Source organism: Aliifodinibius sp. S!AR15-10, from assembly GCF_031569985.1.
Taxonomy (GTDB): Bacteria; Bacteroidota; Rhodothermia; order Balneolales; family Balneolaceae; genus JAMQKA01.
Genome location: NZ_JAMQKA010000038.1, coordinates 1 through 57,671, shown reverse-complemented (window position 1 = coordinate 57,671; position 57,671 = coordinate 1). Strand labels below are relative to the sequence as shown.

The 57,671-nt window shown below is 46.6% G+C and carries 51 protein-coding genes (1 of these 51 running past the window's edge); 28 read left to right on the top strand and 23 right to left on the bottom strand.

All coding sequences use genetic code 11. The features are described from left to right. From NC796_RS19550 to NC796_RS19535, 4 genes are all read left to right on the top strand, one after another. Nucleotides 1-2,236, top strand: partial view of a CotH kinase family protein gene (locus NC796_RS19550; RefSeq protein WP_310686920.1) — the 3' portion only. The gene continues 1,046 nt to the left of window position 1, outside the view; the window shows 2,236 of its 3,282 coding nt (coding positions 1,047-3,282); its start codon lies beyond the left edge, outside the window; the stop codon is at nucleotides 2,234-2,236. Between the two features lie 90 nt (nucleotides 2,237-2,326). Continuing rightward, entirely contained in the window at nucleotides 2,327-3,097 is a 771-nt protein-coding gene (locus NC796_RS19545; RefSeq protein WP_310686919.1) for a polyphosphate polymerase domain-containing protein, read from the top strand. Between the two features lie 3 nt (nucleotides 3,098-3,100). Further along, on the top strand, nucleotides 3,101-3,787 hold the full coding sequence (locus NC796_RS19540; protein WP_310686917.1) for a DUF4956 domain-containing protein: 687 nt from the start codon (nucleotides 3,101-3,103) through the stop codon (nucleotides 3,785-3,787). 4 nt (nucleotides 3,788-3,791) lie between these two features. Then, nucleotides 3,792-4,880 carry an HlyD family efflux transporter periplasmic adaptor subunit gene (locus NC796_RS19535; RefSeq protein WP_310686916.1) on the top strand — a complete coding sequence of 363 codons (1,089 nt, stop codon included), beginning with the start codon at nucleotides 3,792-3,794 and terminating at the stop codon, nucleotides 4,878-4,880. A 1,020-nt stretch (nucleotides 4,881-5,900) separates the two neighbouring features. On the opposite strand, the gene NC796_RS19530 is transcribed toward NC796_RS19535, so the two are convergent. Beyond that, on the bottom strand, nucleotides 5,901-6,611 hold the full coding sequence (locus tag NC796_RS19530; RefSeq protein ID WP_310686915.1) for a DNA-binding domain-containing protein: 711 nt from the start codon (nucleotides 6,609-6,611) through the stop codon (nucleotides 5,901-5,903). Nucleotides 6,612-7,823: 1,212 nt separating this feature from the next. Between NC796_RS19530 and NC796_RS19525 the strand changes: the two genes are divergently transcribed. Then, nucleotides 7,824-8,513 (top strand): NAD-dependent deacylase, encoded by a 690-nt coding sequence (locus NC796_RS19525; protein WP_310686914.1) that lies wholly within the window; start codon nucleotides 7,824-7,826, stop codon nucleotides 8,511-8,513. 72 nt (nucleotides 8,514-8,585) lie between these two features. Continuing rightward, the gene (locus tag NC796_RS19520) at nucleotides 8,586-9,494 is read left to right on the top strand and encodes a GDSL-type esterase/lipase family protein (RefSeq protein ID WP_310686912.1); all 909 of its coding nucleotides are present in this window, start codon (nucleotides 8,586-8,588) and stop codon (nucleotides 9,492-9,494) included. Between the two features lie 2 nt (nucleotides 9,495-9,496). On the opposite strand, the gene NC796_RS19515 is transcribed toward NC796_RS19520, so the two are convergent. Both NC796_RS19515 and NC796_RS19510 read right to left on the bottom strand, forming a co-directional pair. Beyond that, entirely contained in the window at nucleotides 9,497-10,180 is a 684-nt protein-coding gene (locus NC796_RS19515; RefSeq protein WP_310686911.1) for a hypothetical protein, read from the bottom strand. A gap of 92 nt (nucleotides 10,181-10,272) precedes the next feature. Further along, nucleotides 10,273-10,962, bottom strand: coding sequence for an SDR family oxidoreductase (locus NC796_RS19510; RefSeq protein WP_310686910.1), 690 nt, complete (start codon nucleotides 10,960-10,962; stop codon nucleotides 10,273-10,275). Nucleotides 10,963-11,118: 156 nt separating this feature from the next. Between NC796_RS19510 and hisC the strand changes: the two genes are divergently transcribed. From hisC to NC796_RS19495, 3 genes are all read left to right on the top strand, one after another. After that, on the top strand, nucleotides 11,119-12,252 hold the full coding sequence (hisC, locus tag NC796_RS19505; protein WP_310686907.1) for a histidinol-phosphate transaminase: 1,134 nt from the start codon (nucleotides 11,119-11,121) through the stop codon (nucleotides 12,250-12,252). Nucleotides 12,253-12,264: 12 nt separating this feature from the next. Beyond that, nucleotides 12,265-14,370 (top strand): thiamine pyrophosphate-dependent enzyme, encoded by a 2,106-nt coding sequence (locus NC796_RS19500; protein WP_310686905.1) that lies wholly within the window; start codon nucleotides 12,265-12,267, stop codon nucleotides 14,368-14,370. 160 nt (nucleotides 14,371-14,530) lie between these two features. Next, a complete protein-coding gene (locus tag NC796_RS19495) occupies nucleotides 14,531-16,363 on the top strand; it encodes a histidine kinase dimerization/phosphoacceptor domain -containing protein (RefSeq protein ID WP_310686901.1) in 1,833 nt (610 codons plus the stop codon). A gap of 309 nt (nucleotides 16,364-16,672) precedes the next feature. Here NC796_RS19495 and NC796_RS19490 read toward each other — a convergent pair whose 3' ends face one another. Both NC796_RS19490 and NC796_RS19485 read right to left on the bottom strand, forming a co-directional pair. Beyond that, entirely contained in the window at nucleotides 16,673-17,377 is a 705-nt protein-coding gene (locus NC796_RS19490) for a DNA alkylation repair protein (RefSeq protein WP_310686898.1), read from the bottom strand. A gap of 48 nt (nucleotides 17,378-17,425) precedes the next feature. Further along, entirely contained in the window at nucleotides 17,426-18,793 is a 1,368-nt protein-coding gene (locus NC796_RS19485; protein WP_310686896.1) for a sulfatase, read from the bottom strand. A gap of 309 nt (nucleotides 18,794-19,102) precedes the next feature. Here NC796_RS19485 and NC796_RS19480 point away from each other — a divergent pair, with 309 nt between their 5' ends. Continuing rightward, nucleotides 19,103-20,479, top strand: coding sequence for a DUF1080 domain-containing protein (locus NC796_RS19480; RefSeq protein ID WP_310686894.1), 1,377 nt, complete (start codon nucleotides 19,103-19,105; stop codon nucleotides 20,477-20,479). A gap of 34 nt (nucleotides 20,480-20,513) precedes the next feature. Further along, complete coding sequence (locus NC796_RS19475) at nucleotides 20,514-21,839, top strand: Gfo/Idh/MocA family oxidoreductase (protein ID WP_310686891.1); 1,326 nt, start codon at nucleotides 20,514-20,516, stop codon at nucleotides 21,837-21,839. A 583-nt stretch (nucleotides 21,840-22,422) separates the two neighbouring features. Here the strand turns inward: NC796_RS19475 and NC796_RS19470 are convergent. From NC796_RS19470 to NC796_RS19445, 6 genes are all read right to left on the bottom strand, one after another. Next, nucleotides 22,423-23,187 carry an enoyl-CoA hydratase/isomerase family protein gene (locus NC796_RS19470; RefSeq protein ID WP_310686889.1) on the bottom strand — a complete coding sequence of 255 codons (765 nt, stop codon included), beginning with the start codon at nucleotides 23,185-23,187 and terminating at the stop codon, nucleotides 22,423-22,425. A 116-nt stretch (nucleotides 23,188-23,303) separates the two neighbouring features. Then, nucleotides 23,304-25,349 carry a phenylacetic acid degradation bifunctional protein PaaZ gene (gene paaZ, locus NC796_RS19465; RefSeq protein ID WP_310686887.1) on the bottom strand — a complete coding sequence of 682 codons (2,046 nt, stop codon included), beginning with the start codon at nucleotides 25,347-25,349 and terminating at the stop codon, nucleotides 23,304-23,306. 81 nt (nucleotides 25,350-25,430) lie between these two features. Beyond that, nucleotides 25,431-26,036, bottom strand: a complete 606-nt coding sequence (locus NC796_RS19460) for a transferase hexapeptide repeat family protein (RefSeq protein ID WP_310686885.1) — start codon at nucleotides 26,034-26,036, stop codon at nucleotides 25,431-25,433. Nucleotides 26,037-26,129: 93 nt separating this feature from the next. Next, complete coding sequence (pcaF, locus tag NC796_RS19455; RefSeq protein WP_310686883.1) at nucleotides 26,130-27,335, bottom strand: 3-oxoadipyl-CoA thiolase; 1,206 nt, start codon at nucleotides 27,333-27,335, stop codon at nucleotides 26,130-26,132. A gap of 47 nt (nucleotides 27,336-27,382) precedes the next feature. After that, nucleotides 27,383-27,829 carry a hotdog fold thioesterase gene (locus NC796_RS19450; protein WP_310686882.1) on the bottom strand — a complete coding sequence of 149 codons (447 nt, stop codon included), beginning with the start codon at nucleotides 27,827-27,829 and terminating at the stop codon, nucleotides 27,383-27,385. Nucleotides 27,830-27,902: 73 nt separating this feature from the next. Continuing rightward, nucleotides 27,903-29,081 (bottom strand): 3-hydroxyacyl-CoA dehydrogenase NAD-binding domain-containing protein, encoded by a 1,179-nt coding sequence (locus NC796_RS19445; protein WP_310686881.1) that lies wholly within the window; start codon nucleotides 29,079-29,081, stop codon nucleotides 27,903-27,905. 142 nt (nucleotides 29,082-29,223) lie between these two features. Between NC796_RS19445 and NC796_RS19440 the strand changes: the two genes are divergently transcribed. Further along, entirely contained in the window at nucleotides 29,224-29,493 is a 270-nt protein-coding gene (locus NC796_RS19440) for a FitA-like ribbon-helix-helix domain-containing protein (RefSeq protein ID WP_310686879.1), read from the top strand. Then, nucleotides 29,490-29,912, top strand: a complete 423-nt coding sequence (locus NC796_RS19435) for a type II toxin-antitoxin system VapC family toxin (protein WP_310686877.1) — start codon at nucleotides 29,490-29,492, stop codon at nucleotides 29,910-29,912. The genes NC796_RS19440 and NC796_RS19435 overlap by 4 nt, the downstream gene beginning before the upstream one ends. Before the next feature lie 2 nt (nucleotides 29,913-29,914). On the opposite strand, the gene NC796_RS19430 is transcribed toward NC796_RS19435, so the two are convergent. The 5 genes from NC796_RS19430 to paaA form a co-directional block, all read right to left on the bottom strand. Then, a complete protein-coding gene (locus NC796_RS19430; RefSeq protein WP_310686876.1) occupies nucleotides 29,915-30,706 on the bottom strand; it encodes an enoyl-CoA hydratase-related protein in 792 nt (263 codons plus the stop codon). 140 nt (nucleotides 30,707-30,846) lie between these two features. Then, nucleotides 30,847-31,353 carry a 1,2-phenylacetyl-CoA epoxidase subunit PaaD gene (gene paaD, locus NC796_RS19425; RefSeq protein ID WP_310686875.1) on the bottom strand — a complete coding sequence of 169 codons (507 nt, stop codon included), beginning with the start codon at nucleotides 31,351-31,353 and terminating at the stop codon, nucleotides 30,847-30,849. 108 nt (nucleotides 31,354-31,461) lie between these two features. After that, the gene (gene paaC / locus NC796_RS19420) at nucleotides 31,462-32,250 is read right to left on the bottom strand and encodes a 1,2-phenylacetyl-CoA epoxidase subunit PaaC (RefSeq protein ID WP_310686874.1); all 789 of its coding nucleotides are present in this window, start codon (nucleotides 32,248-32,250) and stop codon (nucleotides 31,462-31,464) included. Next, the gene (gene paaB / locus NC796_RS19415) at nucleotides 32,247-32,567 is read right to left on the bottom strand and encodes a 1,2-phenylacetyl-CoA epoxidase subunit PaaB (RefSeq protein WP_310686872.1); all 321 of its coding nucleotides are present in this window, start codon (nucleotides 32,565-32,567) and stop codon (nucleotides 32,247-32,249) included. Before paaB ends, paaC begins: the two co-directional genes overlap by 4 nt. A 94-nt stretch (nucleotides 32,568-32,661) precedes the next feature. Continuing rightward, nucleotides 32,662-33,606, bottom strand: coding sequence for a 1,2-phenylacetyl-CoA epoxidase subunit PaaA (gene paaA / locus NC796_RS19410; protein WP_310686871.1), 945 nt, complete (start codon nucleotides 33,604-33,606; stop codon nucleotides 32,662-32,664). Nucleotides 33,607-34,104: 498 nt separating this feature from the next. Between paaA and NC796_RS19405 the strand changes: the two genes are divergently transcribed. The 4 genes from NC796_RS19405 (at nucleotide 34,105) to NC796_RS19390 (ending at nucleotide 38,080) form a co-directional block, all read left to right on the top strand. Continuing rightward, on the top strand, nucleotides 34,105-35,832 hold the full coding sequence (locus tag NC796_RS19405; protein ID WP_310686870.1) for a tetratricopeptide repeat protein: 1,728 nt from the start codon (nucleotides 34,105-34,107) through the stop codon (nucleotides 35,830-35,832). A gap of 262 nt (nucleotides 35,833-36,094) precedes the next feature. Continuing rightward, complete coding sequence (locus NC796_RS19400) at nucleotides 36,095-36,769, top strand: class I SAM-dependent methyltransferase (protein ID WP_310686868.1); 675 nt, start codon at nucleotides 36,095-36,097, stop codon at nucleotides 36,767-36,769. A gap of 66 nt (nucleotides 36,770-36,835) precedes the next feature. After that, a complete protein-coding gene (mddA, locus tag NC796_RS19395; RefSeq protein WP_310686866.1) occupies nucleotides 36,836-37,564 on the top strand; it encodes a methanethiol S-methyltransferase in 729 nt (242 codons plus the stop codon). Between the two features lie 96 nt (nucleotides 37,565-37,660). Further along, the gene (locus NC796_RS19390) at nucleotides 37,661-38,080 is read left to right on the top strand and encodes an Ig-like domain-containing protein (protein ID WP_310686864.1); all 420 of its coding nucleotides are present in this window, start codon (nucleotides 37,661-37,663) and stop codon (nucleotides 38,078-38,080) included. A gap of 22 nt (nucleotides 38,081-38,102) precedes the next feature. Here NC796_RS19390 and NC796_RS19385 read toward each other — a convergent pair whose 3' ends face one another. Further along, on the bottom strand, nucleotides 38,103-38,717 hold the full coding sequence (locus NC796_RS19385; RefSeq protein WP_310686862.1) for a TetR/AcrR family transcriptional regulator: 615 nt from the start codon (nucleotides 38,715-38,717) through the stop codon (nucleotides 38,103-38,105). Between the two features lie 207 nt (nucleotides 38,718-38,924). On the opposite strand from NC796_RS19385, the gene NC796_RS19380 reads away from it, so the two are divergent. The 8 genes from NC796_RS19380 to lepB all read left to right on the top strand — a co-directional run bounded on the left by NC796_RS19380 (nucleotide 38,925) and on the right by lepB (nucleotide 46,697). Then, complete coding sequence (locus NC796_RS19380; protein WP_310686860.1) at nucleotides 38,925-40,013, top strand: class I SAM-dependent methyltransferase; 1,089 nt, start codon at nucleotides 38,925-38,927, stop codon at nucleotides 40,011-40,013. A 101-nt stretch (nucleotides 40,014-40,114) separates the two neighbouring features. Next, nucleotides 40,115-40,642, top strand: a complete 528-nt coding sequence (locus NC796_RS19375; RefSeq protein ID WP_310686858.1) for an OsmC family protein — start codon at nucleotides 40,115-40,117, stop codon at nucleotides 40,640-40,642. Continuing rightward, nucleotides 40,639-41,466 (top strand): class I SAM-dependent methyltransferase, encoded by an 828-nt coding sequence (locus NC796_RS19370; protein WP_310686856.1) that lies wholly within the window; start codon nucleotides 40,639-40,641, stop codon nucleotides 41,464-41,466. The genes NC796_RS19375 and NC796_RS19370 overlap by 4 nt, the downstream gene beginning before the upstream one ends. Nucleotides 41,467-41,629: 163 nt before the next feature. Then, nucleotides 41,630-41,908: a hypothetical protein gene (locus NC796_RS19365; protein WP_310686854.1), complete on the top strand. Its 279-nt coding sequence runs from the start codon at nucleotides 41,630-41,632 to the stop codon at nucleotides 41,906-41,908. 329 nt (nucleotides 41,909-42,237) lie between these two features. After that, on the top strand, nucleotides 42,238-42,972 hold the full coding sequence (locus NC796_RS19360; RefSeq protein WP_310686853.1) for a hypothetical protein: 735 nt from the start codon (nucleotides 42,238-42,240) through the stop codon (nucleotides 42,970-42,972). Between the two features lie 149 nt (nucleotides 42,973-43,121). After that, nucleotides 43,122-44,930, top strand: coding sequence for a translation elongation factor 4 (lepA, locus tag NC796_RS19355; protein WP_310686851.1), 1,809 nt, complete (start codon nucleotides 43,122-43,124; stop codon nucleotides 44,928-44,930). A gap of 57 nt (nucleotides 44,931-44,987) precedes the next feature. Continuing rightward, a complete protein-coding gene (locus NC796_RS19350; RefSeq protein ID WP_310686849.1) occupies nucleotides 44,988-45,581 on the top strand; it encodes a hypothetical protein in 594 nt (197 codons plus the stop codon). Nucleotides 45,582-45,605: 24 nt separating this feature from the next. Further along, nucleotides 45,606-46,697 (top strand): signal peptidase I, encoded by a 1,092-nt coding sequence (gene lepB / locus NC796_RS19345; RefSeq protein ID WP_310686847.1) that lies wholly within the window; start codon nucleotides 45,606-45,608, stop codon nucleotides 46,695-46,697. Between the two features lie 347 nt (nucleotides 46,698-47,044). Here the strand turns inward: lepB and rlmN are convergent, their stop codons facing one another. The 3 genes from rlmN to NC796_RS19330 form a co-directional block, all read right to left on the bottom strand. Then, nucleotides 47,045-48,154: a 23S rRNA (adenine(2503)-C(2))-methyltransferase RlmN gene (rlmN, locus tag NC796_RS19340; protein ID WP_310686845.1), complete on the bottom strand. Its 1,110-nt coding sequence runs from the start codon at nucleotides 48,152-48,154 to the stop codon at nucleotides 47,045-47,047. 92 nt (nucleotides 48,155-48,246) lie between these two features. Further along, complete coding sequence (locus tag NC796_RS19335; RefSeq protein WP_310686843.1) at nucleotides 48,247-48,933, bottom strand: peroxiredoxin-like family protein; 687 nt, start codon at nucleotides 48,931-48,933, stop codon at nucleotides 48,247-48,249. A gap of 79 nt (nucleotides 48,934-49,012) precedes the next feature. After that, nucleotides 49,013-49,438 carry an OsmC family protein gene (locus NC796_RS19330; RefSeq protein ID WP_310686841.1) on the bottom strand — a complete coding sequence of 142 codons (426 nt, stop codon included), beginning with the start codon at nucleotides 49,436-49,438 and terminating at the stop codon, nucleotides 49,013-49,015. Nucleotides 49,439-49,646: 208 nt separating this feature from the next. On the opposite strand from NC796_RS19330, the gene NC796_RS19325 reads away from it, so the two are divergent. After that, nucleotides 49,647-50,549, top strand: coding sequence for a mechanosensitive ion channel family protein (locus NC796_RS19325; RefSeq protein ID WP_310686840.1), 903 nt, complete (start codon nucleotides 49,647-49,649; stop codon nucleotides 50,547-50,549). A gap of 74 nt (nucleotides 50,550-50,623) precedes the next feature. Here NC796_RS19325 and NC796_RS19320 read toward each other — a convergent pair whose 3' ends face one another. Next, nucleotides 50,624-51,874 carry a hypothetical protein gene (locus NC796_RS19320; RefSeq protein WP_310686838.1) on the bottom strand — a complete coding sequence of 417 codons (1,251 nt, stop codon included), beginning with the start codon at nucleotides 51,872-51,874 and terminating at the stop codon, nucleotides 50,624-50,626. A 255-nt stretch (nucleotides 51,875-52,129) separates the two neighbouring features. On the opposite strand from NC796_RS19320, the gene NC796_RS19315 reads away from it, so the two are divergent. Beyond that, nucleotides 52,130-53,428 carry a hypothetical protein gene (locus tag NC796_RS19315; protein WP_310686836.1) on the top strand — a complete coding sequence of 433 codons (1,299 nt, stop codon included), beginning with the start codon at nucleotides 52,130-52,132 and terminating at the stop codon, nucleotides 53,426-53,428. A 5-nt stretch (nucleotides 53,429-53,433) separates the two neighbouring features. After that, nucleotides 53,434-54,159 carry a hypothetical protein gene (locus NC796_RS19310; RefSeq protein ID WP_310686834.1) on the top strand — a complete coding sequence of 242 codons (726 nt, stop codon included), beginning with the start codon at nucleotides 53,434-53,436 and terminating at the stop codon, nucleotides 54,157-54,159. Nucleotides 54,160-54,478: 319 nt separating this feature from the next. Here NC796_RS19310 and NC796_RS19305 read toward each other — a convergent pair whose 3' ends face one another. Next, a complete protein-coding gene (locus NC796_RS19305; protein WP_310686833.1) occupies nucleotides 54,479-55,225 on the bottom strand; it encodes a ZIP family metal transporter in 747 nt (248 codons plus the stop codon). Between the two features lie 177 nt (nucleotides 55,226-55,402). After that, on the bottom strand, nucleotides 55,403-57,139 hold the full coding sequence (locus NC796_RS19300) for a phospho-sugar mutase (RefSeq protein ID WP_310686831.1): 1,737 nt from the start codon (nucleotides 57,137-57,139) through the stop codon (nucleotides 55,403-55,405). Nucleotides 57,140-57,671: the final 532 nt, after the last annotated feature.

The following is a 57,671-nucleotide window of genomic DNA, read 5'->3' as shown; positions in this document are numbered from 1 at the left end:
AATTGAGTTTAACCAGGATATTGGCATACGTATTCACGGTGGAGGTTCACGGGCAGTACCCTTGAAATCTTTTAGACTGTATGCCCGGAATGAATACGGGGACAATCGATTTAATCACGAGATATTTCCTCAGCTTCCCTATGACGAGTATGACAGGCTCATATTGCGTAACTCCGGGCAGGATTTTATGGTGTTGCCTACGATGTATCACGATGTGTTTGTACATGAGCTGGTGAATGAACTCAACTTTGATACTATGGCCTATCGTGCAACCATCGTGTTTGTTAACGGGGAGTACTGGGGCATTATGAATTTAAGGGAGCGATATGACGAGGATTACATCGGCCGCACCTATGATGTAGATGAAGATAATATCGATTACCTTGAAAATAACCAGGTGGTTAAGCAGGGTAGTAGTGAACACTACAGTAATATGCTTTCCTATATTGAATCCAATGACCTTTCTGAGGACAAGCATTACCAAGAGGTGAAAACCAGAATGGATGTCAACAACTATATCGACTATATCATTGCTAAAACATTTGTAGCCAATGATGACTGGCCCGGTAACAATACAGATTATTGGCGCTTGCGTACTAACGGATACCAGGAAGGGGCTCCTGTGGGAAAGGATGGGCGCTGGCGATGGATGTTCTATGATGCCGACTACAGCTTCGGAGATAATCTTGATCACTATGAAGCCGACAAAATAGCGACCATTACTGAAGCTAATGGCCCTTCATATCCCAATCCCCCGTGGTCAACGTTTTTATTCAGAAATGTGCTAAAAAATGACCAGTTCAAAAATAAATTTCTAAACCGCTATGCTGATCTCCTGAATACCACTTTCCATCCGTCACAAATTTTACCCTTATTGACGGAATTTGAAGAAAAAATTGATCCTGTCATTGAAGAACATATCGACAGGTGGGGACATCCCACAAGTAGATCGTATTGGGATTTCAATGTCAACCGGATGCGCGAATTTGCCCAAAACAGGAGGACTTATTCCTTAAAACACCTGATGAATCACTTTGGCATTTCAGATACCATACACGTTTCACTGGCAGTATCTTCTGAAGCCGAAGGTCAGGTGAAAATTAACAGTTTGTTGGTTGAAGATGCGCAGAGTCAGAAGGGAAAGGGATATCCCTGGACTGGAACTTATTTTAGCGGAACTCCAATTACGCTTGAAGCAGTTCCCAAACCGGGTTATGCATTTGCAAAATGGGAAGGAGTAGAAACGGAAATAGCAGAAGATTCGGTCATTACGATTTCTTCTTCAGAATCCCAAGAGGTTAAGGCCACGTTTAAGAGGAAATCAATACAAATAACTCCACACAGATTGTCGGAAGGGAATTATGAGTTTAATGAATGGCAGCCAGGCCAGCCGGCCGGAAATTTTCCCGAATCGATGGCTTTTGTGTATATGGGAGAAAATGAACCGGGGATCAGCTCAACAGTTGACGACCTTACTGAAGGTGCCTATAACCTGGATTCCAGGACGCGTATCAATGGACTGGGGCAAAATGGATTTTCGTTTGTAAATACTGAAAACCTGGATGGGAATCCGGGGTATCCGGGCCTTAAACTGGGAGGTGCACTACTGGCGCTCGACACACGGAATTCGTCTGACATCACAGTGGAATGGACGGCCGGTACGGTGGAGCCCAACTCCCGGGTATATAATGTGCGCCTCCAGTACAGGGTTGGAACAGAGGGCAATTTCCAGGATCTGCTTGATGACAATGGAAATCCTGTTGAGTACGAGCGGAATGCACAGGAAGGGCATACAGAGGTTATCGGACCGGTGATGCTGCCGGACAGCCTGGAAGAACAACCGGTGGTCCAGCTGCTGTGGCGCTATTATTTTACAGGTGTCAGGGAAGATCAGGACAGCGGGGCGCGTTCTCAACTTAACATTTCACAAATTCGGGTGGGAACTGCAGAAAATGTAGAGGGACAGATGCCGAAAGAATTTGCCCTGAAGCAGAATTTCCCCAACCCCTTTAATCCCAGTACTGAAATTCCTTATGAGCTGCCGGAACAAAGTCACGTACGTATCGAAGTCTATGATATTGTAGGACGCAGGATTGCCATACTCCTTGACGAAGAGATGCCGGCTGGGCGACATACAGTGAGTTTCAGTGGCCAGAATCTTTCTAGTAGCATTTATTTTTATAGGATTGTGGCCGATAACTTTGTTGAAAGTAAAAAGATGGTTCTAATTAAGTAAGGCTTCCAAGGCTTCCATTCGGGGAAACAAAATCGGGGAGTATCAGAGCAAAGCTCTTGGCTTCCGAAACAGATCAGCACACTTTATAACATGAGCGAAAAGCTTCAAAAAAAGCGATTCGAATATAAATACAGGATTAGCCGGGCAAAAGCGTTGGAAGTAAGCTATTTTGTCAGGCAATACCTGGACTGTGATGCGTACGGTGCCACGCAACCCGACCGGTCCTACCCGGTATATAGCCTATATCTTGATTCTCCCACACTGAAAACCTACCATGACACGATCAATGGAAACAGGAACAGGTTTAAACTGAGAATCCGGTACTATGAATCCTCACTAGACAGCCCGGTGTACCTTGAAATTAAGCGACGGTATGACAAAGTCATCAGGAAAAGCCGGGCACAAATTGATCGAAAATATTTACCGGCACTTCTCGGGGGACAGATGCCGTCTAGGAAGCACCTGGTTAGTACAAGCGGCGAGCAGCTGAACGCACTTGAGCAGTTTTGCTACCTGATGAACCAGATTAATGCACGGTCCCAGGCCCTTGTCCGATATGACCGAGAGGCGTATGAACGCCCAAATACAAACAGGGTCAGGGTAACATTTGACCGGAACGTGAGGATTGAGAATGTGTCGGAAGTCGATTTTTCAACAAGCATGAAAAGTCCGACCAGTGTTTTTGGGGATACGGTGATCCTGGAGGTCAAATTTACTGATCGATACCCGGACTGGCTCCAGGAGTTAATTGAACGGTATCACCTGTGGAGAGAATCCGCGGCAAAATATGTAGACGGTACCATGAGATTGAAAGGCTTTACACTGGAACAAGTTAAAAATATAGATTACCAAATGGTTTAAATTATGAGTGATTGGCTGGTATATGGGGATACAGCTCCTCTTCCTACAGAAATTTCTACACTACTGCTGGGACTACTATTGGCATTTTTATGCGGGCAGATTATCGCCTGGGTATATATGTACACCCACACCGGGTTGTCTTATTCCCGGACCTACGTGAGTTCCCTGATTGTGCTTCCTATTACAGTTGCATTGGTAATGTTGGTATTGGATAATAACCTTGTTACTGCATTTAGCCTGTTGGCCGTGTTTGCTGTCGTTCGATTCCGGAATATCCTGAGGGATACGCTGGACACCGTGTTTATTTTGGCGGTCATTGTAGTGGGCATGGCATGCGGAACGCAAAAATTTACCACGGCCCTGGTCGGTACACTGATCTCATCACTTGCCCTGATTTATATCTGGTTCACTAATTTTGGGTCCCGCCAGCGCTATGACCTGATTCTTAACCTGGACTGGGCCCAGCCTCTTTCAAAACTGGATAAAGTGGAGCTCTTCTTGGAAAGGCATGCATTCAGGATTTCACTTGCATCCCAGCGTTCTTCAGAGGAAGAAAATGTAGCTCATCTCTCCTACAGGCTGTTGCTGCGAGATTCAAACCAGGTGGACAAGCTGCTGCAGGAGGCACGAGATCTAAACGGAGTTTCTAACGTAAGCAGCTTAAAAGCTGAAGACGAGTCGGAGGTATAAACGGATGTCAGAGAATTTTGAACCTATACGTATTCCATGGAAGCAGCGACTGCAAGAACTGAGAGTTCGAGGCGTACCGGTGTTAGTATTTCTTGTGGTGGCTGGGGTAGTGGCATATCTCTGGTCACAACGAATACATTCGCCCGAATATATGGGCAAAGTGGTTGGGGAACGCTCTGTTATTACTTCACCGGAAAGAGGGCGTTGGGTCAACTTCAGGTATTCCCAGTTCGATGAAGTGAAGCAGGGAGACCTGTTGGGGGAGATCGTCATTACGGATACGGCACTGGTAAACGCCCGCCTAGATGTGATCCGGCAGCGTATGATTGCCATCCGGGAACAGATGACGCCGGCTATCGATAACCAGCGGGCCCAAATCGATTTCGAGGGTCTCCGCGTTGAGCTGATGAACCAGCGCATAACCCTGGCGCAAACCGAGCTGCAGCTGCAGCGTGCCAAAACAGATTTTAAACGAAGCCAAAAGCTATACCAGGATTCCGTAATTTCGGACAGGCAGTACGATTCTTTGCTAACCGAAGTCGAAATGCTGGAGGTTCAAAAGCAAGAGACAGAGAAACTTATCCAGGAGCTTCAAAATCGTATTGAGGAGCTCAACAGGTATAATAATTTTGGCGGGGAGGAGCCCGCTAACCCGGTAATGGCCGCCATCAATGTGCAGCAAAAGGAGTTGCGCGCGGTGGAACTGGAGTTGGAGCCACGTCCACTCTATGCCCCGATGGATGGAGTCATAAGCAGAATACATCAGCCCAATGGAGCGTACGTTGACGCAGGATCCCTGCTGCTGGAAGTAGAGTCGAAACAGCCGCAGCATATTGTTGGGTATGTCCGCCAGCCGTTCAAAATCTCCCCGGAAGTGGGCATGAAAGTGCAGGTACAAACCCGGCGTCCCGGCAGGGAATCTTTTACCACAAACATTGTGAACCTCGGCGGGCAGGTAAGGCTCATTGAACCGGGGCTGCAACGCCCGGGAATGACAACAGAAAGTGGCCTGCCGGTAGAAATCTCATATCATAATACGAGTGATATTGACCTCAGACCGGGTGAAATTGTTGATTTTGAGTTATTGCATTGAATTATATCGTGGCATTTGCTTCCGACCCGACAGTCTTGGGGGGGAGATGGTTCTTTTTCAAAGGGAGTAGCCAGAAGCACGTATGCAATCACTTGAGGTTATCCAAAGGTCTAACTTGATAAGAAGTCACCTAAGTAATTAGAGCTTACTTAAAAAGTCACGCCCACCTTTTCTGAGGAAGAGGCGTTCCATTTTGTGTGAACAAATCCGCTGACTGAGGGCTAAGAACAAGAGAGTTCTAATTATCATGTTGCGTCTTATTCCATTGTGGTATTCATTTTTTTAGTGATAAAAAAACGAATCACCGGCTGATGTAAAGCTAACCTGAAGGGCACTACGTTCCGCTAAAAAAATCACAGATTTTTTCTTTTACGCTTCCCTCCGTTTCCTTCCGGGCGGTCACCTTTACAAGGCCGGAAGAGACGAGTGACCAAAGATGGCTATGTCCCCCTAAATCCGGAAAATCTCTGCAACCAGATTGGAGAAAAGTGGGGAACGTGCCAAAGCAGGTGATGCGTTCACTGGTGACTTTTTTTGGTGTCAGTTTTTAAGTTTCGACCACCGTCTGGGAGGGACTTTTTCGGAGCCTATTCAGAACTTTGAGTTATTATTTACCCCGGAGTTCCTTATTTGAGAAGGAGAACGGGAGGATTGACTGGTAAATTTGGAACCAACCAATACCTGGATTTTTTAAGGACCCATCTTTTTAAACGGACTTTTATAAACTGTCAATTGCCGTTCCTCCTCATACCTTTCATAGGATGGTATATCGTTTCCCTCAAATCCTTTAATAGTATTAATTGTATTGAGACTATCGTCTCAGTACATACGAGATAATCGTCTTGGTATGTCTGAGATAGTCGTCTCAGTGGGTATGAGATAATCGTCTCAGGGGATATAAGATGTTTATCTCAGGATGCATTAGGTAGAATGAAAAACCAGGAAAGCCCCCTTCTCAGTCAGGAAAAGGGGACTAATGGCATGCATAGTGCAATAGAATCCTTGACGCTGTCCGATGCATTAGTCAGGATTGACCACGGTCAGTTCTTCCGGCAAGATACCTTTACGAATTTTTGATGTATCCTTGATTTTACTGCGAACTTCCAAACGGTACATACCGGTCTCCAGGTCCGGATTTATGAAGACCAGCTCTTTGGGTTTGTTCTTTATCATATTGGATTCAACCGGTATTTCACTGTTGTCGTCAATATTAACGAAGAATATACCCTGTTTGGGATCCTTGGCGTCAAATTTCAGGAGGGTACCGGTGATGCGGGCACCGCCTTTTGGAGTGACACGTTGATCCTGCAAATCGGTTTCGCTGTCGTGAAGGTGCATCGGTTCCGGTTTCCGCTCACGGGGCGCAATCTTCTCGGTTGGGATATCGTTCGTGATACCCTTCAGTCGCAGCCCGGGCGATACATTGATGCTAACCTGATGCCGGGCGGGGTCAAAGTTGTCCTCTTTCCCGTCAAATACCCCGCGAACAGTGGGACGTATATTGACAAGCGGTGTGATCACTGAGTTACCCTGTGCCACCAGCCTGATGATTCCCCTGGTGACCTCCTCAAAGCCGGCCAATGCCTCTGCTTTGGTAATGGTTGAACCCTCTCGCGTCATATGTTCAAATATATCCTCCAGGGTGTAACTTTCTGGGTTACGGCTGACAGCTATGTAATTGTTGGGATCGTCGGTCATGTGATTTGGTCTCAGGTAAAATTGTAATGCCATTGTACTGCTTCTCTTTTTTAAATGATGAGTTTTGCCGGTCAACGCAGCGTTCTGTGGCATACCGGGCGCCGCTACCGGAGTGAAAAAAATCGTCGGCATACCATCTCGATGGAGATCATCGGTTGTGACCTCTATTACTATAGATCGCTGAGAAGGGTAATCCTTACAAAAAAATTTTATAAAGGTAACCAGAGGTCAATACCCTGCGTGAACCTGCCCATAAGCCTTAATTAGGGCTTCTCAGACCCCCTTTAAATAATTGTTAGCAATGGGTTCGTGGATTTTACATGCCTTGTGCAAGGTTTTTTGATCTGTTATCAAATTTCAATGCATTTCACCAAGCCCATGAACAGTCCAGTAATCCCCGATTTTAGCAAGAAGCTGCTAACGCAAATAGGTATGTTCATTTTTTGTATGACCAAAAAACGAACCAAAAAAGTCACCAAAAAATCCCAGATATTCTCGTTTTTAGGCTTATTAGAGACCATTGCTTTTCTACTCCGTTCGCTTTAAACAAATTTATTGCAGGGATTTTCTGGACTTTTGGGGGGGAAGCCATCGTCCGGGAATTATGGTTTTTTCAAGCATAAATCAGACTTTTTGAGTAGGCCCTACTTAAGAAATAGTCACCCTAATAATTAAGGCAAGATCAATCTCCCTAAAACCCTCTACCGTCAGTAGTCGGTCAGTGCTCCAAGAGGGATTTTTTCAGAGCCTATTTAAGAACTTTGAGTCATATAGTATAGTCGGTGCAGGTACTTGGAATAGCTTGCCCCAAACACTTTCGGTAAGGACAGGAGGATTGACCGATAGGTATTGAGCCTGAAATTTTTAGTGATCCATTTTTTAAACGGACTTTTAAGACAGCTTCACGAGATATGATATAAAAGGTACTGGTGGAGTCCACCTTTTCAACGGCAGCAGCACTTGCGCTAATAGGAGGCAGGCTGTATGTTTCGCTGAAGATTAATTATACCAACGTGTTTAGGGGTTAGGTTAGATGGCAAAGAACCAAGAAATATCCTCTGTGTCATCCCGGACTCCCGACAGCAGTCGGGAAACTCGTGTGGGCACCAAACGCTGATCTATTGAGGGCTGAAATCAACGGCAGAAGCCCTGCGAGATCCTGAAACAAGTTCAGGATGACACAAAGTCTGCTTTTTAACCACTAAACGCGTTATACCAAACCTTTAATAGCGGACTTTTTGACCAATGAAGAAAATAATTGTACTGACCGGGGCAGGAATGAGTGCCGACAGCGGCCTGCAAACATTTCGCGGTTCCGATGGCCTCTGGGAAGGTTATGATATCAAAAAAGTGGCTACCGTGGAGGGATGGCGGAAAGATCCCGAACGTGTACTGGAATTTTATAACAAGCGACGCAGGCAACTCTACGATGTCGATCCGAACAAAGGGCACAAGGCGTTGATGCGACTTGAATCTAAATTTGATGTGACCATCATCACGCAGAATGTAGACAACCTGCATGAAAGAGCCGGCTCTTCCGATGTGCTGCATCTTCACGGCGAACTCAGCAAGGCTAGAAGTGTGAAGGATAAATCGCTGGTGTATGAGATCGGTGATGACGATATAGAAATGGGAGATACCGCAGAAGACGGAGGCCAACTGCGACCGCATGTCGTATGGTTTGGGGAGATGGTACCTAACATGGAAAAAGCAGCCCAAATTGTGCCCAAAGCAGATACATTGATCGTTATCGGCACTTCGCTGGTAGTCTATCCTGCGGCGGGACTGGTAGACTATGCCCCTTCCGATATTCCCAAATATATTATCGATCCCGAGCGCCCGGACATCATGCCGGCAAAGGGATGGCAACATTTTGAAAAGACAGCCGCAGAAGGAACGCCTGAGCTGGTAGATCAATTATTAAGTGATCATTAACCTAAATATTGGATGACTAAATCCTTATTTTAACAGGCTTTATTCACCAAATTAAATTAGTAGAAAACATACATGTCTAACGCCAAAGCGTCGAAGAAAGAAAAGGAAGTTTTAGAAACATACCTGCTTCAATTTCTGAACCTTGAGAAACGATATCCATTACTGCCTGGCATCCGCAACACCAAGGCGATGGCGGGGTTGCTGGGACTTGATGAACAGGAACTCAAGGAAAACAGAACCAAGTTTGACCAAAATGCCAAGGAAGCGGCACTTGAACTACTGGAGGAAGAGAAGGTAGCGCAATGGATCGATGAACTGCCCTTCGATAGTGACGATACAATTGTTGCGATTGGTGATTCAACCACCGACGACCTGCAGAGCTGGTTTAGTATCCTGGGTTATGCCCTGGAGATATCGGTGCCTGAGGCAGATTTTACGTTTGTAAACAGTGGCGTTTCTTATGATACGAGCACTGATGCCCTCCGCCGGCTCGACAGAGATCTCGCAGCACATGAACCCGACTGGGTGATTGTCTCCCTGGGGACCTTCGATGCCGCCCGCATGAACTTGACGCCCGACCGTACGCTGGTTCCACTGGCCGAATACTGGGAAAATACCAACGCCATTGAAGATGTGACAGCTGAGTTGACGGACAACCCCGTCATCTGGATTAGTCCCCCACCCGTAATGTCGGAGATGCTGGAAGATTTCCGCCTTTTCAATTTCAATATCCAGAATGAGGATCTGCTAAAATACCGGGAAATCCTGAGTGGTAAGAAAGGGTATATCGTTGATCCACGAGGCATGAGAATGGGCGAAGATGAACCCGAAGCCTGGAACTATCTCAATGATGGACTCCATCCTTCCCTTTCCGGGCATACCAACACGGTGCGAGAATTGCTGAAAGTACTTGCCAAAAGTGAAGGAGTAGAAGGGGCAAGTTTTGAAGCCCCTGATGACTTTGATCTTAACGACCAGTAAGTCTATAGTTGGAGCTGGAAGTTTACCAGATCGATTCCCACTGTTGATTGTACTGAAATATCGGAACTGTTGATTTCCGTTTGGTAAAAGATAGTGGGATTCAGCAAATTGATGCTGTAACCGGATGTCTGATCAGCGAATGAGATCATTCCTTGTTGTGGCGAACTGGCGGGCGTGGCAGCAGACTGGAAATCACCCGCTCTTCGTGCCAGCAGGAAAGTATCGATCAGGCCAAAGCCAAATCCGGCCCAGGCGCCGACGCCAGCCCCGTACTGGAGCCCCTCCTCAATCGCCCGGTCTGCTATAAGATTAAAAGAGGTGGCCACAATGGCACCACCAGCGGCGCCGTAAATAGTATCCAAAAGTACGATGATCGTGGAGTTGTCCCCGTCATTAAACGTTCCGGAGACGTAGTACTGCTGGCCTGTTGAGGTTTGAGATATATCATAGATGCCTACCGACAGTCCGTAGAGCGTCCCGGCTCCCAAACCGACCCGCAATGGCTCATAAAAGTCGTTGGAGTTTTGAAGGGCCATGGTAGCCCCACCAAGAATAGTACCGTTTACTGCCCCATTTAGCGTGTTTCCACCCAATATTTTAATGGTTTGGGCCTGGCTAGATTGGATCTGGAAAAATGAAACAAGCAAAAAAATGACTATAGAAATCTGTAGATGTTTATACTTCACGACTCTCAACGTTTGTTGTTGATTGAATTTCGTTAGCAAAGGTAGTAAATCTGACTCTTCATCCCAATTTGAGAGAAAAAGCCAGAGGGGGCTTACCCGGGGTCTGCAAGCGAAACGGGAAGTACCTTGCCGTTGTAGAAGGTGGACCCATTCACAGCAAAATCGGCCAGGTAATTCCCCATCTGCTCAGCCGTAACAGGGGCATCGAAATCAGGGAAAGCGGCATTAAACATTTCGGTCTCCACGGCTCCAAGGCATAGTGCATTCACGGTGATGCCCCTGTCAGCCAGTTCAACGGTCAGGCATTCGCTCAGGGTCGTCAAGGCGCCCTTGGCAACGCTGTATGCCGAAAGTCCCGGAAACTTGGCGCTTTCCTGGTAACCGCCCATACTGCTTATATTGATGATGTGTGAACCCGCATCAAATTGTGGGAGCATCGCTTTGGTAAGTCGTACAGCCGAAAGGAGATTAACCTCGATCATATTTTGCCACTCGTCCATGGTGAGCTCTTCAAACGGTTTGTTGATCAGGCCGCCCGCATTGTTAACCAATACATCAACTTTGGCGAAAGTGGATGAGATATGCGAGGATAACTGGTCCACGCTTTCGTCATCAGTAAGGTCTGCTACGAATGTATTGATTTTGTGCGGTACTTCCTGTTCAAGGGTATTCAGCAGGTCCTCACTACGTGCCGTACCTACGACGGAATGTCCTTCTGTGGCCAACGTTTTGACCGTGGCATAGCCAATACCACGACTGGCCCCTGTAACAACAATATTCATAAATGGTAATTTCGGTTATGCAGATTATTTGGAGGTAAAGTTAACAGGGTATAGGATAGTTCAAAACCTGTTTTCAATGTTAAGGCTTTCCCCGCCTTGGTTAAAAGTGTTAATTTGAAGATATTGGAGTATCAAAAGTCAGCTAAAAGTATCGTCATGTCTGAAAAGAGAAAGCGCCCGCTTGTACCTCCGAATATCGAAAGGTTAACGCCGTATGAGCCGGGTAAGACTATTGCAGAAGTGCAGGAGTTGTATAATCCGTCGCAGATCTCCAAACTTGCTTCCAATGAAAACAGGCTTGGTTGCAGCGAACGAGTACAACCGGCGGTTGAGAAAGCGTTGTCCACGATCCACGATTACCCGGATCCTATAGGTAGGAAGCTGAGAAGCAAAATAGCTAATCGACACGGCTTTGCCCGAGAGAATGTTATTCTTGGTTATGGATCAGAGAGCCTGATTGCCAACATGTGCCGAACTTTTTTTGACAAGGATGAAGATGCGATTACCTCCGAGGCTACGTTTGCCAATTTCTGGATCTATGCCGAGGTACAGGATATACCAGTCCACAAGATTCCTATGACCGAGGGCTATCGATTTGACCTGCAGGCGATGGCTGATGCTATTACAGAACAAACAAAATTGATATACATCGCCAATCCGAATAATCCCACCGGAACCTTTGTGACCCAAGAAGAATTTGATGCGTTCATGGACCGCGTGCCGGAGGATATTATTGTCGTGATGGATGAGGCGTATTTTGAATATGCAGAGACAATCCATGATTATCCCGATTCGCTCACCTATTCGCACGAGAATCTCCTAACGCTTCGTACTTTTTCAAAGGCGTATGGCCTTGCTGGTTTCCGTATTGGGTATGGGATAGGACATCGCAGGTTGATCGATATGATGATGAAAACCAAGCTTACGTTTGAATCCACCGCTCTTGGTCAGGCTGCGGCTTATGCTGCATATGATGACACCGCGTTTATTGAAAAATCCAGGAAGATGGTAGAGAAGGGCAGAGAGCGAATATATTCTTTCTTTGACCAGCATAATGTGGAATATGTACCTTCGGCAGCGAATTCCGTTATGATGATCTTGCCTGATGCGCAGCTGGCACAAAAGTTTACCCAAGAGATGTTGAAGAAAGGGGTTATCCTGCGCCGCACCCATGGATTTGATCTACCCAGCTGTATCCGAATTACAATCGGAACAGAGCGCGAAATGGACCATTTTGAAAGCAGTTTCCAGGAACTGTTTGATCAAATTTTCTATGAAAAAGATGCGTAAAATAGTCGTGTTATGGCAGATAACTCGTATTCAAAAACTACTGTATCTGAGACAAAGAAGGGCATCGACTGGAAGAGGATAGCCCGGTTCGTGCTTACCTCTCGGATCATCGATGACAAAGAGGAGAATGAACTGTTTCCTCAAAAGAAAGTGTCCTACCAATTTTCAGCAAGGGGACATGAGCTGGGGCAGGTGTTGCTTGGATCACGCCTGACCCATAGACATGATGGCGTGAGTGCATATTACCGGTCCAGGCCGATCCTGCTCACTTTGGGATTGTCAGTTGAGGAGGCCTTTGCAGCCTCCATGGCGAAGTCGGGCGGATACAGTGACGGCCGTGATATTGGTGTGGTCTGCAACAGGCCCGGAACCGGTGGCGAAGCTACTGTTTTGCCGATGGCCGGTGATGTGGGCTCACAGTATACGCCCGCGGTAGGCTGGGCACAGGGCATCAGCTATCATCAAAAGGAGCTGCAGGAGCAGGAATTTGAAAAGGCTATTGCCACAGTTCTCGGCGGTGATGGCTCGGTGGCAGCAAATGGTTTCTGGTCAGCCATTACGATTGCCACAACCCAACACCTGCCTGTCCTTTTTTATATCGAGGATAATCAGTTTGGCTTGTCGGTTCCCTCCGAGTACCAGACACCGGGCGGAAATATTGCAAAAAACCTCTACTCCTTTAAAAACCTCCGGATTTTTGACGGCGACGGTACTGAACCCGAAGAAGCCAATGAGCTTATTAAAGAATCGGTTGAGTATGTCCGTTCAGGGCGTGGACCGGTCTTGCTGCACCTTACAATGCCGCGGCTCGGGGGACATTCATCAACGGACAACCAGGCCTACAAGAGTGATGATTTGTTGGAGCAAGAACGGCAAAATGATCCTCTGCTAAAATTAAAATCATTTTTGATCCCCGATATTATTTCTCAGCAGGAATGGAATGACCTTCAAAACGAAGTGAAAAAAGAGATCGATGAAGCAGTAGAGGCAGCTCTGCGACGACCGGATCCTGATCCTTCAACAACAAAGAAGTACCTGTTTTCTGAAACAAAGCCGGATGGTACGGAAGATGTCCAGTTGATGGGTGGTCTGGCTCCACAAAATCACCAGTTCCCGGAAAGCAGTTATAAGGTGGAATCTGAGAAGAACCGGATCAATATTGTCGAGGCGATCCGGCGTACCCTCGAGTATGAGCTTGAAACCAATGCGAAGCTTTTAGTCTTTGGGGAAGATGTGGGAGAAAAGGGCGGTGTCCACGCCGCAACAATGGGACTCCAGAAGCAGTTTGGCGAACGGCGGGTTTTTGATACCAGCCTCTCAGAAGAGGGGATCATAGGCCGGGCTGTTGGATTAGCCTGCGCCGGTTTTATGCCAGTGGCCGAGATTCAATTCCGGAAGTACGCTGATCCCGCCACAGAACAGCTGAAAAATTGTGGAACTATACGCTGGCGTACCAACAACCGCTTTGCGGCTCCCATCGTAGTCCGCATTCCCGGGGGTTTTGCCAAGTTTGGTGATCCCTGGCATAGCGAAAGCTTTGAATCCTTCTTTACCCATGCCGTCGGTTGGCAGGTAGCGATGCCGAGCAATGCTGAAGACGCGGTGGGCCTGCTGCGAACGGCGATGCGATCTAATAATCCCACGATCTTTTTTGAACATCGCAATTTGCTGGATGCCAAGTACGCCCGCCGGCCTTATCCCGGCGATCACTATGCGGTGCCGTTTGGCAAGTTAAGCAAGCTGCAGACAGGCGATGAGCTGACCGTCGTAACATGGGGTGCAATGTGTGAACGCTGTGAGGAAGCTGTGCGTCAGAGAGGAATATCAGCAGATATCCTGGATCTGCGAACACTCACGCCTTGGGATAAGCAGGGCGTGTTGGAATCTCTCAGAAAGACTAATCGTTGTCTGGTTGTGCATGAAGATACACAGACGGCGGGGTTCGGCGCTGAAATATGTACCGTATTGGCTGATGAGGGCTTTTCATTGCTGGATGCCCCGGTGGAGCGGCTGACGATGCCGGACATCCCGGTTCCCTATAACCTTTCACTCATGAAGTCCGTAATGCCCGGTGTTGAACAGATTGGAGCAAAAATGGAATCGATAATCAGGTTTTAAAAATCTATAATGGTTGTTAAATTGAAATCCATCCAACATTAAATTATCCTTACAAACAATTCTGTGTTGGCTGTTTAACCACCATTTCAATATATATAGCTTCATACCGTTGCGCTTTTTGATTATTGAGGGAACTTACTAGAAGAAGCTTCTTTTTTTCATGAAATTAAGTACCAAGCTTTTATTGAGTTTTAGCTTTGTAGCACTGCTGCTGGCTGGCATCGGTATATTTTCTCAGTATTATAACCAGCAGATCAAAAATCAGCTGGTAGAAGAAAGTGAGCATGCTATTATTGAGCTTGCCTATTCGGGGGAGATGGGACTAAAACTATATCACAGCTTATTAAATGCCCAATATTTTCTGGACAAGCGCTATAACCAGAGTATTCAGATAGATACCTCCAACTTTCAGATACGTGCGGCCACAGCGAGTAAGAAAGTTAAGTCCTCCCTTGACGATTTTAGTTCAAAACTTGATTCTGCGAGGCTCATTCTGGAAAATCACAAATCCCAATTTAACGAAGACCATGGAGACCATCAGAAGCTGTTGAACGTGCTTAATAAGTTGAAAAGTCGTTTCGATATTTATCGGGCGCTTGTGAACGAGCTCTTTAAACTTGCGGCGATAAGTTATGAAGATGGCCGGGAGTTTTTGAGCGTTACGGTGGAGCCCTATTTCCGTTCCAACCTGATTCCACTGATAGAAGAGGTTAGGATATCAAGCAGAGAAAACATGGATCAACAGATCAACGCCCTTAACGCAAAGCTGGAGTTTGCCGGTACAATGTTGGCATTCGCAACAATAATTGCATTATTGCTTTCAATCGGACTTGCGCTATACCTGTACCAGTCTATTGCCACACCACTCCAAAAGTTGAGTGAAACAGCCAAACAGATAGGAGAAGGAAATCTTGATGAGCGGATTCAGATCGGTTCCCGGGATGAAATAGGGGCCCTGGCCAATGAAATAAACAGGATGGCGGAGAATCTGAGTAAAATTACATTCTCCAAAGATTATGTTGACAATATCATCGAATCAATGGCAGATGCACTGGTGGTTACGGATGATCATTTTCGTATTGAGAGGGTTAATTCGGCAGCTCGTTTAATGCTTAAATACCCGGATGAACAGCTGGTTGGGGAACCCCTGGACATCTTGTTTGATGACGTCAGTGAAGAGGAGTTGAACAAGATAAAGGAGGACAAGGAGCTGGAGAATTTTGAAACCCTGTATAGGACGAGCGAAGAAAAAGTGGTTCCCGTCAACTTTTCAAAAGCTGTCATGCATAACTCTGATGGTTCTATGAAAGGCTTGGTATGCCTGGCCAGTGATATTACTGATCGTAAACAGGCGGAAGAGCAGGTGAAAAAATCACTGAAAGAAAAGGAGATTCTGCTTGCTGAGATTCATCACCGTGTAAAAAATAACCTGGCCGTTATTTCGGGTATGCTGCAGATGCAGATCTGGGAAACGGAAGATGAAGTTGCTGAAACAGCCCTGCGTGACAGTCAGTTGAGGGTGCAGTCAATAGCCCTGGTTCATGAAAAGCTGTACCAGTCAGAAAATCTTTCATACATAGAGTTTGATAAGTATATACAGGATCTGCTGGATGCAATCGGCAGTACATACATGAATGAGAAAGAGGATATCATGATTGAGACAAACCTTGAGTCGGTGGCCCTCAATATTAACCAGGCGATTCCATGCTCCCTGTTGCTGAATGAGCTGGTTGTGAACGCATACAAACACGCTTTTACCGCTAACGGCGGGGGAATCATTAGCATCGATATGTGTGAAAGGGAGGGAAGGATACACGTTAAAGTACGCGATAACGGTGCCGGTTTCCCCAAAGAGTTCACCCGGGAATCCACTGAGAGCCTGGGAATGTCTATTATTACCACTCTTATCAAACAACTCGACGCCGAAATTGATATTTACAACGACAACGGGGCAAATATTGATTTCAACTTCGCACAAGAAGAGGTCGTGTAACTTTCATTTCTCACAAATATTGATGGTTTGTTGTAAGATACTGTTGAAATGAGTTTACCTGGTAATCTAATCCTAAGGTAACGTCAGTTCGACATAAAAACTGTCATTGCAAGGGATTCAGCGACCATCGGGATCCCGACACCTGTCGGGAGGCAATCTCCCGATGGGGGAACAAAAAAACGGACGGGCAGATCGCCGCGTCGACCTCATCGTTAAGCTAAATAGGGCAACAAAGCCTCCTCGCGATGACAGTTATTATTTTGAGTTAGTCTTATCTCGAAACCCAGGTTACTTGGTGAGAAATGCGGGTTAGATAATGCCTTTGAGGTATGCTTTTCGCTTTTGTTCAGGAAATTTTTCTATGGCGTAGCGCAGCATCGTACGCGGCATTTGTTGATAGTGCGACTTCAAGAATTTTTCTTCAGCTGCCATATCTTTATTGCCGATTTCCCGAAGTGCCCATCCTACTGCTTTGTGAATAAGGTCATGTTCATTATGCAAAAGCAGTTCCGCAATATTTTGGGCATCACTGAAATCTCCCTGGTTGATAAAATGCATGCAGCTCATTATTGCGATGCGTCGTGACCAAAGATTATCAGATCCGGCCAAATCATATAAAACTGACCGGTCCCGGTTTTCCAGGTGTGGCCCGACAATTTTGGGTGCAGAACTGTCCACCAGGTCCCAGTTATTAATCATTCCAATATTTTCCATGTAATAGTGGTAGACTTTTTCCCTTAACTCCTCGTCTCCTTTCTCAAATTTGTATGTCAGGATAAAAACAGCAGTCAACCGCTCTTCGTGATACTCCGATTGCAGCAACTTTTCAACCCCCTGCAGCGGGAGTTCTTTGTGTGATTTCGCAACTTTCCGTTGCACCGGCACGCGGATACCCAGGAACTTGTCTCCCTCCCCGTATTGCCCCTTGCCCGTTTTGAAAAAACGCTTTGAGTGTGTAGCAATCTCTTCATCGGCCTGTTCCCTCAACTTTTTCTGAACAGATGTATAGTCCATTTTTTGATAATGCTGATATTTAAAAATTGAATTATTTATGAATGAAGATTATTCCCGGCCAGGAATCTCAATCCCCAAGTCGCTGGCCCTCATAATCATTCTATCTTGAATCTTTTTCACGATTTCCGGGTATTCTTCCGCACGGTTAAACCGTTCACCGGGATCGTTTTGTAGATTGAAAAGTTGTGGCTTTTCCTCCACTAGTCGCAGTTTCCATTTCCCGATACGCATCGCTTCCAGACTGTTTCTCAGGATATAAAGATATTCTTCTCGCGGGGAATGCCTTTCATCACCCTTCAGGAATGAGATAAGATTATATCCATCTATTGGATGATCTGGTAACTTTCCTCCTGCGATTTCAATAAGCGTTCGATAGATATCGGGACTGGCCACTAGCTCGTCAGTTACCTGCTGCCCTGGTATTTGATCCGGCCACTGCATCAGCGCCGGGACGCGCGTGCCGCCTTCATACGTAGTGGCTTTTGATTCTCGAAGCAGGCCTGTTGTTCCCTGATGCCAGGGTTTATTGCCCTCTTGCAGCATCCGGTCAGGTAGGTTTAGCCAGGGACCGTTATCAGATGCAAAGAAGACGATGGTATTATTCAATATCCCTTGTTTATCCAACGCATTCAGTATTTCTCCTACACTCCAGTCAATCGTTTCAATCACGTCACCATAAAACCCTCCTCTTGATTTGTCTCGGAATTGTTCGGTCGTATGAATAGGAAGATGAGGCATGTTATAAGCCAAGTAGAAGAAAAAGGGCTCTTCTTGCCCGGCTTTAGACTCGATAAAACTAACTGCTTCTTCTGTATACCGTGTTGTCAGTGTATTCTGGTTGATCGGATGCTCTACAATGGTCGTATCACGAAAGAGAGCCAGGGGTTCTTCCGTTTGCACCCATGGCTTGCGGTAGTCGTTGGAGTAGGGGAGGCCAAACCAAGAGTCGAAACCCTGGTTGGGAGGAAGAAACTTGGATTGTTTGTAACCCAAATGCCATTTGCCCGCCATGCCCGTGTTATAACCCGCCTCTTTCAATGCTTCGGCCAGGGTTATCTCGCTGTCGGGGAGTCCACCTACTCCATCGGAGCCGGTAGCACCGCCGAAGTCCACACGTGGCATATAGCGACCTGTAATAAGCTGTGTCCGAGAGGGAACGCACCAAGATCCGGTTACGAACGAAGTAAAGCGCACACCTTGCTCACCCAAACCATCGATATTGGGTGTTTTAATGGTAGGATGCCCATAACTGCTCAGATCTCCATAGCCCATATCATCCGCAAAAAGAATGACAATATTGGGCCTTTGTTGTTCTGAACCACTATTAGAGGAGGAGTTGCATCCCGATAACGTAACAAATAATGTGATCAAACAGAGTACAAACTGTCGGTGTAATTTCATGTGAAACCATCCCATAACTTAATCTCAATTCATTAATACCCAGGCAGAACTTAAAATAGTCAATCGTTGTGAATACGCAATGTTGTAATTTGGTTTCCGGTTAACCTGGGATATTTTTTTACACTGGATCTGAGTGGCACTTTATTTTAATCCTTTTTTTTTAAAATGGTCGATTTCATTATGAGAAAATTACTGGTATCAATTTTTGTAAAAAGGGAGCTATTTGCCTAAGCTTTTGGATGGGAAAAGTACATTTATAGGACAGAAAAGGGTATAAGGTATCACAAACTTCAATACTTACAATTATAAATTGTTTTAATCTCTATGAAATACTCTAAATCTATATTACTGCTAGTACTTCTTTTACTACCTGTGCAGTTGCTGGCCCAGGATGGCTGGCAACAGCTGTTTAACGGGAACAATCTCGACGGATGGACGCAACTGAATGGCGAGGCGGAATACCGTGTCGAAGATGGGGCGATCGTGGGCCGGGCGGTGCCCAACACACCTAACTCGTTTCTGACGACCGAACAGGACTATGGCGATTTCATCCTTGAATTTGAAGTGTTTATGGATACCCAGATGAACACCGGGGTGCAAATTCGTAGCCTCAGCACTTCTTCCTATATGGACGGCCGCGTGCATGGCTACCAGGTGGAGCTGGATCCGTCCCGTCGGGCCTGGAGCGGCGGCATTTATGATGAGGCTCGTCGGGGATGGCTGTACCCGCTGTCCAGTAACCCCAAAGCGCGTTCGGCCCTTCAGCTCGGCCAGTGGAACACCGTGCGTATTGAGGCGGTCGGCTCCTCCATCAATACCTGGATCAACGGGGTGCAGTGTGCCCGCCTGGCCGACGAGGAGACCTCGGAAGGATTTATCGGCCTGCAGGTGCATTCTATTGGTGATGAATCCCTGGCGGGAGCCGAAGTCAAATGGCGCGACCTGCGTATTATGACGAGTAATTTGGAGCAGCACCGCCGCACGCCCGATCCCCAGGTCCGACAAATCAGCTACCTGAAAAATGAGCTGACCGAGTGGGAGAAATCACACGGCTGGCAACTGTTGTGGGATGGAAAAACAAGTGATGGCTGGCGTGGTGCCAAGCTCGACCGGTTCCCCGAAAGCGGTTGGGTGATGAATGATGGTGTGCTGACGATCCAGGCCACCGACGGGGGCGAGGCCACCGGTCCCGGCGATATTGTGACCACCGACCTGTACAGCGATTTTGAGCTGGAACTGGAGTTTAAGATTACCGAAGGGGCCAACAGCGGGATCAAGTATTTTGTGGACCCGGATCTGAACAAGGGACCCGGCTCGGCCATAGGAAATGAGTTCCAGATTCTGGACGACCAGCGTCATCCCGATGCCAAAATGGGCGTGGCGGGGAACCGGACCGTGGCCTCCCTTTACGACCTGATTCCGGCGACCAACCTGGAATATCCCTACCGCGGGAAACCGTTTAACGGGGTAGGTGAGTGGAACAAGGCCCGCATCGTCTCGAAGGACGGGCACGTGGAGCACTGGCTCAACAACGTGAAAGTGGTCGAGTATGACCGGTTTTCCCAGATGTTTGCCGCTTTGGTGGCCTACAGCAAATACCAGAAATGGGAAGATTTTGGTCGGTGGCCACAGGGACATATCCTGTTGCAGGATCATGGCAACGAGGTCCACTACCGCAGCATCAAAGCGCGCAAACTGTAAATCATAGTATTTAACTCAATAAAGAGATATTGTTATGGGATCACGAAGAGATTTTATTAAAAAAACGACATTGGGTGCCGGCGGTCTCGCAGTGGGGCTTTCGGCCAAAAGCTATGGCCAGGTGCTGGGGGCGAATGACCGCATTCATGTGGCTTTTATGGGCTGCGGCCGGCGGGTTGGCGCTTATTATGAGAGCCTCTCGGACCCCTTCAACACCGAGTTGGCTTATATCTGTGACGTGAAACAAAGCCAGCGCGAACGCGTGGCTAATGACCTCAAATCCGACCTGTCTTACAGCCCGAAGCTGACCGATGACATTCGGGTCGTACTGGAGGATTCCGATGTGGATGCGGTCTTTAATGCCACGCCTGACCACTGGCACGCGCCGGGAGCCATCATGGCGATGAAGGCCGGCAAGCACGTGTATGTGGAAAAGCCGTGCAGCCACAACCCGCGCGAAAGTGAGCTACTGGTTCAGGCCCAGCAAAAGTACAACAAGGTGGTACAGATGGGTAATCAACAACGTTCCTCCCCGCATACTATCGAAATTATAAACGAGATCCACAATGGGGCGATAGGACGCGCCTACAAAGCGGTCGCCTTTTACAGCAACAGCCGGGGAGAGGTGCCCAATCGCACCCGGCAGGCCCCGCCCTCCGACCTGAACTGGGAGCTGTTCCAGGGACCGGCCCCCCGTGAGGATTACCATCACAATACCTGGGACTACAACTGGCACTGGTACGGATGGAAATGGGGCACGGCCGAGACCGGCAACAACGCCACCCACGAGGTGGATGTTGCCCGATGGGCCCTGGGTGTAGACTACCCCGAGCATGTGTTTGTGGATGCCGCCAAGCAGCACTACCCCGACGACGGGTGGACGATGTACGACACCATGTACGCCACGTTTACATTCCCCGGCCAGAAGGTCATCAATTGGGATGGCAAAAGCCGCAACGGGCTTGAAACCTATGGCAGCGGCCGTGGCACGATTATCTATGGCACCGAAGGTTCGGTGTTTGTGAACCGCGGCGAGTACAAGCTATACGACCGGGACGGCAACCTGGTACGCGAGCGGTCCTCCGGCGGAAGCGAGCAGGGCACGGCGCTTGGCGGTGGCGGCAGCATGTCGACACGCCACGTGGCCAACTTCCTGCAGACGATCCGGGGGCAGGCCGACCAGCAGAACTCCCCGATTGATGAGGGCGCCAAGAGCGTGCACCTGTGTCACCTGGCCAACATTGCCTGGCGCGCCGGCACCTCCTTTGATGTGGATACCTCAACCGGTCATGCTTATGATCGCGAGGCGATGAGCCTTTGGGGTCGGGAGTATGAGCCCGGCTGGGAACCCAAAGTGTGATGTAAAGCTTTATAACAGCTAAATTATTTAGGGGAAGAGATGAGACATGCTCTTCCTCTTTTTTTATAACCTCATTTGGGAATAATCCTACTTCTTTTTTCAAACTGAAAATAAAGGGTCATTCAGGTTAAACCTTGAGATATACGAAGATGTCACAGTGAACCACAGAGTTTTTCATAAGCAGCTTTGTGTATCCTTATGAATCATCTAATTTCACATTTCACCCATTGGAATCAGGATGGACAGGATTAAAGGATTTTCGGGATACCTTCTCAAGTAAACATTACCATCATACAGATCATATATCCCGGTTCTAATTTGCATCTCGTTCCGTACCTCCGGTGCGGAACGCCCCCTGGTACCTCCGGTACCATCAACTAAGGGGTACCACCATAGACTGTTGCGCACCATTTAGGAAAAACATGCACACCGTTAAAAAAATGATGCGCGCCATTTCTAATTCGTTCAATTACAACTGGAACGGGCGACCTTTTAAAGCTCTTTTTGATTATTTGACAGCTACCAGAGGTAGCGTTGGGCGTTGCAGACCGGAGGTCAGCAACGAGATGAATAGATTGAAGTCCTAGGATTTCTCTTTAAATTTTTGGATAAATATCCTGGTATAATCCGAAAGAACCAGCCTACCACTGATTTCTGCACGCTGTTCCAGCAGGGTGTCCCAGTGATCGGTACCCCTCCAGAATACTTTTTTGAGCTCCTTCATGGCTTCCGGGTTATATTGGGACAGGTTTGTGGCGAGTTCGTTAACAGCATTGTCCAGCTCTTTGTGAGTCTCAAAGATATGGGCATATAATCCTTTATTATGAGCCCATACTGCGTTGTACCACTGGGTGGCATCGATAGCCAGGGTGCTGAAATTAGTCTCCCCGATTTTCCGACGAACTGCAGGTCCTACTACAAAAGGTCCTATTCCCAGTGCCAACTCACTAAGTTTTATTCCTGCTGAGTTATGTGCCAGCGTATGATCCGCAGCAGCTGCTATGCCTACGCCTCCACCCACGGTTTTGCCCTGAACCCTTGCTATAATTAGTTTCGGACATTTCCGCATGGCATTGATCACGTGGGCAAAACCCATAAAAAAGTGTTTACCTTCGTCGAAGTTCGAAATTTCCAGGAGCTCATCAAAAAATGCCCCCCCGCAAAACGCCCCGTCTCCATCGCTCTTGATGATGATTACAGGGGCATCTTCTGTCTTGCCCATATCAATAATCGTTTCAGCCAGATTTCTCAGCATTTCACCCGGCATGGAATTGCCTTTGGGGTGGTGAAAGGTGATTGTAGCTATTTGGTTGGTGATGTCTCTGTTAATAGATCCGCTATCAGGCATTTCAAGATAAATTTAATTGTTGCACAAAGTTACTCAGAGTAGGCACAGAGGTACACTAAGACGAAACTTGGTGAAACTTTGTATTTTCTTTGTGCTTCTTTGTGGTATAGTTTTGATTAATCTTCATTATCTATATCTAGTCTTTCACGTCTCTTAATAAGAGTCAAAATAGTGTAATCAGCTACCAGTTCATCATCCTGGTTGGTGACCTCCACATCCCAGTAGATAATGCCAAACGGGTACTTGTCCTTTTCCTTCTTTTGGCGAACTTTTTTACTCTTCACAATAAGCTTGGCCCTGATCGTCTCACCGGGGGTAACAGGCGCCACGAAGCGCAGGTTATCCAGCCCGTAGTTAAGCAAGACAGGTCCCGGTGCGGGATCGACAAACAGGCCGGCCGCAGCCGAGAGAACAAAATATCCATGGGCAACCCGCTTCCCGAAAAGCGAATCTTTGGCGGCAATTTCATCAAAATGGGCATAAAAATGATCGCCGCTTATGGCGCCAAAGTTGGAGATATCTGCCTCCGTAACCGTTCGCCGGTGAGTTGTCAGGGCTTCTCCCACTTCCAGGTCTTCAAAATATTTTTGGAAGGGATGTTTTTCCGCTTCTTCCGTTTCTCCTCCCTTGATGTATTGGCCCGTGATCTCCGTAAGTGTGGTAGGAGAGCCCTGCAGAGCCACGCGCTGCATGTAGTGCAGAACCGCTCGCGCACCCCCAAGCTCTTCACCCCCGCCTGCATGACCCGGACCGCCGTGAACCATGTGGGGCATCGGTGATCCGTGGCCGGTCGATTCGTCGGCACAATGGCGATTAACAACCATAAATCGACCGTGGTAGGGAGCGCACCCCAGTGTGATATCTTTGGCAACCTGGTCATCGGCAGTGAATAAAGAGCCAACCAGTGAACCATCGGCCTTGTTGGTCAACTTAATCGCTTCTTCGATCGATTGGTAGGGCATAACCGTTGTCATGGGACCGAAGGCCTCCACCTTGTGAATCGGGTCAATTTCCAGGGGTTTGTGGCAAAGCAAAACTTTTGGAGAAACGAAAGCACCCTCCCCATTTTCTTTACCATCAGAATAAGCAGATTCTGTTACCTCTGTCAAATCCTGCATGCTGCTGGCAAAGCGATCGGCCTGTTCAACGCTGGCCAGCGGTCCCATGGATGTTTCCTTTTGTGTTGGATCTCCTATCGTAATCGATTTGAGCCTGTTTTTTAGCGCTTTTATTACTTCTTTGGCGCGTTCCTGGGGGACGATGGTGCGTCGGATTGCAGTACATTTTTGCCCGGCCTTCACCGTCATTTCGTTAACTACTTCTTTAACGAAGAGATCAAATTCCTTCATCTCCGGGGTTACATCGGGGCCCAGGATGGAGGCATTTAACGAATCCGCCTCTAGGTTAAAGCGCACGTTGTTGGTAATGATATTGGGATGGGATTTAAGCTTTTGCCCGGTTTCGGCAGAGCCGGTGAATGCGACAGAGTCCTGGCTGGTGAGGTGATCCAGCAGATCGCCGGGCTTATCGGCCGCAATATATTGTACGGCCCCTTCCGGCAGGAGTTTGGATTCAATGATATTCTTGAATACGGCATGCGCCAGGTACGATCCGGTGGGGGCAGGTTTAATGATGGCGGGAAGTCCTGCAATAATCATTGGCGCCAGTTTTTCCAGCATTCCCCACACCGGGAAGTTAAATGCATTAATCTGTACCCCAACACCGTGACGGGGCACGCAGATATGCTGCCCGACGAACGTGCCCTTTTTAGAGAGCCTCTCCACACCGCCTTCCACATGGTAGGGCGCATCCGAGAGTTCAATGCGGGCCTTGCTGGAGAGGGTAAACATTGACTCGATTCCCCCCTCGATATCGATCCAGGAATCCTGCCGCGTGGCACCGGTGTGGGTTGAGAGTTCGTAATACTTTTCTTTTCGCTCAAGAAGATACTTGGCCAAAAATTTGATTTTAAAAGCCCGTTCGTGTATAGACATCTCCCTGAGTTTGGGGCCGCCTACCTGCCGGGCATATTCACAAGCCCCCTTGTAGTCGAGATCAGCCTCTACCATCTGTGCCACGGGTGTACCGTTTACGGCACTTATAAGATCTTTTTCTGTGCCTTCCTCTGCCCAATTACCTTGAACGTAACTTGTAACCTTCATAGGATACCTCGGTTTTAACAGTTCTTGGAATCCGGAAATGGGAGTCAGAATTTTCTGAAGAGCCCATCCTGACTTCTGAATTCATAGTTCTGAATTCTTTTTTTCTCCCCACGTCTCATATCTCTTCGACTGGCTCGGCCGATCCTCCGGCTCTTCCCGCAGGGGTTCACATTCTCTGAGTGTTTTGTGAAGTTCTTCCGGCAGTTTTTGATACAACTTGGTCCCCTCGGTTTTCCACCGGATCATCTCATCAGAAACATCCTTGACGATTCTACCGGGATTACCAACAACCAATTTCCGTTTTGGGATCTTCATGCCCTCAGGCACAAATGTGAGCGCTCCGACGATACATTCCTCCCCTAATACCACATTATCTGTCACCACTGCATTCATACCTACCAGGCAGTTGTTGCCGATATGGGCTCCGTGAATCACAGCACCATGTCCAATGTGAGCATTTTCTTCCAACACAACTGTTACCCCGGGAAACATGTGTATCGTACAATTCTCCTGCACATTGCAGCCATCTTTGATCACAATTTTGCCCCAGTCTCCACGAATTGCCGCACCGGGTGCGATGTATACATCCTTGCCAATAATCACATTGCCGGTGACAGCCGCCTGTGGGTGAACAAAGGCGCTTTTGTGAACTACTGGTTTGTATCCATCAAATTCGTAAATTGCCATAGGTTATTGAACGCTGATGAAGCGGATTTTAACGGATTGCCACAGATTAAAAAGTTTGTGAGAATCAGCTTGATCAGTGTTATCCGCGTTTTATTAAATTTTTTCTAGAATTACTGCCATGCCCTGTCCAACCCCTACACACAGGGTACAGAGTGCGTATTTTATATTCTGCTCATGAAGTTCAATTGAAGCCGTTTGCAGCAGTCGGGCTCCCGACATACCGAGTGGGTGCCCCAGGGCTATGGCCCCGCCATTGGGATTAATTCGCACATCATCATCGTCTATTCCCAGCTCTCGGAGTACAGCCAGGCACTGAGCGGCAAAAGCCTCATTTAGTTCGATGATATCGATGTCATCAAGGGTTAGACCTGTGCGTTTAAGTACTTTTTGGGTGGCACCAACCGGTCCCATGCCCATGATACGCGGTTCTACCCCCACCACCGCCGACGAGACGATTCGAGCTTTGGGAGTTAAGTCGAAGTCTTCGATCGCCTTATCGCTGGCAATAAGCATGGCACAGGAGCCGTCATTGAGTCCGCTGGCATTTCCCGCTGTTACGGTCCCATTTTCTCGAAAAGCAGGCTTTAGTGAAGAGAGAGCTTCTACAGTTGTGTCCGGACGGATATACTCATCAGTATGAAAAATCTTTGGTTCTCCCTTGCGCTGAGGAATCTCGACCGGCATGATCTCTTTCGCCATGCGACCGCTTTTCGAAGCCTTGGCCGCTTTTTGTTGCGACCAGGCTGCAAACTTATCCTGGTCTACCCGGCTTACCTTGTATTTATCGACGATGTTTTCGGCCGTTTCGCCCATGGCCTCACTGCCGAACTGCTCCTTCATTTTGGGATTTACAAATCGCCATCCAAAAGTGGTATCATGCATTTCATTGGTGCCAGAGTACGGTGCTGATCCCTTCCCCAGCACAATTGGGCCCCGTGTCATGTGCTCCATCCCACCCGTTATAAAAAGGTCTCCTTCATCGGATTTGATTGCCCGGTATGCATGGACGGCACTGCTCATCCCGGAAGCGCACAGTCTGTTGACCGTTTCGCCGGGTACCGTAACGGGAAGCCCCGCCAGCAGCGCTGACATCCGGGCCACATTTCGATTATCTTCGCCCGCCTGGTTAGCACAACCGAAGATGACATCCTCCACCCGTTCAGGATCAATTCCTTGATTTCGGTTCATCAACTCACTGATTGTCATAGCCGCCAGGTCATCAGCGCGGATGGGGGAGAGGGCACCACGGAGTTTCCCAATCGGGGTTCGGATGGAATCTATGATGAAGGCTTCGGACATTGTACTTTAGTCTTGGGTCATGTATTGTGAGTCGTTACTACCTACTTTTAAGCTTCCTTTTTCTTCGTCTCTTCCGGAAAATGGTCGTTTTCAGTTCGATAAACGGTACCCCGAAACACGGCTACTTTCTCTTCGTCATTTCGGGTAATTGTTATCTGGTAAACTCCTATGGTACGACCCACGCTCAATTCTTCAGTTTTGGCCGTCAACAGATCTTTCTCAGTTATTTTTTTGATGTAGGAGATATTGTTTTCAAGTGCCAGCGAAACTTTCCCGTGTGTATTGGCGGCAAATGCCAGGGCGCTGTCAGCCAGTGAATAGGCGATGCCCCCGTGTGCCACCCCAAATCCATTGAGCATTTCAGGTCGTACGCTCATTTCAAGAGTCACGCTCCCCGGTTTTATTTCTTTAACACGTATTCCGAGCCAGCGACTGAACGGATCATTACCGATCATTTTTTGGACCGATTTTTCGGCCAGGGTCTGTTTGTCCATATTAATAAGAAGCTATCAGTTGTCAGCTATCAGCTTTTAGAACAAATAAAAACTGCAGGCTTATACATTTACATTAGTAAAACGTTTCGCCGTTTCTAACCTTGCGTTTAATCAGTGGATTTGGCCGGTAGCGATCTTCCCGGTATTCCACCTGCAGGGCGGAGAGCTGGTCGAGCACTTTCGGGAGCCCAATTTCATCGGCCCACTTAAGCAGGCCCTTTGGATAATTTACACCTTTTGTCATGGCCAAATCCACATCTTCAACCGATGCTATATTCATAAATACAGCATCTGCTGCTTCGTTGATCAGCATTACAAGGATTCGATTTAAAACTTTTTCTCCCAGCTTTTTCTCTTTCATTGGTTCGGGTTTATTTGCCTCTTCTTCATACTCGTAGAACCCCCTCCCGGTTTTCTTTCCCAGAAATCCTGCTTCCACCATCCGTTTTTGAGTAATAGACGGTTTGAAGCGCGGATCGTAGAAAAATTCTTCAAATACAGTTCGGGTCACCTTGTAATTTACATCGTTACCGATAAGGTCCATAAGCTCAAAGGGGCCCATTTTGAACTCCCCCATTTCTTTCATCGCCCAGTCGATGGTCGGCACGTCGGCTATGCCCTCTTCCAGCAGACGGAGTGCTTCTCCATAAAAAGGACGTGCCACACGATTGACAATGAAGCCCGGGGTATCTTTAGCGATAACGGTTGTTTTGTCCCATTTTTTTACCAGTTCCCTGGCAGTGTCCACAGCCTGTTGACTACTGGCAATGCCGGGAATGATTTCTGCGAGCGGCATCAGCGGGGCCGGATTGAAAAAATGAAGACCCACAAATCGTTTGGGGCGTTTTAGAGCGGAAGAAATAGCGGCAATCGAAAGGGAAGAGGTGTTCGTAGCCAAGATGCAGTCGTTGGCCGCAATTCCCTCCAGCCTACGGAACGTATCCTGCTTGATTTCCAGGTCCTCAGGAACCGCTTCGATAATCAAGCTGCACTCACCGAACCCGGTTAAATCCTCAGTAAAATCAATTCTCTCCATAATGCCGTTAACCTCTTGTTGGGTCATGCGCTCTTTTTCAACCTGTCGCTGAAGAATGGACCGGAGCCCATGTTTGGATTCTCCCAGTTGGTCGGGATAACTGTCATAGAGCACTACATTATGCCCATAGGTGGAGGCAACCTGTGCTATTCCCGTGCCCATCGTCCCGGCTCCTACAACTCCTATTAGATCTTCTTTATTCAACTCACTGACCATAAATATCACCGTTAGAATAGCTTTTACATGTTCAAAATACGAATAATGGAGGTAATGACAAGCTTCTGTCGGGTGGAAAGGAGAAGGAAAAACGGAAATAGATAGGGCAGGTTTGTTGCAAATAACTTTTAATTATGATATCATGATGATATCAACTGTCACTAATCATATTACCATGTCTGATGTATTGATTAGAAATATCGACAAAGAGACACTCGAGAAACTGAAAAAGAAGGCAGCTGCAAATAACCGGTCGCTGCAAGAAGAGCTCAAGAACCTGCTAGAAATGCATGCTGGTCCCGATATTGAGGAGACAAGAAAGATGGTACGAGAAACATTGGCCAAATACCGGACAGAGGGTAGAATGTTCTCCGATAGCGTAGATGATATTAGGGAGGACAGGGAGCGGTGAAAGATCTGGTAATTGATGCTTCTGTAGCCGCAAAATGGCTTTTCCTTGAAAAGGGTTCGGACCAGGCTGAAATGCTTATAGAAAAGATAAATTTCTTTTTCGCTCCCTTGCTATTTCCGATGGAAATGAATTCAGTGATAACAAAAAAAGTAAGACGAGATGAATTAAATGTTGATGAGGCTAACAAAAAAAGAGTACAAGTCAGGAAGTTGCCTTTCAAAATTGCTTGGGATAAACAAATCGATGAACTCGCCTTTGAATTAGCAATCTCACTACCTCTCACATATTATGACTCAACTTATATTGCTTCAGCTATTGAAAATGATGCTGTTTTAATAACGGCTGATGAGCGTTTAGTAAATGGTATGTCAAATACTTTAATTAATAAGTATATCAAAAGCTTGGAAGAATTTAATTGAAACTATTTCCCCTTAAAGTTCGGCTCCCGTTTTTCCAGAAATGCCTGCACCCCTTCTTTGTAGTCCTCGGTCATACCTGCTTCAGTTTGGAGTTCTGCTTCAAGGTTAAGCTGGGAGTCAAGGTTGTTTTGCAGCGATTGGTTGATGGCTCTTTTGTAGAGACCGAACGCTCTTGTCGGCATCTGGGCCAGTTTGTTGCAGATTTTATTCACTTCATCCATTAAACGATCGGCTTCTACTGCTTTGTAGATCAGGCCTATTTCAACTGCCTTTTCAGCCGTTATTTTGTCATTCAGCATGAAAAGGGCGTTTGCACGCTGCAGCCCTACCATTCGGGGAAGGAAAAAGGTACCTCCACTATCTGGAATAAGTCCGATTTTGCTGAACGCCTGCATGAACATTGCATCCATCGAAGCCAGCACAATATCGCAAGCAAAGGCGATACTTGCCCCAGCCCCGGTAGCTGTCCCGTTAACAGCACAAACTACCGGCTTTTCGAGATAACGGATCCCCCTGATGACAGGATTGAAACTGGTCCGAACGGTATCTTCAAGCCGATACTTCTCGTCAGATTCCTCGCGATCCACTACTTCTGGTAGATCTTGTCCCGCGCTGAAAGCTTTGCCTTTACCGGTAAGCAGCACGCAACGGATCTCCGGGTTGTGATTTGCCTCATCCAGCGCCTCCTGAAGTTGCTTCGCCATCGGTTCAATAAAGCTGTTGAGCCTTTTGGGCCGGTTGAGTGTTATAGCCCAAACATTTTGATCGAGATCGGTTGTAATTAATTTTTCCATATGTAATAGGGCTACGGATTTACACAGGTTTTAAAGGATTTATTTTTCCTAAAACAAACAAGCAATTCAAAATGGATTAACCAATAATGGAAAGATGAACATCTAATACAATCTGTACAAATCTGTGCAACTCTGTGGCTCTAAATGCACTTAAAATGTTCAAACGGTTCCTGGCAATCGTTGCAGTAATATTGCGATTTGCAGGGAGTAGATCCAAATTCACTTTGCAACTCAGTATTTAAGGACTCGCAGTAGGGACAGGGGATAATCTTGGTTTTTTTGAGCTCTTTGAGAACATTATCACCTGAGGAAGTTTTACCCGGGGGCGCAATACCGTAATCTTTGAGTTTTTGCCTGGCTTCCCCAGTCATCCAGTCAGTGGTCCAGGTTTTGGAAAAATCCTTTTTAACCTCGAACGATTTAATCCCTTTTTCTTTGAGTGTTTTATTGATCTCTTTTTGAATAGCACTCATGGCCGGACAACCGGAATAAGTGGGTGTTATTTTTACGACCACCTTTTCGTCTTGAATCTCCACTGATCGTACAATACCCATCTCCACGATATTGAGCACCGGGATTTCAGGATCGGTAATATTTTCCAGCAGCTCCCAGATCTCTTCTTTATGGTATGTAACGGTCGTTGCCATAGGCTACAAAAATTCAAATCATCTAATCATAAACGAACTCAATAACTCCATCGTCTTTCATATTTAGGATTTAATTCCTACATTTTTTAATTTTTCATTCCTAATTCCTTACTCCCAGTTCGCTTCAGGATAGGAGCGCCGCAAGTGCTGCATTTCAGCCAGCAGATGTCCCAGGTGCTCCGTATGAAATCCCGTTCGCCCGCCGCTGACCATATATTGATCAAAGTCGGGGACTTCAAGCGTCGCTTTTTCCAGGATCTCAATTACGGTTTCTTTCCATTTGGGCCTTATTTCTTCCAAGTCAACTGCCAGGTTTTTATTCCTCAAATGTTTATCCACCTCATCCGTGTAAAAAAGTTCATCGGTGTAGGTCCATAGTTCGTTAAATGCATCCTGAATTCGCTGGTGACTTTCTTCTGTACCATCGCCCAGTCGATATACCCACTCACGGCTGTGGCGCAGATGGTATTTTATCTCTTTCAGGTGCTTGGCAAACATTCCACCTAGCTGGCTATCATCAATATCACTCAACTTTTCGTAGAGTAAATAACTGAATGTGCTAAACAGAAACTGCCGGGCAATCGTAAAGCCAAAATCTCCTTTCGGGAGTTCTACCATTTTGAGATTCTTGTACTGGGGATCATCCCTAAAATAAACAATATCGTCACGGTGCCGGCCTTTGCCCTCAACCTCTGCAGCATATTCGTATAACGTTGCGGCATGACCGATATAATCGAGAGCGATATTGGCCAGGGCGATGTCCTCTTCCAGGATCGGTCCGTGCCCGCACCACTCGGAGAGGCGATGCCCGAGAATCAATCGATCGTCTGCCAGGCGCAGAATATACTCGAAAAGTGCATCTTTACTGGTTGATATGGAGTTGGCTGTGCTGCTCATTTTCGTTTCTTCACCGCCCGCGGTGTGCTGTAGAATTGAGGATGGCGATACGGTTTGTCATTGGCAGGGTCGAAAAAGGGACCCTGATCTTCCGGAGTTGAAGCTACAATCTGATCGCTTGGAACAACCCAGATATTCACGGCCTCATTTCGCCTAGCATAGACATCACGGGCATTTTGAAGGGCGATCTCAGCATCGGGTGCGTGGACATTTCCGGCATGCTCGTGCGGCTTCCCATCTGTTCCTTGGGTGAACACCTCCCACAGCGGCCACTGAGTGTCATTGGGATCCTTCTTTTTTTTGTTATTCTCGTTCATAACTATCATCAATAAATGAAACGCAAATCAAACGAATCTCGAAGAATAAAATTTCAGCGAAAATCAGTTTAACATCTGTATAACCCGCGTTCAATTAACTTGCTTTTTCTTCCTTTAACTTTTGCTTACGTGCATACTCCTCGGCGGCCTCTCTGACCCATTGCCCTTCCTCATGGGCCTGGCGGCGCGCGTTCATTCGTTCACGGTTCATCGGTCCGTTGCCCCGTATCACATTCCAGAACTCGTCCCAGTCAATTTCGCCGAACTCCCAGTGCCCGGTTTCTTCATTGAATTCCAGCTCCGGGTCGGGAATTTCAAGTCCAACAGCATGCGCTTCAGCCACATGGCGGTCAACGAAACTCTGGCGTAGTTCATCGTTGGTTTTCTGTTTGACATCCCATTTTAGCAGTTCGGCGCTGTTCGGGGATTCGTCATCATGGGGGCCAAACATCATTAGTGTAGGCCACCACCAGCGGTTGAGCGATTCCTGCACCATCTCTTGCTGCTCCGGCGTCCCCTCAGCCATGGTGGCAACCATCTCATAGCCCTGCTTTTTGTGGAAGTTCTCCTCTTTACAGATGCGAATCATCGCCCGAGAGTAGGGTCCATATGAGCTACGGGCCAGCATGGTCTGGTTGATGATAGCAGCCCCATCCACCAGCCACCCGATAATCCCGACATCAGCCCAGGTCAGCGTGGGATAGTTGAAGATACTCGAGTACTTTGCCTCTCCGGAGAGCAATTGATCAATCATCTCCTCCCGGCTGATGCCCAGCGTTTCCGTAGCACTGTAGAGATACATTCCATGCCCCGCTTCATCTTGCACTTTGGAAAGCAGCACCATTTTTCGGCGAAGGGAAGGAGCACGGGTAATCCAGTTTCCTTCCGGAAGCATTCCTACAATTTCGGAATGCGCGTGTTGCGACATCATTCGTATGAGCTGCTGGCGATATCGATCGGGCATCCAGTCTTTGGGCTCAATCTTTTCCCCTTTATCAATACGCTCCTGAAACTTCTCTTTTCTGGCTTGTTCTTCCATAGTAGCTGACCTTTTTATTCAATTAATTATAACATAGTTAGGCGGGTAAAAATTCACAAGCGGAGTATGTGTGATGCGTAACGAGTAATGAGTAATGAGCAGGAGTTTGTGTGGGGACTGGTAGTAGTTATTGCTTGATGAGGCGGATTCTTATTCAATAAAAAATGGTGTTGTACACTCCTCCTGCTGAAGCGGCACTCCCCTCGAGGGGAGATTACTATTAGCGTTGATTGTGATTTTAAATCTAACATAAATCCCCTTCTTGAGAACCTGTCCCGACTGCCATAGGGAAGGGGAACTTCGCGGCTGGAGTAATAATCCAAGACATAAGCAAGGAGTGGTCGGGAGGGGTTGCTCCACAATGATAAATACTTCTCTACATGAGTAGCTACAATTATCAGTATGTATAGCTAAATATTTGATTTTGCTAAAATTTACTCACTTCTTTTAGTACTGTCTATATAAAGAACGGGTGTCATCAAGCTAGCAATCCACATATTGCTGATCACATATGCAGTGAGTCAAGCCTCTGCTCAGGAAGTTGCCCAACCGGAATCGCTTCCCGACACCGCGCTGGTGCAAGCGCTTATCGATTCCAGCTTTGAATACTCCTACTCCGATCCTGACCTAGCCATTACTTATGCCGAACGGGCATTGACACTTTCCCGGGAGATTAATTACAGGAAGGGGATAGCCGGGGCACTTGACGAGCTGGGGTATGCCTACAACACCAAAGGAAACTTTGCGAAGGCCATTGATCATTTTGAGAAAGGAATTGAGGTGAGCAGGGCTGTCGGCGACAGCCTTGAACTGGTCTCGATACTGAACAACCTGGGTAATACATATAAAACACAAAATGAATACGAACGGGCGCTGGAGTACTATTTTGAATCGCTGGCACTATGCGAACAGATGGAACTGGAACGGGGCGTCAGTGTTACGCTGGGAAATATCGGGCTCTGCTACTTTGAACTGAAGAACCATGACCAGGCCCTGGAATACTACCAAAAAGCCCTTGAAATAAATCAACGCCTCGGCAATAAGGCCTCTCTGGCCATAAACTACAACAATATCGGGCTGTTGCATGGGGATGAAGGTCGGTTTGAGGAGGCACTTCAGTACCATCAGAAGGCACTTGAACTGCGGCGGGAGCTGGGCTATACCATGGAGATCGCCAACAGTCTCAATAACATCGGCCGGCTGTATATGCAGCAAAAGCAACATAAGCCAGCAGTGAGCTATCTTAAACAGGCATTTCTGATCAATGAGGACCGTGACCCGGAACTCACCTCAATAATTCACGAAAACCTGGCAAAAACATATATCGCAGCCGCACAATACGATTCGGCACTTGTTCATGCAGAGCAGACACTGGAATTGTCTGAAGATTTCGGAACAAAGCTCGGTATGAAGGTAGGCTATGAATTGTTGGCAAAGATTCACAAAGAGCTTGGAAATTATAGAAAGGCGTTCGAAAACCAGCAGAAGCTTACAGCGGTTAAAGATTCCATTCTGAACGAAGAAAAGTCCCGGCAGATCAATGAATTACAAACCAAATACGAGACGGCTCAGAAGGAGAAAGAGATCGCCCTTCTTGAAAAAGAAAAGCAGCGGGAAGCCCTGTTACGTAACGCTTTTCTGGCGGGTCTTATTCTTATTGGCATCATTGGATTATTGGTATATAACCGGCAGCGTCTGAAAATAAAGAAGAATCGGACGGAGCTGGAAAATCGTCGCCTGAAAGAACAGAAAATGGAGCAGGATCTGGAATTCAAAAACAAGCAATTGACCACCCACACCCTCCACCTGGTACAAAAGAATGAGGCGATGAGGGAGCTAAAGGAAAAGATTACTGATATCAGGCAGCAGGAGAATGGGAACATTAACAAGGCGCTGCAAAAGCTTCGAAACCTGGTGGACTACAGCTTTAGCCTGGATGACGATTGGGAGCAGTTCCGGCTCTATTTTGAGGAGGTGCACACCGGTTTCTTCGATGTTCTGAAAGAGGAGTATCCTGATCTGACACCCAATGAGCTGCGTCTGGCCGCCTTGGCCAAACTGAACCTATCCATCAAAGAGACCGCCACTATCATGGGCATAACGCCTGCCAGCGTCAAGACTGCCCGCTACCGCCTCCGAAAAAAATTGGATATGGAGACGGAAGAAAACCTGACAGAGTTTTTAATGGAGGTGGAGGATAGAGGTATTTCAAACACGTCGGTTTGACTCAATACTCGTATCTTACAATAATTACTTCTCATAACGCATTACGCATCACTCATTTCGTTATTGTTGACCAATTGTTGACCCGCCTAAAATTGCCCTTTGAAGCCAAATAAGATAGGTTTCCTTCAGTAATCAATAAACCGTTTTCTTCCGAATAAACTCATCAGAGGAAAGTAAATCCAAACTGGAAGAGTCGCTTAACCTGGGAGCTGATATCATGCGGTTAAGTGTAAATGATAATGAATAGACAAAAAGGGTAGCTATGGAAAACGCAAAAGAAAACCAGCCCGAACCTGAGTTTATGGCACAACAACTCCGAAAGCCATCCGGCGAGCACGCTGGGGATGTAGGACAGAAAATGAACAAGGTTAATGGGCCTCTTTATGATTTAACATTTGATGTGATGCAGCCCCGGGATAACGAGGCGATCCTGGAGGTCGGATTTGGCACCGGTAAATTTTTCGACAATCTGTTTGCCCGTGCCAAGAGGCTGAACGTCAGCGGCATTGACTATTCCGAAAAGATGGTTGAAATGGCAAGGCAAGACAACCAGCCCTCCATCAATTCTGGGAAACTTGATCTGAAGCTGGGTAACAGTAGTGAATTACCCTATGCGAGTGAATCATTCGACAAGGTGTTCTGCAATATGGTAATCTACTTTTGGGATCATCCCGAATCGCACCTTAAAGAGATTCATCGCGTGCTAAAACCGGGAGGTAAGTTTTTTACCGGCATGCGGACCCGCGAAAGTATGCTGGTCTTTCCTTTTGTGGAGTACGGTTTCAACCTATACAGCATCAGTGAATGGGAGGAGATTCTCACCCGACATGTGTTTTCTGTTATTAATACACAAACGCAATTGGACCCGGAACTCGAAATGGGAGAGAATAAAATCCAATTGAAATCATGCTGTATTGAAGTCCAAAAAGTAGGGTAGTGGGAGGACTGTAGTTCTTGCTGCATGCCAACTGACTAATAACTTAAATTAGATTCAGGAGTCATTATGAAACGTTTCTCAGTATTTGTTTACGGCGTACTTTGCTATTTGATTTTTTTTGCCAGCTTTGTATGGTTGATTTTGTTTGTCGGGGATTTTGAAACGTTGGTGCCCACCACCTTGAACGGTGGCACGACAGGTGCCTGGCCACAGGCAGTATTGATAAACATCGGTTTAATCGCCCTTTTCGGGATACAGCACACTGTGATGGCCCGGAAATCATTTAAAAAGTGGTGGACCAGTATAGTAGCACAACCGATAGAGCGAAGCACGTATGTGTTGTTCTCCAGCCTGGCAGTCCTTTTGCTTCTTTGGTTCTGGCAACCGATAACCGCAACTGTTTGGAACATAGAAGTCACTTGGGCGTCGCTTATCCTGCAATGGGCTTTCTGGCTTGGATGGCTTATCCTGTTCCTTTCTACCTGGATGATTGACCATTTTAACCTGTTTGGACTCAAGCAGGTTTGGAACTACTGGAGAGGTAACACGCAAAATCCACCGGGCTTCATGAAACCGGGCTTTTACAAGTTTGTTCGCCACCCGCTCATGGCTGGCTTCCTGATCGCTTTCTGGGCAACACCTCACATGACCGCAGGCCATCTGCTTTTTTCTGCGGGTATGACAATTTACATCCTGGTGGGAGTTTATTTTGAAGAGAAAGCAATGGTGCGTCGATTTGGAGAAGACTATAAAGAATACCGGGAAGAAGTCCCCCGGTTTTTCCCGGGTATGTAAGGAATTAGCCCGGAGAAGCGACAAATAAAACCATCATTATTCCAAACAATTAAATGCAATGCTTCAAATTCATTTTCAATGTAAAGAACGAAAATCATGTTTCGATCAAATAGACATACTGTTGCTACGCATGTGAAATCGACGCAAAGCCTGATTAAGAGCCTCTGCCTGCTTTCATTAGCAGTGTCAGTGTCATGGATAGCTATATTTACCGGTTGCTCAACGGACAGCGATATGGGGGAAATGCAGAATCAAATTACTGAAATTGAAATCACTCCTGACAGTATCGCCATTTCAGCAGGGGATAAGAAGGAATTTTCGGCCTTTGGCTTAACTGCTTCTGGGGATACCGTACAGGATGCCGAATTCAATTGGTGGTCGACTGACACCGACGTGTTTACGGTTGAAAACGATGGTACTGTCACAGGTCAGAACGCAGGGAATGCCTTTTGTATGATAGAACTCGCAATTCGTGGCTTTACAGGACGTGACTCTGCATTTGTAAATGTATTCTGATACCCGATGAAAGATTTAGACTTTAATCCTTACTGAACAGGAGTTGAAGATAGCGGTGATAGTTCAATAGCTGCTGGGCAATAATTTTATTTTCATTCAGGGATTGAGATAAAACAAAAGATCCTTCAAATATCACCATCAGCATATCGGCCAGGCTTTCAAGATCTACGTCCCGGCGGGGAGGATATTTTTGTTCAATCTTTTGGAGCTTATCGAGAACTCTTGTGCGCCACAGCAGCATTGACTCCCGAATAATATCTAAAATATTATGGTCGAATAGTTCCGACTGTTGAAGATACGAGGCAAACAGGCATCCCGGGAACGGTTCCTCTAAGGATTTTATCTCTTGTTCAAAAAGTTTTACGAAAATAAGCATTTGTTGCAGCGGATCATCGCTAAGGCCTTCAGCTTTAACAAGTGTCTGTTCGAGGTGTTCGGCATCCTCGTCTGCGTATCGTTGTACCAGCATTTTTCCAAGTTCAGCTTTGCTGGAAAAGTAGTGGAAAAAGGCGCCTTTACTGACGCCGGCCTGCTCTATAATGGCATCAACTGTGGTACCACCAAAACCGTGGTCCAGGATAATCGATTGGGCGGCATCCATAATTTTGGTACGCGTGGTGGTTGGTTTTTTATTCATAAATCAAAGTATAACATACTAAATGGTATGCTTCAATTGTAAATAATTCTTTTGTTCGGCCTGCGTATTTGTCAGTATTAACTAAATTTGAGTGAAAAAAATGGATATATGAAACTTTGGTTGACATCAGTCGTAGGTATATTTAACATACCGACTAGTTGGTATGTTAAATAATATTTTTTATAAACCCTAAATGGAGTACTAATTATGTGTAATACTGCAATCACGATGCCCCAAACAGCTAGTACCGAAACCGGATTCGATGAATGGTTTGTAACCGCTTTAAATGGTGGTGCTTTGATGCTTATGATCTCTATTGGCCATCGCACTGGCTTATTTGATAAGATGTCTGGAATGGAATGGACAAACAGTCGGGAGTTGGCTGATAAGGCTGGCCTGAGTGAGCGATATGTTAGAGAATGGCTGGGAGCAATGGCCACCGGTGGTATTGTGGAAGTTGACGAATCCGACAGCTATCGACTGCCCACAGAACATGCCCAATTTTTGACACGGGATACGGAACTGGACAATTTGGCTGTTATGGCTCAATACATTTCGGTACTGGGAAGTGTGGAAGATGAAATTACCGAGTGTTTTTATAATGGGGGAGGAGTTCCATATGAAAAATACGATCGGTTCCATGAAGTGATGGCCGAAGACAGCGGGATGACCGTGTTGGATGCACTTGAAGAACATATCCTGCCGTTGGTACCGGGACTTACCGACAAGCTTCAGACTGGAATCAAAGTGCTCGATATCGGATGCGGCCGGGGACGTGCATTGCTGAAGATGGCCGAGCTGTTCCCACAAAGCAGATTCAAAGGTTTGGATCTCTCGGAAGAAGCCATAAGCTGGGCCAGAAATAAGGCTCGAAAAAGAGGCCTTGAAAATGTTGAATTTGAAATTCGTGATGCCAGTGATTTTGATCAAACGGCTGAACCTGCCGCCTACGATTTTGTAACTACTTTCGATGCCATCCATGACCAGGCCAAGCCACTGGCTGTGCTAAAAGGGATCAATCGAACCCTGAAGCCGGGTGGTACCTACCTGATGCAGGATATCCATTCCACTGGACATGTGCATTCAAACATGGATCATCCGCTCGGTCCTGCTCTTTATACAGTTTCTACCATGCACTGTATGTCTGTTTCGCTGGCACAGGATGGAGATGGACTGGGAGCCATGTGGGGTCGAGAAAAAGCAAATGAATTACTGCAGAAAGCTGGATTCGAGCAGGTCGAAATTCATCAACTCGAGCATGATATTCAAAATGACTACTACGTAATGCAGAAGTGAGTGGGCGTAATACAAGTACAATATAATCATTGACTTATTCTGGACGTTAGTAGAAATTGAAACAATCTAACTCTTTGTAAGAAACAGAACGGGAGGGTATTATGGCAGATCCGAAAACAATAAAAGAAGCGTTTGAACGCAATCAAGAAGCCGTTAGGAAACGTCCGTCTTTGGGGAGAAATACGGTGGTTACCAAAATACGACTGCAAGACGGCACAACGTGCGAGGTCGAACACAAGCACTGGAAATTCAAGGTAGACATTGGCAAAACGGAGGGCGGAAATGATGCCGGTCCGGGACCCGGTATTTTAGAGCGCGGGGCCCTGGGTAGCTGCCTGGCAATAGGCTATTCGCAGCGCGCTGCTGTGCTGGAGATCCCCATTGACAAAATTGAGGTAGACGTGGAGTCCGATTTTGATGCCAGCGGAATGCTGCACCTTAGTGACCGCCCGCCGGGATTCGATGCGCTGCGTTACAAAGTATACATCGAGAGTTCTGCCCCGGAAGAGGAAATTATGCGGGTCATTAATGAAACCGACCGGCACAGCCCGGTGCTTGACGATTTCAGAAGGGCGATACCAGTGGAACGAGAAGTTGAAATAAAATCTACCCAGGAGGAGACATCATGAGACCGGAATTACAGCGACGAGTGCAGCGCTATGGCTGGGACTATTCCTCTCCGCACTACGAGGAGGGATGGCAACACCAATTGTGGCCGGCCCAAGAGCGTTTGCTAAGGGCTGCGAATCTAAAAGCTGGTGAGAAGGTGCTGGATATCTCATGCGGAACAGGACTCGTTACATTTCCGATTGCCGAAGCGGTCGGTGCCGCTGGGCAGGTGACAGGTATCGACCTGTCGGAGGAGATGATCAAAAAAGCGGCACCGATTGCTGACAAAAAGGGTCTTTCCCACGTTTCTTTTAAACATATGGATGCTGAGGAGCTGGATCTACCGGATGGCGCCTTTGACGCGGCGATCAACTCCCTGGGCCTCATGTACTACCCCGATCCGGACAAAGCGGTACAGGAGATGCACCGCGTACTGAAACCGGGTGGACGTTCTGCAGCACTGGTTTGGGGCCGGCGCGGTGCCTGTGGGTGGGCGGAAATTTTCCCGATTGTAGACCGGCGTGTCAACACGGATGTCTGCCCGCTGTTCTTTCAACTTGGAACGGGAGAAACACTGCAAAAAACGTTTGAAAAGGCCGGTTTTACTGAGATTAAATCAGAGAGGTTCAATATCGATCTTCATTATGATACTGACCGGGAAGCGATCATTGGGGCCTTTTTGGGCGGAGCCGTAGCCCTTGCATACCGGAAATTTGACGAAAAGACAAAGGATGAAGCACACGGGGAGTACCTGGATTCAATTGCACAATTTCGCAATGAAAATGGGTATGATATTCCCGGGGAATTCGTGATCACTAGTGGGGTTAAGAATGAAAAATTATGAATAATGAATTGAAAAAATGATTATATGGCTTATCTCAGAAAAGAACACTTTTCTGAAAAGGAGTGTGGAAAAAACATTCATATATGGATTGAACTCTTTCAATTAAACGGTTATTCTTAGCCACTTTGGGGAACCAGCAGAATATCAACAAAAACAGATTTTTATGATTACGACCGCCCAGTTTACCTATATCCCACTAGAATCCCAGAATCCGCGTGAGAGCATTGAGTTTTTGCTTGAGATGGTTGCTCAGCATGAGGTGGAGGTAGATGTGAACTATCTATCAACCAGCGTGCGCGGCGAGCCAGATGTCATCTTTAAGTTAATTCGTGAAATATATGACACTATGACTATTGAGGGAGAAGAGTTTCGTTTCCACATAGAACTGCTCAACCCTGTTGCAGAAGAGGAAGCTGAAGATCTGGATATCCCCCAAGAATGATAAGTTGACATTTTTGCGTGATGCGTAATCCATTCATCAGGAAGAAGGGGAGCGTGAGGTTTATCTGCTTTTAAAGTTTATTTACTATTTTTTTGTAGCGCATTTATCGATTGGAAACAGTATTTTCAGTCATCCTGAACTTGATTCAGGATCTCGCAATGCCAATAAGCGTTGATGAGGTTATTTGAATTAATCAGCGCTACCGACCCTCTTGAGATCTTCGACAGCCGTCGGAGGTCCGGGATGTCTGAGAGGTTTTATGGATTTCATGCTCATGAATCCAATCGGTAAACATGTTATTGTATTCTTATTTAATCGGGTTCATCACTATGAGAAATATAGGGGTATGCATCTTTATTTTTATTTTATTGCCTTCCTGTAGGTCAAATTCAGACAGCGGAGAAATATATCAGGCAATTGTCGAAGGTGAAGTTTATTACGATTATGGAAAGCCGATTAGTAATGAAAGAATTTTATTAACCAGCCATAAAAATAACTGTAGAACTGAGGGCGTGTTGCACCCTGAAATACTACTAGGGGCATTGGGAAAATTTAGAGCCAATTTAATCAGCTCTGAAAAGGACCAAATTCGTTGCCTAAAGTTTCATAGGGCTGATACGACAGTAGAAGTAAAAACAAGTTTATCACTAAAGAAATCCAAGCCTTTTGAAGAGGTTACCGTTACGGCTACATTTATTGGTAACGAGGATCCGATCAAAGTGATAAACAAAACAGATCATGCCATGATTGTGGATATAGGTTGGTCGAATGTTAACCATGACATCAACCCCGAAAACAAAATACCGCTGGAAGAAACATCCCTTCCCGTACTAAAACCGGATGAGTCCTACGCAAAACCTAAAAATGAAATTCTAGGTACATACGAAGAAGAAGTGATTGATTTTTTTATTTATGAAGTTGTAGGGGATACGGCCTACTATCGCGATGAAATTGCAAATTCAATGTACCATCAATTTTATATTTATTATAAACTTATGGACGAGGAGACCGAAGAACGGGCATACTACGCAGACATCACATGCAAGGGTATGTGTGAAAATTAACTTTTATTTGCGCTTGTATCTTTAACCACTCTCTGGATTAGTTGTTGTTTCCTATATTTATTTTGTAGGCAGTATGCAATCCCTCCACTAAATTTGTATCTTGAGCGTTCTTTTTTCTGAGTACTTTCACCATTGTAAGCAGATTGTTTATGCCTGAAATTCGCAACTTTTGCATTATCGCTCATATCGACCATGGGAAATCGACCCTGGCTGACCGCTTGTTGGAGCGTACCGGAGCCATCACAGAGCGGGAGATGAAGGAGCAGATTCTCGACGATATGGACCTGGAACGCGAGCGTGGTATTACCATTAAAAGCCACGCTATCAAGATGGATTATGAGCGTCCCAGCGGCGAGAAAGTGATTTATAATCTTATCGATACCCCCGGTCACGTCGATTTTTCCTACGAAGTATCTCGCGCACTAAAAGCTTGTGAAGGGGCTCTGTTGGTTGTTGATGCCGCCCAGGGAATTGAGGCACAAACCATTTCAACTCTTTACCAGGCGATCGATCAGGACCTGGAGATTGTGCCGGTGCTCAACAAAATTGATCTGCCAGGCGCTGATATCGAAGGAGTCGGACAGCAGATTGTCGATCTGATCGGCTGTGATCACGATGACATCCTGAAAGTTTCTGGTAAAACGGGCGAAGGTGTCAATGAGCTACTGGAAGCAATTGTAGAACGAATTCCCGGCCCTAAAAGAGAAACTGACAAACCGCTGCGCGCACTCATTTTTGATTCTGTTTTCAACACCTATCGCGGTTCTATCGTGTACGTTCGCGTGATGGAGGGTGCACTCAATAAAGGCGACGGCATCCGTTTTATGGCCACCGGCAAGGAGTATGATGCAGAGGAGATCGGCTACCTGATGATGAAACAGGTACAAACCGATCGCCTGGAGGCCGGTGAAGTGGGGTATGTGATCGGAAGCGTAAAATCACTGCAGGATGCCCGCGTGGGTGACACGCTCACCACGTCGGAGAATCCAGCTGATAAGCCGATTCCCGGTTACCAGGAGCCTAAGCCTATGGTGTTCAGCGGACTCTTCCCTACCCAGTCGGATGATTTTGAGGATCTGCGTTCTGCACTCGAAAAGCTGCAACTCAATGATGCCTCTCTGACGTATCAACCCGAAACTTCTGAAGCGCTTGGCTTTGGATTCCGCGCTGGATTCCTGGGCATGCTTCATATGGAGATTGTGCAGGAGCGCCTGGACCGTGAATTTGATATTGACATCATCACTACGGTACCGAATGTGGAATACAAAGTGGATGTGAACAATAAGGGAGAGAAAAAAACGATTATAGTAGACAACCCCAGCGACATGCCCGATCCGGGTGAGCGGGAGGCGGTCTATGAACCGTTCATTAAGGCGACAATCCTGACACCAAGTGAATTTATCGGCCCGGTGATGAAGCTTTGTCAAGACAAGCGGGGCGTGTACGTGAACCAGCTGCATATGCAGGGTGGACGCGTGGAAATATCCTACGAACTGCCGATGGCAGAGGTCGTTTTTGATTTCTATGATCGATTGAAAAGTGGTACCCGTGGCTATGCATCACTCGATTATGATTTCCTTGAATACCGAAAGAGCGACCTGGTTCGTTTGGATATCTTGCTTAATGAGGAACCTGTGGATGCGCTCTCCAGTATTATACACCGTGACAAGGCGTATGAACAGGGGCGCAAGCTCTGCAAGAAATTGAAAGAGTTGATCCCAAAACAGCAGTTTGAAGTTCCGGTACAGGCCGCTACCGGCTCGCGGGTTATTGCTCGCGAAACAATCCGGGCTATCCGAAAAGATGTTACCGCGAAGTGCTATGGCGGTGATGTCTCCCGAAAACGAAAACTGATTGAGAAACAGAAGGAAGGGAAAAAGCGTATGAAACAGGTCGGTACAGTTGAAGTGCCGCAGGAAGCGTTTCTTGCCGTTCTTTCGATGGATGATAATGATTAACCATCGTTTAGAAGTATCACAAACTTATTAACACTACATTTAATTGAATTTGCTCTTATGATTTTACTGCGACGTATTACGGCTACAGCCGTTCTTTTTTTTGTGCTTTTCACATCCGCGCTTGCACAATTTGATGAACCCGAAATCAAAAAGGTACCGCATGATCAGCGCCAGGAGTTCATGCAGCGGTTTTCAGAAATAAAATGGACCGGGCAGGGATTGTACCAGGAGACTCAAATAGACAGGAAAAAAACAGATGAGGTACGTGCCCGCCTGCAGGCCCGGTATGGCGATCCCACCCAGACACTTGAGGATCTGATAAATGAAGAAAATTTTCGTCCCGGCAAAGCTATCCAGTTTGAGTACTGGTTTACGGTTGACGACAGTATCCCGATGATGGTACTCGATATAGACGGGCCGTTTGGACAGGGACTGGTTTATGGTGGAGCCAGCCAGTATATCGACCTGATGCCGCAAATTAAACGGACATTATCGCAAAAGTTGATGTCGGTGGACAACCTGGGCGAATTCCAGGACTATTTTTACTCACCCGAACGGGAGCAGTGGTTCAATGTACGGTATCAGAACGGGGAGTTAACGACCAGAGAGATCGATTCTCCTGAGGGTATGACGATAGAATACACCTATTAATAACAGATTAGGAAGGAAACAGCATTGGCAGAAGACGTAGTTGAGAAGAACAGCGAGAAGAGCTCGCGACGAAGAAGGCGAGATGAAGAGCATGAGAAAGCTAAACATTGGGCTCGGGAGTGGCTGGACGCCCTTCTTTTCGCAGCGATTGCAGCACTAATTATCAGAACTTTTTTCTTTGAAGCGTATCGTATACCCACCCCATCAATGGAAGAAACCCTGCTTACAGGGGACTTCCTGGTGGTTTCAAAAGTGAGCTACGGTCCACGCACTCCAATGGTAATCGGCATTCCATTCACCAATATTTACCTGCCGGGCGTTGATCTGCCATGGATACGCATACCCGGTTTTACGGAAGTCAAACGCAATGACATCGTGGTCTTTAACTACCCGATAGATATCGCACCGATTGCTGCCAAAACGAATTACATTAAGCGAAGTGTGGGCATGCCGGGGGACACGCTTTCTATTCGCGATAAGATGGTCTATGTGAACGGCAATCTTTCGGAGCAGGCCCCGGGTATCCAAAAAAAATATACGGTACAGGTGCGTGAACGAGTGCGTTTGAGTCCCGCCAAAGTTGAAAATGCGGGGGGAACGCTCATTGGATCCCAGGGACAAAACAGCTACCGTGTAAACATGACGAGTGGTGTAGCTGAAACAATCAGGCAATGGCCTGAAGTGCAAAATGTACAACTGCACGTTCTGCCCGAGGATTTCAACGAATTTGGCCGGCGCGACTTTAACTTCTCATCAGGTTTCATGAATCATGATCATCTGCCACCCATTGTTGTGCCTTTTGAAGGGCAGGAAGTGACCCTCACGCGTGACAACTGGCATATCTATGAGAATATTATCACTCGGTATGAACGAAATAATGCAGAGTGGCGGGGGGATCAGCTTTATCTTAATGGTGAAGTGGATTCCACGTACACGCTCCAGCAGGATTACTATTTTATGATGGGGGATAACCGCGATGACAGCGAAGACAGCCGCTATTGGGGTTTTGTACCACAGGATCACGTAGTGGGCAAGGCGGGAATGATCTACTTCTCGTGGGATTCCGAGCGATGGTTACCACGCTTCGGCCGCATCTTTAATTTCATCCATGATTAATAATTAAATCGCAAAACGCAATTCTCCAAATCCCAATATCTTTTCTTCAAGTTGCGTCGTGAGAGTGTTGCACACCCGAAGCTTTTAGGTCGGTAGTGCAACTACCTCCCAGCAACCATTGAGATTATTTGACTTTGTTTTGACATAAGAATCACTCAAACAGGAACTGTCATCGCGAGGAGACATTATACCTACTTGTTGGCTTAACCATGAGGTCGACGTGGCGATCTCCCCCGTCCGTTTTCGGTTCAGCACCGTGAGAGTGCCACCCGAAACTATTCGGGAACCCGATGGTCACTTATTCCTTCGCAATGACAGGTTTTATCTCGAACTGACGTGAATGGATTTTAGTTTTTAGAGATGGTCTTGCCTTTTTGTCCCTCTTTGATGACAAGTTGACCACAACCGGCATCGATGTCATCTCCGCGGCTGCGCCTTACCGTGGCCGTCACGTCATGGCTTATAAGTTCCTGCATGAATTTATCCAGGCGCTGTTCACGTGCACGTTTCAGCTTAACGCCTGACACATCGTTATACATAATAATATTTACCTTGCTTGGTGCCCAATGGACAATCTCTGCCAGCTGGCGGGCATCTTCCACCGAATCATTGAACTCGTCGAATAGCAAGTACTCGTAAGTGATCGGGCGGTGGAGTTTGTTGTAGTAATATTTGACGGCTTCCTCCAGCTGCTCCAGGTTCATGGAATTGTTGATCGGCATGATCTCGTCCCGTTTTTCATCATTAGCGGCGTGAAGCGAAATTGCCAGGTTGAAAGGCTGCCGCTGGTCGGCCAGCTTCTTAATCTGTTTAGTGAGTCCAACCGTGGAAACAGTGATGCGTTTTGGTGATAGTCCAAGCCCAAGCTCATCCGTCAAAATATCGGCTGACTGCACGACCGCCTGGTAATTATGCAGCGGCTCACCCATCCCCATATAGACGATGTTGGTGACGCCTTTTCCATATCGCTGTTCACAGACTTCATTGATGTACTGTACCTGGTCGACAATCTCACCATGTGTTAGGTTCGTAAAAAAACCCATCTTGCCCGTGGCACAGAAGGAACATCCAAACACGCATCCAACCTGTGAGGATACACAAACCGTGAGCCGATTCGGAACTCCATCAGGGTAAAAATCAGGGATAAGCACCGATTCAATTTTGTGGTCCTCCTCCCCCTCCAGTTTGAACAGGAACTTCATGGTACCGTCCTGCGACTCCTGGTGACGGACGTATTGAATGCGGTTTACTGCCGCAATTTCTTCAAGCTCTGTGCGCAGGTCCTTCGAAAGGTTTGTCATCTCCTCAAATGTGGAAACACCTTTCTGATAAAGCCACTGAAAGATCTGGTCGCTACGGTAGGACTGCAATCCCAGTTCTTCAGAGAAAGCTTGTAATTCCTGTTTGGTGAGACTTTTGAGGTCGGTTTTTTGAGTTGTTTTTTCAGTAGTATCCATAGCCCCAAAGATACAAACTATAGCCCGGAAACAATAAGAGTTATTGAGGGTTAATTTTCTTTGAAAATCATTTGAGAACTACGAAACCGTATTTAGCTGGTAGTTTCCGGGTAATATTCTTCCGCAGCAGTCAAAAGCACATTTTTGTTAATTCGGGTGGTATAGTCGGGGTTTACGTACTGGAATCGTATCATTCCATTGGTGTCTACCAAAAATACTGCGGGTACCGGCAACAGGTAGTGATCATAACCGGAGCGATTGGCCAGGTCAAGGCCATTTTCTTTGTACCTGTCAACGGTCTCTTGGTCGACTTTGTAGGCAAGTCCAAATGCCGATGTGACTTCCATTGGACTGTCAGAAAGCAGCGTGTAGCCGAGATTGTGTTCCGAAACACTCTTCTGCAGGTACTCGGGGCTATCAGGACTTATGGCCAGAATTCGGTATCCCATCTCTGTAAGCTTGCTCTGTGCCTGCTGAAGTTCAGCCATATGCTTGTTGCAGTATGGGCACCACCCGCCGCGATAAAAGATGAAAACGGTGGGTTGTTCACTTACTAGGTTCATCAACTGGACGGTATCACCTGAAGTGGTTCGAAGCTGTCCGTTGGGAATTTGTGTGCCGGTCAGCAGAGGGGTAACGGCTTTCGCACTCTCAGCAAATTCAACAGTTGCAGCATTTGATGGAGCTGGGGATGCGGTAGGTTCTGGATTCTCCTCAGGAGTGCAACCGTATGCTATGAACAGGACACAAATTGCAAAAAGTAAAATTAGTTTATTCATAATACTAACAGAAGAAATGGAAAAAGAAGATCTTACCGAAAAAATAAAACCCCGGGCGAAGGCCCGAGGTCAGAGAAAACTATTTCAACTTGGCTTTTAGTATAATTTTGGGCCCGGCTAGTGCCTTTGAGACAGGGCAGTTGTTTTTGGCATCTTCAGCAATTTTCTGGAAATCGTCATCACCGATATCCGGTATGCTGGCTGTAGTGTTGAGTGTAATCTCAGCAATGGAGGGACCGTCACCAGAGAGGTCTAGATTTACTTCTGCATGGGTTTCAACAGATTTGGGGGAGTAGCCCTGTTCAGCCAGTGCTGCGGAGAGAGCCATCGAGAAGCACCCGGCGTGTGCCGCCCCAATAAGCTCTTCCGGGTTTGTTCCTTTCCCATTTTCAAAGCGAGAAGCAAAAGAGTAGGCACCTTCATAAGCTCCACTCCCAAATTTCATCGTTCCTTTTCCACCCTTTAAATCACCGTTCCAAATAGCTTCAGCTTTTCTTTTAGGCATAATAGTGTCAAAAATTTTTGATTAAAGTGAATGTGAATTGTGAATATAAATAACAGGTAATGCCTGCTTTACATTCCCATTGTTATTTCATTGGTCCAAATAACTTATAAAAATTAATATACCATAAAAGGATTTCATTTTGGAATGCTAACTTGTTCATTCTAATTGTAACTATCGAATAAACCAACAGTAATTAAATGAGGATTGAATGAATATTACAGACGCAACTGATGCATATAAACTTATTGCAGGAAAACTGCAGAGTTGGTTAGAGGCTGGCATCCAGATGCTGCCCAACCTGGCCGTTGCCGTGGTGGTGTTGATTATATTTATTGTCATTGGCAAACTGGTGCGCAAGGCGATAAGCAAACTCCTTGTAAAGACCACCAGCAACCGAACTATTATCAATCTGCTGGAAACGGTGGTGGGAGTGTTGGTTGTCGGTATTGGTATTGTATTTGCCCTACAAATCTTACAACTGGAAGATACGGTGACCTCAATCCTTGCCGGTGCCGGTATCATCGGTCTGGCCATAGGTTTTGCATTTCAGGATATCGCCTCCAACTTTATTTCCGGCGTTATGCTTTCTGTGCGCCACCCCTTTGGAATTGGCGATATTATTGAAACCAATGGGTTTTATGGGAAGGTTCAAAAGTTGAATTTGAGAAACACGATTTTAAAAACGCCCCAGGGACAGATCGTATATATTCCAAACAAATCGGTGTTTGACAGTCCCCTGCAAAATTTCACTAAGGGTAATGAACGGCGCATCGACCTGGCGTGTGGTGTTTCCTACGGAGATGACCTGGAGAAAGCGCGTAACTTGGCCGTACAAGCTGTAGAGAGCTTGGACACAATCGATAAAAACAGGGATGTGGAATTCTTCTATAATGAATTCGGGGGGAGCTCAATAAATTTTGTTATCCGTTTCTGGGTGGATTTCCATTCCAATGTTGATTATTGGCAAGCTCAGAGTGATGCAATTATTGCTATCAAAGGTGCATTTGACGAGAATGGCATCGATATTCCGTTCCCCATTCGTACGCTCGATTTTGGGATAAAAGGCGGTGAAAAGTTGAGCACAATGCTGGTGAATGGCGAAGAACAATAAACTGAAAAATATTATCACGGAAATAAAAACCTCCCTACTTTTTTGCCGGGAGGTTTTATTTCTTATGAAAGCTGTTAAAACCGTGGATTCACCACATTGCTGTAGATCGATCCAAAAGCATATTCAAAACCGATGGAGGCGTTGTAGTAGAAGGAGGTGGGCGGTTCCTTCAGGTTCAGAAGCTGCTCCTCTTCCGAAAGGTCCTCGGCCGGGAGTGACAACTGATCATTCACCAGCGAGTATCGCCCGGATAGGTTCATCGATAACCCGCGTGTTACCTGGAAGTCGAATTCGAGATCGAACACAGCCCTGTTTTTCGACCAGTCCCGCATGTAGGAATACAGCTCGACGTCACCCTCAATTTCTCCCCACGGCTGGGTAAATTCCATATTGGCTGAAAACCGGTTTTGAATCAAGAGCTCATCCCATTTGCCATATACCGTGATTTGGTCATAATTATTATAGGTAGTCAGCATCACGTATCGGAAACTTATTTCACGCTCGGTGTATTCCGAATAGGGAAAAATATTGTACTCAATAGCCGGAGATCCCCCGAGGCGAAGGTCGTAATTATTCCGTGTGGACGTAGTCGCCTCGGTGAACAGTCCGAGTGACCAGTGACTATTGAGGCTTCTGGCGACGATGCCCCGGAAACGGTTACTTTCAGTGATATAGGTTTCCGTGGTATCGTCATCCTTGAAGCTCCGGCGCCTGAAATTTTTATCGATCTCAAAATTTGTTTTCCAGTTTTTTGTGATCCGGGATGCCGAAACATCACCCCAAACGTTTACTCTGCTCCGGGTATCTTCGCCATCAATGAATGAGCTCATCCCAACCTCGAAAATCCAGCGATTCCATTTATCCTCTTTCTGCACTTGCGAGTTATCCAGTTCCCGTTCATAGGTAATAGAAAGATCATGGATGATGCCGGTATCCATCAGGTAGGGCAGCAGTCCTGTTTTTATTTTTTGCACAAGTCCCCTCCGCCGAACATCCTGCGTATCCGATTGGTACGACTGGTAGGTGAGGGTATCATTGCGACCGCGATACCTATTTTGTCCAATAAAACGAAGCCTGTACTCACTGCCTCCCGTACCTGTCCACTGCCGGGTGACCAAAAGGTGCACATCCGCATCCGTCATATCCCGGACAAACTGTACAAAATTTATTTCATTCTGGATATATGATTCGCTGCACCCGCGACAGTCAACATAAAAATTAATTGAAGAGGTGATCGGTTGCTGATCTGTTGAATCAGGATTTTGTGTTTCAAAGTTGCCACCATTGAACACAAGAAAGAAACTTAAAATATATAGTAACCCCATTTATGATTATATATCCCCAGATTTATTTGTTGTTAACCCTGTGAATTTAAAGGGCATAATTAATGAATTTGGGGTTTAAATTCTAGCCTCGTAGTGTAAAAACATTTTTAAATAGCGTTAGGTAGTGGATTCAGGATTATACAGTGGCCCATCAACCCGCAAATAGTTACTGCTCTAATCCGCGTGTATTAAAGATGAAGCGGAGAGATATACCGTTTGAAACCAAGTTACTTAATATATTTAGTGAGGTTTGATATGAGGGTACTAACCAATTTGAGCAGTAAATTCGAGCTGAAACAGATCTTTTTCCTGGTGTTCGTCTTTTCACTGGGTTTGATGGGATGCGAAGATAAAAAGCTGCAAACGATTAAACGCGTTGAATATGAACCCATCTATATGACCGACCAGGAGTTCAAAAATGCCGTGGCCATGGAGACACCCCGCGAATTGGGGAAACCAGGGAAAATCTATTTTTACAACGACTATCTTTTTGTTAATGAAACAAACAAGGGCGTTCACATCATTGATAACAGTGATCCGTCATCACCGAGCAAGGTTGGATTCATTAATATTCCTTCCAACAAAGATATAGCCGTAAAAGGCGATCGTTTATATGCCGATTCACACAGCGATCTCCTTGTTTTCAATATTGAGGATCTGCAGAATCCCGAACTCATAAAGCGAATAGAAGATGTGTTTTCTTTTTCTGCCACAATGGTCCGGGGTTATCCCTACCAGCCGGTAGATAATTCAAAGGGCATTGTGGTAGATTGGAAGAAAGTTGAGGTGGAAGAGATATGCCAGGGCGACTGCTATTACTATGAAAGGGGAGGTGTACTATTTGATGCAATGAATGCTGGTTCAGGAGCAGTGGCTGAGTCTGGCGGTAATAGCGGCGTTGGTGGTTCCATGGCCCGGTTTGCCATCACCGGGGATTACCTGTATGCAGTGGACGATATCAACTTGGTTACATTTGATATATCTGATCAAGAGCCTACAAAAGTGGATAGACAGGATCTGGGTTGGGCTATTGAAACCATATTCCCCCATGAGCAAAACCTGTATATCGGGTCAGAAAGTGCCATGTATATTTTTGATATAACAACGCCGGAAACACCAAAACAGATGTCAATTTATACCCACCTGACGGCGTGCGACCCGGTAGTGGTGGAGGGTAATCATGCATTTGTTACGCTACGCCAAGGAGAACGATGTCCGCGCGCCGTTAACCGCCTGGAGGTCATTGATGTGCAGGATCCCTATAGTCCCCAAAAAATTGCCTTCTATGAGATGATCAGCCCGCACGGGCTTGGCATAGATAACGGGAACCTGTTTGTGAGCGAGGGGGAGCATGGCCTCAAAGTTATGGATGCAAGTGATCCCAGGAATATCAAACTGCTGCGACACATCAAGGATCTAAAAACATATGATGTAATACCCTACAATAATGTTCTGATGGTGACCGGGGAGAGTGGCATTGTCCAATATGACTACAGTGATATCGAGAATTTAAATCACTTAAGCACCATCCCGGTTGGGACAAGCGCAAACTGATTGTTATGAGAAATGAATGGTTGATGTTGGTTCTGGTTTCGTTGGTATTGCTGATTTGGGCACAACCTATGGAGGGCCAGCCGAAAATGGAGGAGGTAATCTATTTTAAGAATGGAGAAATTATACGGGGAGAGGTCATCCAGAGAGATGAGACCCAGGAATCACTGTTGATCAAAACTGTAGGTCGGAATGTGATCCTGGTGTTGTTGGATGAAGTTGAGAGCATCAAAAAAGAAAGAATACCCTCTCCCCAATATTACAAGGCTTCGGGATATATGAACCGGACCGGCATTGAGGTCCTGCCGGGAGACGATACCACCACACTGCGACTTCAGGTCGTGAACGGCTACCAGTTTTCTTCCCGATTTTCTGTGGGTATAGGTTTGGGATTTACCCGCTATAATGATCCGTTGAACCTGATCCCGTTTTTCCTTGAAGCTACTTATAAATTCCTGGAGGCAAATGTTTCTCCCTACGTATCGCTGGGACTGGGATACAATTTTAGTGTGCTGGGAGATAAAAGTCTGGAGCTGGAGAATCACGATGGCGGGTTCTTGATAAATCCAAAATTTGGGGTTCATTTTGCCACCAGGCACAACTTTGGCTGGTACCTGGAAGCCGGCTACAATGTTGACCACGCCCGCTATGAGCAAGAACTGTGGGGCAACCGTATTATAGAAACAGACATTACCTACAAGCGCCTGCAGTTTGGGGTAGGGCTTTCGTTTTGAGGTCTTCTTCAATTAACCTACTCAGATATTCATTTTGAGAGGCTGTGAAAACTATTGCTTTTTTGTTGAACTGTTGAATTGTCGAGTCGTTGAAGAAAAACATCTAAGTTCCGGGTGTGGCCTCAGAGTCCAGAGAATCCTTGCAGCTATCTGTGAAAAGCCAATAAAGCTCCAAAGTGATAAATTCTTGGGTAGCCAGATTGAATAACATCTAGGATTCTAGGGTGAGTATTTTAGTTTTTCCTCTTTGAAAAAAACACTCTTTTGTGTGAAACTTGTTTCGTGATCCCGAAATGTGGTTCAAATGCTAGAGAATATTCTACCCGATCAATGCTTGGAAAAGAATCATCAGTGCCACTGAAATTGTAACGGTAAGTGCCACTGTCCGCGGGTGGGCATCTTCAAGAGCATCGGGGACCAGCTCGGCGAATACCATCCAGATCATGGCACCGGCCGCGAACCCCAGTCCCCCTGGCAGGTACTCCCTGAAGATTTCCACAAAAAGGAATGCGGGCACTGCCATCAGGGGCTGCGGAAGGCTGGTGAAGATGCTCCAGAGCATCGCTTTAAATGGGGAAGTACCCCGCGGTACCATTACAAGACTTATTGCCAGGCCCTCGGGAATATTGTGAACTGCAATTGCGGTGGTGATGAAGAGCCCCAGATCAAGGCTACCGCTAAAAGAGACCCCCACACTGACTCCTTCCGTAAAGGAGTGAAGCGTCATAACACCAATAATAAGCAGTATCTTCGTGGCGTCTGCCTGGCTCAATTTGGCTATCGGAATGTCATTATGCCGATCCAACAGTTTTTGACTTAGAATGATAAATACCAGCCCGGCCAGGATACCTCCAACTGTCATTCCCAGGTCGTATTCCAGCCCTTCATAAATGAGTCCAAAACTGGCAGCCAGCATCAGTCCGGCGGCAATGGCATTGGAGATACCCAACCAGGTCCTGGTTAGTTTTTTAAAGAAAAAGAAGGGCAGGGCTCCCAGGCCTGTAGCTACCGCCGTGATTAGGGCGTATAGAAATACATCGACTACCGGTTCATTAAATAAGTCCATTGTCTAACTGCTTATGCTTATTTCCTGATGCTGAGAGAATATAGCAATCGGAATTGCTTTAGAAAGGGGAATAGTAAAATTTAGAATTGGAATAAATAGAAGGGCATCTGGTTAGTAGAGAGTCATGAGTAGTGAGTATGACATACCCACGACCCATGACCCAAGATTAGCTGTCATCTACTCAGTCAACTCTTTGATGATCTGATCCATTTTGGACTCCAGCTTCTTAGTAGTGGCTTCAAATTTGGCGCGACTTTCCAGGTCGGTGTTCACACTGCAGTAGAACTTGATCTTGGGTTCCGTACCTGAAGGCCGAACTGAGACAATGGATCCATCTTCAGTGACAAACTGGAGCACGTTGGAGCTGGGCAGATCAATATCCGAGGTTTTGCCTGTTTTGATATTTTTTTCTTTGCCGGTTTTGTAATCCTTTATGACCACAACCTTTGAACCTGCAAGCTTTTTGGGTGGGTTGTTGCGATAATTTTTCAGCATTTTCTGGATCTCCTCGGCACCGGTTTTGCCGCGCTTGTATACCGAGACCAGCTTTTCACGGAAATACCCGTGCTCCACATACATATCGAGCAGGGCTTCAAAGAGGCTACTTCCTTTATCTTTGTAATAAGCCGTCATTTCAGCAATAATTGTAGACGAGACGATGGCATCCTTGTCGCGGACGTGTTCACCCACCAGGTAGCCGTAGCTCTCCTCACCGCCGGCGATGAACTTTTTCTTGCCCTCGAACTTGGTCATCAGTTCCCCGATGTATTTGAAGCCGGTGAGTGTGTTGTAGCACTCCACGCCATATTCTTTGGCAATACGGTCAATCAGGTAGGAGGTGACAATCGTTTTAACGATATATTCATTACCGGTCAGCTTGCCCGCTTCTTTCCAGGCGTTCAGCATGTAGTTGATCAGCAGCGTACCGGTTTGGTTCCCATTCAGAAGCGTCCATTCACCCTTGGTGTTTTTTACGGCAATGCCCACGCGGTCCGCATCTGGGTCGGTAGCCATAACGAGCTCTGCATCAATTTCCTTGGCTTTATTCAGTGCCAGCGTCAGCGCTTCCTTCTCCTCGGGATTCGGATACTCCACCGTGGGGAAATCGCCATTGAACTCCATCTGCTCCTCAACAAGCGTGACGTTTTCAAATCCATACCGCTTGAGTGCCGGGGGAGCGATAACACCAGCCGTACCGTGGATGGGAGAGAAGACAATTTTCAAATCCTTTTGCCGCTTGATTGCATCCCGCGATATCGAAAGTTGGGCAATGGCATCCAGGTATTTTTCATCGATCTCTTTACCAATTCGTTCAATATGTTTGGGATTGCCCTCAAACTTGACCTCATCAATACTTTCAATTTTCTGCACCTCTTCCATCACCTGTTTGTCATAGGGTGAGACCAGCTGCCCGCCGTCGGCTCCATATGCCTTGTAACCGTTGTATTCTTTCGGATTGTGGGAAGCGGTCAGCATGACGCCGCCGTGACAGTCCAGCTCGCGAATGGCAAACGAGAGCTCAGGTGTTGGGCGCAGTCCATCAAACAGGTATACATGGATGCCATTGGCGGAAAAAACATCCGCCACAACCTGGGAAAGAGTTTCTGAATTATTCCGGCAGTCGTGTGCAATGGCTACTTTGACCTGTTCATCGGGATAGTTTTTATTCAGGAAGTTACTCAGTCCCTGTGTGGCCATACCAAGAGTATATTTATTCACGCGGTTCGATCCCACGCCCATAATCCCACGTATTCCACCGGTACCGAACTCCAGGTCTTTGTAAAAAGCGTCCGTTAACTCCTCATATTTCCCGTTATTCAGCTTTTCCCGTAACGCAGCTTTCGTATCCTCATCGTAATTCCCATTTAACCAATTGTTAACCTTTCCCTGAATTTCCCGGTCGAGTGATTCCATATTCTATCTGAATAAGTTTGATGGTTAGGATTTTGCTTCAATATAAAAAAAGTAGTTCAAACTGCAGGAGATAAAAACCGGGGTAAATCTTTGTATTAGAGTGCGCTTCAAGAAGTAAATGCTTTAAAATGTCGGATAACCTCGGCACAGATAAAAAGTTAAAACAATACATGGAAAGGGAAATTAGATTGGAAACAATATTTGAAGAACGTGTTGTCTGATAAATCTCCTTCCAACAATTACTAATTCCAATATCCGCCCTAATGTAAATTTCGCTGGGAAAGAGAGCGTAGCCGAAGCGTGAAGAAATCATTGCTGTCTGAGAACCGCGGGCCTCAGCGGGTCGAGTTCAATGATTTTAGCGGAGGTGGAGAGAACGCAGCGATAATTTACTCAGGCGGTGAATTTTTTGGTATTCTAAGACTTAGTCAAGAAGATTCGGTTATCTGATGTTGATAGATTTTCACGTAAGGAGTCCCTCGTTTGATCACCGCAAACACCCGATACAGCAACTTGCAGACGACGGCATTGC

Bases quoted from the DNA above. Each gene is read 5' to 3' on its own strand.
- NC796_RS19545 (WP_310686919.1), top strand. From the start codon at position 2,327: ATGAGCGAAAAGCTTCAAAAAAAGCGATTCGAATATAAATACAGGATT.
- NC796_RS19540 (WP_310686917.1), top strand. From the start codon at position 3,101: ATGAGTGATTGGCTGGTATATGGGGATACAGCTCCTCTTCCTACAGAA.
- NC796_RS19535 (WP_310686916.1), top strand. From the start codon at position 3,792: ATGTCAGAGAATTTTGAACCTATACGTATTCCATGGAAGCAGCGACTG.
- NC796_RS19530 (WP_310686915.1), bottom strand. From the start codon at position 6,611: ATGGCATTACAATTTTACCTGAGACCAAATCACATGACCGACGATCCC.
- NC796_RS19525 (WP_310686914.1), top strand. From the start codon at position 7,824: ATGAAGAAAATAATTGTACTGACCGGGGCAGGAATGAGTGCCGACAGC.
- NC796_RS19520 (WP_310686912.1), top strand. From the start codon at position 8,586: ATGTCTAACGCCAAAGCGTCGAAGAAAGAAAAGGAAGTTTTAGAAACA.
- NC796_RS19510 (WP_310686910.1), bottom strand. From the start codon at position 10,962: ATGAATATTGTTGTTACAGGGGCCAGTCGTGGTATTGGCTATGCCACG.
- hisC (WP_310686907.1), top strand. From the start codon at position 11,119: ATGTCTGAAAAGAGAAAGCGCCCGCTTGTACCTCCGAATATCGAAAGG.
- NC796_RS19500 (WP_310686905.1), top strand. From the start codon at position 12,265: ATGGCAGATAACTCGTATTCAAAAACTACTGTATCTGAGACAAAGAAG.
- NC796_RS19495 (WP_310686901.1), top strand. From the start codon at position 14,531: ATGAAATTAAGTACCAAGCTTTTATTGAGTTTTAGCTTTGTAGCACTG.
- NC796_RS19490 (WP_310686898.1), bottom strand. From the start codon at position 17,377: ATGGACTATACATCTGTTCAGAAAAAGTTGAGGGAACAGGCCGATGAA.
- NC796_RS19485 (WP_310686896.1), bottom strand. From the start codon at position 18,793: ATGGGATGGTTTCACATGAAATTACACCGACAGTTTGTACTCTGTTTG.
- NC796_RS19480 (WP_310686894.1), top strand. From the start codon at position 19,103: ATGAAATACTCTAAATCTATATTACTGCTAGTACTTCTTTTACTACCT.
- NC796_RS19475 (WP_310686891.1), top strand. From the start codon at position 20,514: ATGGGATCACGAAGAGATTTTATTAAAAAAACGACATTGGGTGCCGGC.
- NC796_RS19470 (WP_310686889.1), bottom strand. From the start codon at position 23,187: ATGCCTGATAGCGGATCTATTAACAGAGACATCACCAACCAAATAGCT.
- paaZ (WP_310686887.1), bottom strand. From the start codon at position 25,349: ATGAAGGTTACAAGTTACGTTCAAGGTAATTGGGCAGAGGAAGGCACA.
- NC796_RS19460 (WP_310686885.1), bottom strand. From the start codon at position 26,036: ATGGCAATTTACGAATTTGATGGATACAAACCAGTAGTTCACAAAAGC.
- pcaF (WP_310686883.1), bottom strand. From the start codon at position 27,335: ATGTCCGAAGCCTTCATCATAGATTCCATCCGAACCCCGATTGGGAAA.
- NC796_RS19450 (WP_310686882.1), bottom strand. From the start codon at position 27,829: ATGGACAAACAGACCCTGGCCGAAAAATCGGTCCAAAAAATGATCGGT.
- NC796_RS19445 (WP_310686881.1), bottom strand. From the start codon at position 29,081: ATGGTCAGTGAGTTGAATAAAGAAGATCTAATAGGAGTTGTAGGAGCC.
- NC796_RS19440 (WP_310686879.1), top strand. From the start codon at position 29,224: ATGATGATATCAACTGTCACTAATCATATTACCATGTCTGATGTATTG.
- NC796_RS19430 (WP_310686876.1), bottom strand. From the start codon at position 30,706: ATGGAAAAATTAATTACAACCGATCTCGATCAAAATGTTTGGGCTATA.
- paaD (WP_310686875.1), bottom strand. From the start codon at position 31,353: ATGGCAACGACCGTTACATACCATAAAGAAGAGATCTGGGAGCTGCTG.
- paaC (WP_310686874.1), bottom strand. From the start codon at position 32,250: ATGAGCAGCACAGCCAACTCCATATCAACCAGTAAAGATGCACTTTTC.
- paaB (WP_310686872.1), bottom strand. From the start codon at position 32,567: ATGAACGAGAATAACAAAAAAAAGAAGGATCCCAATGACACTCAGTGG.
- paaA (WP_310686871.1), bottom strand. From the start codon at position 33,606: ATGGAAGAACAAGCCAGAAAAGAGAAGTTTCAGGAGCGTATTGATAAA.
- NC796_RS19400 (WP_310686868.1), top strand. From the start codon at position 36,095: ATGGAAAACGCAAAAGAAAACCAGCCCGAACCTGAGTTTATGGCACAA.
- mddA (WP_310686866.1), top strand. From the start codon at position 36,836: ATGAAACGTTTCTCAGTATTTGTTTACGGCGTACTTTGCTATTTGATT.
- NC796_RS19390 (WP_310686864.1), top strand. From the start codon at position 37,661: ATGTTTCGATCAAATAGACATACTGTTGCTACGCATGTGAAATCGACG.
- NC796_RS19385 (WP_310686862.1), bottom strand. From the start codon at position 38,717: ATGAATAAAAAACCAACCACCACGCGTACCAAAATTATGGATGCCGCC.
- NC796_RS19380 (WP_310686860.1), top strand. From the start codon at position 38,925: ATGTGTAATACTGCAATCACGATGCCCCAAACAGCTAGTACCGAAACC.
- NC796_RS19375 (WP_310686858.1), top strand. From the start codon at position 40,115: ATGGCAGATCCGAAAACAATAAAAGAAGCGTTTGAACGCAATCAAGAA.
- NC796_RS19370 (WP_310686856.1), top strand. From the start codon at position 40,639: ATGAGACCGGAATTACAGCGACGAGTGCAGCGCTATGGCTGGGACTAT.
- NC796_RS19365 (WP_310686854.1), top strand. From the start codon at position 41,630: ATGATTACGACCGCCCAGTTTACCTATATCCCACTAGAATCCCAGAAT.
- NC796_RS19360 (WP_310686853.1), top strand. From the start codon at position 42,238: ATGAGAAATATAGGGGTATGCATCTTTATTTTTATTTTATTGCCTTCC.
- lepA (WP_310686851.1), top strand. From the start codon at position 43,122: ATGCCTGAAATTCGCAACTTTTGCATTATCGCTCATATCGACCATGGG.
- NC796_RS19350 (WP_310686849.1), top strand. From the start codon at position 44,988: ATGATTTTACTGCGACGTATTACGGCTACAGCCGTTCTTTTTTTTGTG.
- rlmN (WP_310686845.1), bottom strand. From the start codon at position 48,154: ATGGATACTACTGAAAAAACAACTCAAAAAACCGACCTCAAAAGTCTC.
- NC796_RS19335 (WP_310686843.1), bottom strand. From the start codon at position 48,933: ATGAATAAACTAATTTTACTTTTTGCAATTTGTGTCCTGTTCATAGCA.
- NC796_RS19330 (WP_310686841.1), bottom strand. From the start codon at position 49,438: ATGCCTAAAAGAAAAGCTGAAGCTATTTGGAACGGTGATTTAAAGGGT.
- NC796_RS19325 (WP_310686840.1), top strand. From the start codon at position 49,647: ATGAATATTACAGACGCAACTGATGCATATAAACTTATTGCAGGAAAA.
- NC796_RS19320 (WP_310686838.1), bottom strand. From the start codon at position 51,874: ATGGGGTTACTATATATTTTAAGTTTCTTTCTTGTGTTCAATGGTGGC.
- NC796_RS19315 (WP_310686836.1), top strand. From the start codon at position 52,130: ATGAGGGTACTAACCAATTTGAGCAGTAAATTCGAGCTGAAACAGATC.
- NC796_RS19310 (WP_310686834.1), top strand. From the start codon at position 53,434: ATGAGAAATGAATGGTTGATGTTGGTTCTGGTTTCGTTGGTATTGCTG.
- NC796_RS19305 (WP_310686833.1), bottom strand. From the start codon at position 55,225: ATGGACTTATTTAATGAACCGGTAGTCGATGTATTTCTATACGCCCTA.
- NC796_RS19300 (WP_310686831.1), bottom strand. From the start codon at position 57,139: ATGGAATCACTCGACCGGGAAATTCAGGGAAAGGTTAACAATTGGTTA.